This window comes from Rhizobium sp. RU20A, assembly GCF_900155885.1.
In the GTDB taxonomy this organism is placed as follows: Bacteria; Pseudomonadota; Alphaproteobacteria; order Rhizobiales; family Rhizobiaceae; genus RU20A.
Window position 1 is genome coordinate 961221 of the sequence record NZ_FTMB01000001.1, and the last position, 56190, is coordinate 1017410.

Genomic DNA, 56190 nt, shown 5'->3' on the forward strand with positions numbered 1-56190 from the left:
GCCGACAGCACGCAGCACGTAGTAGGGATGCAGCGCTGCCACCGATTCTGCGAAGGAGTAGACCAGGAAGCCCTGATCGTCGTATTCGCGCCACATCAGGCCCTGCTGGATACCGGCGACCCACATGACGGCGGCGTAGACGACGATGCCGAGCGTGGCGAGCCAGAAGTGCCAGTTGACGAGACGCAGGCTGTAGAGGCGGTTGCGGTTCCACAGTTTCGGCGTGAGATAGTAGACCGCGCCGAAGGTGATCATGCCGACCCAGCCGAGCGCACCCGAATGCACATGGCCGATCGTCCAGTCCGTATAGTGGCTGAGCGAGTTGACCGCCTTGATCGACATCATCGGCCCTTCGAAGGTCGACATGCCGTAGAAGGCGACGGCCATGACCATCATGCGGATGATCGGGTCGGTGCGGATCTTGTCCCAAGCGCCCGAGAGCGTCATCAGGCCGTTGATCATGCCGCCCCAGGAGGGCATCCACAGCATGATCGAGAATACCATGCCGAGCGTCTGCGCCCAGTCCGGCAGCGCCGTATAGTGCAGGTGGTGCGGGCCGGCCCAGATATACATGAAGATCAGCGCCCAGAAGTGGATGATCGACAGCCGGTAGGAATAGACCGGGCGGTTGGCCTGCTTGGGAATGAAGTAATACATCATGCCGAGGAAGCCGGCGGTCAGGAAGAAGCCCACCGCATTGTGGCCGTACCACCACTGCGTCAACGCGTCCTGCACGCCCGAGAAGACCGAGTAGCTCTTCACGCCGAGGAAGGAGACCGGCATCGCCAGATTGTTGACGATGTGCAGCATGGCGATCGTCACGATAAAGGCGAGGTAGAACCAGTTCGCCACATAGATATGCGGCTCCTTGCGCAGGATGATCGTGCCGAGGAACGCCAGCAGATAGGCGACCCAGACGACCGTCAGCCACAGGTCCACATACCATTCCGGCTCGGCATATTCGCGCCCCTGCGTGATGCCGAGCAGATAGCCGGTGGCGGCCATGACGATGAAAAGCTGATAGCCCCAGAACACGAACCAGCCGAGCGTGTCGCCGCCGAACAGGCGAGCGCGGGAGGTGCGCTGCACGACGTAGAAAGAGGTCGCGATCAAGGCGTTGCCACCAAACGCGAAGATGACCGCCGAGGTGTGGAGCGGACGCATGCGGCCGAAGTTGAAGAACGGCTCGATGTTGAGGTCCGGATAGGCAAGCTGCAGCGCCACGACGACGCCGACCAGGAACCCCACGACGCCCCAGAAGGTGGTGGCAATGACGCCGTATTTGACGACCGTGTCGAAATATTCGGTGCGACGGTCGGCGCCGGCCCCGTGGGAAGCGGAGGCCGGCACGAAACTCACCCGGCGCAGCAGGATCACCGTCGCGACGAGGAGCGTGAAGAAGAGAACCCACATATGGGCCTGGAAAAGCGCATCCTGGGCAAAGCCGGCGCCCAGCAATGCCAAGAACGCCCCAATGCCCACGACGGCGGTTTCGGTACTGTATTTCATCGTTGGGTCCCCCAACTGATTTTGCGGATTGCCCCGGGCTGCCGCTTGATGCGGCGAGTCCCGTTCGGCTGCCTGAGACTTGTCAGATCGGGGGAAAAGCAACCTTGATTCAGATCAAGGCTTCGCCGGGCATATGAGAGGAGAGTGAACCTCTGATCTTTGACTCACCCGGCCAGGCCGGCGGCAGGAGTGCCGACACCAAAAGCGGAGGACACGCCGTGGCAAGCTTCAACGCACCCGCAGGAACGCCCCATGCACCAGCCGCCATCGGCGGGCCGCCGGCTCTCTCGCTCACGGAAAGCCTGAAACAGCTCGACGATATCCATCGCGAAAAGCTGGCCGTTTGCGATCAACTGGAAGCGATCGCCGACAGCCTGCCCTCCGACGTCAATCGGCAACGCTGTCTTTATGCGGCAAAGGCGATCGCGCAGGTCGTGCGTGCGGCGCATCGTTTTGAGGAAACAACGATATTCCCGGCCATCGCCTCTCACTTTCCGGATGTCCCGCATCTGGAAAGCACCCTGCGGCGCCTGCAGTTCGAACACTGCGAGGACGAAGGCTTTGCCGATGAGCTCTCCGATGCCCTGCACAGGCTCGCCGCCGCCGATCCGCGCGTTCATCCCGAAACGATCGGCTACATGCTGCGGGGTTTTTTCACGACGGTACGCCGCCACATCGCCTTCGAGCGCGAACACCTGATCGGCGCCGTCAACGGCTCGGCACAGATGAACCCGTGACAGGCCCATCCGTTCGGACAGAATGGATGCACGTCAGGCTGCGATCGAGCGCCGGCGGTCGGCCGTTTCCTGGAGAATGAGAATCGCGCCGATCAGCTTGCCCGCACCGGAATAGCAGGGCGTCATGCGGCATCGCACGACGATGGTGCGGCCATCCTGTGTCTTGGTGAAACTGTATTCGACCACCTCGCCGGCAAAGCAGGCATCGAGCTTTGCCTTGACCCGCTGTTCGAACCGCTGGATGCCGATGAATTCCACGATATGCCGGCCGATGAGGTCCATGGGCCGCTGATCGAGATAGGCCGCGTTGGCCGGATTGGAATAAAGATACCGGTAATCGGTCGTCACCACGGCGATCCGGTCGGGCATCGCATCGAGAATGGCCTCGTTGAGATAGGTTTCCTGCGATAATGGGTTCGGCCGAAGTGTCTCGGGCAAGCGAATACCGTATCGCTCCTTCGCCGCCATGTCGGTGTCGAAATAGCGCTGGGCAAGTTGCGAGAGCAGCTCGCTGTTGCGCGTCACGCAGGCGAAATCCTGCGCCTCGGCCTTCATCAGCGACGTGAAGAATTCGAATTGCAGCCGCGCATCTTCGAAACCATCGGCCTCGATCTCGTGAATGGCCTTGATGAGGTCGTCCAGTTCGCGATCGAGACTATCGACCAAAGCATCGTTGGAGGACTCGACAGCCTGCTGCAACTGCGCGTGCTTCAACCAGAAGCGATCAACAAGGTCCCTCAAGCATCCCCTCCATGCACGAAAAGCCGGTCGGCGCTGTCGCCCCACACAAAAAGACAGCCGACCCGTCTGCCTGCGAATCAGTCTACAATCTATAATCGAAACAAGGCCATCTGTGGTAACGATACCTGCCCCGCGACGAAAAATAAATGCCCAAATTCAGGCAGTCCGATGACCAACCATCGCTGGCAGCCTGATCACAGCGAGCGCTTGATGTTCCAGCGGTCATGGTACCACAGCCATTGGCCGGGATATTCCCGCACCCAGCTTTCGACCTTGTCGTTGAGAACCTGCGCCGTTGCATTCACGTCCACGCTGCCATCGGCCTTGCGGGGAATGGCGATGGCCGGCTCGAGCTCCAACCGGTAGCGATTGTCCGGCAGGCGGATGCAGCGGGCCGGAAACACATCGCAGTTGAACTGCCGCACCAGCTTGGCCAGCAGCGGATTGGTCTGTACATCGCGGCCGAAGAAGGTGGTCTTGACGCCCTTGTGGAACTTCTGATCGACGAGAACGCCGACGCCCCCGCCCCGCTCCAGCTGACGGGCAAGCGTGAAGGACGAACCGGCATGGGAGGGCACCAGGCGGCCCATCCTCTTCTTGCGGAAGTCGAAGATCTTCTTGGCGATGTAGGGATTGTTCGGTGGACGAAACAGCACCGTCACATCCAGGCCGAAGGCCGAACCCGCCACGGGGAGCAACTCGAAGTTGCCCGAATGCGCAGTGAACACGATGAAAGGGCGTGGATTGTCGCGCAGATCGAGGAAGCTCTCGATGCCGGAGACTTCGATCCGCCCCGGCGCCGTCTGCTCGGGATCGAAATCGAACAGCGTATCGAGGAACACATATTCGGCCGCCATGCGGCCGATATTTCCCCAGCTCTCCAGCGCGATCGCCTCACGCTCGGCCTCGGATTTTTCCGGATAGGCGTTGCGCAGGTTGGTCAGCGTCAGGTGATGACGCTTCCTGAGCTTCGGCCCGATCCAGCGCGCGAAGCGATCGGCAAAGCGGATGGCCGGATCGGCCGGAAAGAGCTTCATCACGGCAAGCGGCAGGAACGCCACCTGGGCGTTGAACCACTGGCGGAAGTTCTCCACCGCCAGCACCATGCGTGTGATCAGCATCTTCATCGGCGTCAGTCGAGCCTCAGCACGATCTTGCCGAACACCTGCCGCCCTTCCATGCGCTCCAGCGCCTTGTCGATATCGGCAAAGGTGACTTCGGTGTCGATGACGGGGTGAACCAGCCCACGCGCCATCTTCTGCATGGCGTTGGCCATGTTCTCCATGCGGCAGCCGAAGGACCCCAGGAGCTTCAGTTGCTGCTGGAACAGCATCATCAGGTTCATGTCCGTCGAGACACCCGAGGTCGACCCGCAGGTGACCAGACGTCCGCCGCGCTTCAGCACCAGCATGGAGCCCGCCCAGGTATCCTTGCCGACATGTTCGAAGACGACGTCGACGCCCTTCTTCTTGGTCAGCTTGCGCACCACGCCCTCGAAGCGGTCGGTGCGGTAGTTGATGACGTGATCGGCGCCGAGCGCCTTGGCCTTCTCGATCTTGTCGTCCGAGCCGACGGTGGTGATCACGGTGCAGCCGATCTTCTTGGCAAGCTGGATCGCCGCCGTGCCGATGCCGGAGCCGCCGGCATGCACGAGGATCGTCTCGCCGGGCTCGAGCTTGGCATTGTCGAACAGCATGTGCTCGACGGTGCCGAAGGTCACCGGTGCGACGGCGGCGGCAACGGCATCGACGCCGGGCGGCGCCGGAACCAGCAGGCGGGCCGGCAGGTTGACTTTCTCCTGCGCGAAGCCGTCGAGGTGGAAGCCATGCACGCCGCCGACATGTTCGCACAGATTGTCGCGCCCCTCGCGGCAGGGACGGCAAAGGCCGCAGGTCCGCGCGCCGTAGATCGAGACGAGTTGCCCCGGAAGCACATTGGAAACGCCAGGACCGATCTGGTCAACGACGCCGGAGGCCTCCGCACCGATGACCAGCGGCATTTTCCTCTTGGCGAACGCCATGCCGCGCCAGCCCCACACGTCGATATGGTTGAGCGCCACCGCCTTGACCCGTAGCGTCACCTCGCCCGGACCGGGAGCTTCGGGCTCCGGCAGGTCGGTGATCTCAAGCTTGCGGTCGTCGATGAGCTGCAATGCGCGCATGGTCTTGTCCTTGTTTCAGTCGTCCCGCGTCAGGCTGGCGATCTCAGGCCGGCTCGCGCATCATGACGAGGCTGGCATTCTGGCCGCCGAAGCCGAACGAGTTGGAAAGCACGGCCGAAACGCTGGCCTCGCGCTTCACATTCGGCACGACGTCGAGCTCGATGGCGGGGTCCGGATTGGTGTAGTTGATGGTCGGCGGCAGCGTGCCGGTCAGCATGGTCTGCAGCGAGAAGACGGCCTCCACCGCGCCGGCCGCCGTCAGCGTGTGGCCGATCATCGACTTGTTGGAGGAGACGGGAATGGCCTTCAGCCGCTCTCCGAAGACCGAGAGCATGGCGCCATATTCCATCTTGTCGTTTTCCGGCGTCGAGGTGCCATGGGCATTGATGTAGCCGATGGCGGTCTCGTCGATCCCGGCATCTTCGAGCGCTGCGCGGATCGTCGCGATTGCGGGGCCACCGTCCGGCGAAGAGCGCGTGCGGTGGAAGCTGTCGGCCTTCTCGCCGCAACCCTTCATGATGCCGAGCACCGTCGCACCACGGGCCAGCGCCGATTCCAGCGATTCGAGCACCAGCGTCGCCGCCCCTTCCGCGATGACGAAGCCGTCGCGATCCTTGGTGAAGGGCTTGGAAGCCTTTTCCGGCGGGTCGTTCTGGGTCGAAAGCGCCGAGAGCAGCGAAAAGCGGATCAGCGCCTCCGCGCTCACTGAGCCATCCGTCGCCACCGTCAGCGCACGCGTCGTGCGACCCTGACGGATCGCCTCGACGCCGAGCTGGATGGCGGTGGCACCCGAAGCGCAGGCGGTCGAGAGCGTCACCGGCAGGCCGCGCGTGCCGAACCGGTCGGCGAGGCGCTCGGAGATTGCGCCGAACAAGACGGCCTCGTGGAAGACCGGATCGGGCCGCTCGCGAAGCGCGGCGAGGAAGCGGTTATAGGCGTCGCCCGGCCGCTCGGACGGCTTGGCGCGGTCGGCAAGCGCAAAGCGCGCATTCCATTCCGGTTCGATCGGCGGCGCCGCGAGAAAGAGCGGGCCACCGAAATCGCCGGAGAGACCCGCCTGCGCCAGCGCCTCGATCGTCGTTTCCCGCGCCATGGCATAGGAACGCTCGACAGCGTTTTCAGCCGGCAGGTCGATGAAATCCACCGTGCCGCAGATGCGGGTGGAGAGCCCCTCCGTCGGGAAGCGGGTGATCTTGTGGATGCCGGAGACGCCTCCGGTCAGCGCGGCCCAGTTATCGACAAGCCCCTGCCCCAGCGAGGTGATGACGCCCATGCCGGTCACGGCGACGATCGGGCGCCCGAGATGATCGGTAAACTTCGTGCTCATCGCGACTTATCCCCGTTGAGGTGCGGAAAGGACGGCGACACCCTCGCCGCGGGCATGGCCGACCGTGGTGACCACCGCCGTCTGAAGGCGGCCGGACGCAGCCTTCTCCGAGGGGTCGAAGGCGGGTGCAGGCGTGCCGTTGGAAAGGCAGAGCGCGGCCAGCGCAAGGCCGAGCGGAAAATGCGCTTCGAGACCATGGCCAACAAGCCCGCCATAGGCCCGCACGGGCAGGCCCGGAAAGCGCGTGCGCAGAAAATCGTGCTCGCGGGACGCAAGCTCGGGAAACCCGCTCGTGCCGCTGAAGACGATGCTCGCCTCGTCCGCCAGCGTTCCGGCCGGCTCTGTCAGGCATGCCAGCCGCGCCTCGAAACGCCCCTCATCCCGGCTGCCGCGATCGCCGCCAACGGCGTCGATCGTCGCATGGATGCGCGCACCGCGCGCTTGCGCATGGGCACGCGATTCCAGCACCAAGAAGGCGCCGACGGACCCCAGAATCATGCCGCCGCCATTGTCGTCACGGCTGCGCGACCAGATCGGCGCCCAGTTGCCCAGCGCATGGCCCTGAATGGCTTCCACCAGAAGGATCATGTCGAGGCGCTCGGCCGAAAAGGCGCCGCCCACCAGCGTATGCGTCGACTGGCCCGCCTTGATCCGCGCGAAGGCGGTCTCGATCGCGGAAATGCCGGCCGCCTCTTCGCCCATGAAGGTGCGGGACGACCCCGTGACCTTGTGAACGATGGAAATGTTGCCGGCCAGAAGGTTGGAAAGCTGCGCAAGGAAGAGCGTCGGGCGAAGCTCCGTGGTCAGCTTCTCGTTGAGCAGTTGTTCGCGGTCATTGCGCTTCAGCGCCTCGTCCACGATGAGGGAATCGACCGCGATGTCGCGCTCGCCGCCGCCGGCCGCCACGATCATGTCCATGCTGCCGCAGGCCGCCAGATCCTCCTTCAGACCGGCATCCTGCAGCGCAAGACCGGCGGAGAAGACGCCAAGGCGCTGCCAGTTTTCCATCTGCCGCTGATCACCCTTCTTGGGGATCTGCTGCGACCAGTCGATCTCCGGCAGCGGATGGACCGGATAGGGCGCGAATTTCTCGGTCTCGATGCGCACGGCCGGCGCCGTGCCGGCGGAAAGCAGCGCCGCATGCGCCTCGGCCCCGACGCCGAGCGAGGTCACGATCCCGACACCGGTGATGACGACGTCATTGGCTGCGCTCATGGGTCAGGTCTCCGGCTGGCCGTTGGCGGCGATCGCGGCGCTCAGGCCGACCTCGTCGGCCCGGCGCTTCACGACATCGCCGATTGGCAATTGCGAAAAGGGAACGGTCTTCAGTTTCAGCTGCGCGTCGCACACCTTCTTGCCGTCGGACGTGATCTTCGCCTTCGTCACGGCGTAGCCGGAGCCGTCATGCTCCAGAAAGGCCTCGATATCGAGCACCGCGTTCGGCTCGACGAAACTGCGCATTTTTGCGGTGTCGACCGACATCAGGAAGGGCATCGCCGCAAAGCCGGTCTTGGCCAGCACCAGGAAGCCGGAAGCCTGCGCCATCGTTTCGATGAGAAGCACGCCCGGCACCAGCGGATAGCCGGGAAAATGCCCTTCGAACACAGGGCTCGCCTCCGGCACGACGGAGCGCGCCACGAGCCGGCCGGCGTCAAGATCGATGCTCTCGACGCGATCGATCATCTGGAAATATTCGAGAAGCATCGCGTCCGGACCTGCTTGAGATAGGGCGTTACGGAAAGCGGCGGCCGCAGGGCGCACGCCATGAACTGCCGGGTTGACTGCGCGTGAAGTAAAAACGCCGATGCCGCCTGTCAAGCGCTGCACGGCGCGACGGCGGCATCGGAGGTCGGTTGCGCAAGGCGTCGACGCGGATCAGGCCTTGGCGGCGCGAAGCTCGTCGATCTTGGCACAGAGGTTCTTGAGGACGAAATATTCCTCGGTCGAGACCTTGCCCTCGTTGACTTCCTGCGTCCACTGCTCGAGCGGAATCTTGATGCCGAATTCCTTGTCGATCGCAAAGACGATATCGAGGAAATCCAGGCTGTCGATACCGAGGTCGTCGATCGTGTGGCTTTCAGGCGTGATGGTCTCGCGGTCGATTTCGCTCGTCTCGGCGATGATGTCGGCGACCTTGTCGAACGTTGCAGTCACGGTGGGATACCTCTTCGGTTCTGGAATTTGGCGAAGCTATAGGTAAATGCCGGCCAAAAGCCAATGGCCCCCGCGAAAGTTTTGAGGGACCTCCGCGTTAGACCGCAATCGAATGCCGCCCCTTGCCATTGGAAAGATAGGCGTCGAAACGCGCCGCAACGGTGCGTGCGAAAGGCTGGCCCGCAGCCGTCAGCCGGAAGCTGTCGCCATCGACCACCGAAAGCCGGTCACCGTCCGCCGCCGCCGATCGGCGCATCTCGTCCGCCATGGCCTCGCCGGCCGCAAAGCGCGTCGCAAGGTCGGCGAGATCGACGGAAAAATCGCACATCAGTCGCTCGATGACATGGGCCCGCATCCGGTCGTCCGCGCTCAGCGCATAGCCGCGCACCACCGGCAGGCCGCCGCCCGCTACCTGCCGCAGATATTCCCCGGTCGCCGGCATGTTCTGCACGTAGCCTTGGGGCAACTGGCCGATGGAGGAAGCACCAAGCCCGATCAGCGCATCGGCGGCATCATCCGTATATCCCTGGAAATTGCGTTTCAGTCGCCCCTCCCGGTGCGCTGCGGCCAGGCTGTCCTCCGGCAGGGCGAAGTGGTCGATGCCGATCGCCTGGTAGCCGGCATCGGCCAGCATCGCCGCGGCATGCTGCATCTGCCGGAAACGCTCCGTCACGGATGGCAGCGTGGCATCGGGGATCATGGTCTGATGCTTCTTCATCCATGGAACATGCGCATAGCCAAAGAGCGCAATGCGGTCCGGGCGCAGCGACACGATGTGCTCGACGGTCTGCTGGAGCGACGCCAGCGTCTGGTGCGGCAGGCCGTAGAGCACGTCGCAATTGACCGAGCCGACGCCCCGGGCCCGCGATGCTGCGATCGCCTCGCGGGTCTGCTCGAAGGTCTGGTGACGGTTGATGGCCGCCTGCACCGTGGGATCGAAATCCTGGATGCCGAGGCTGGCGCGCGTCAGGCCGATGGCGGCCAGCGCATCGTGCCGCGCCGCATCCAGATCGTTCGGGTCCATCTCCACGCTGATGCGGCAATCGGGCGCAAGGGTGAATGCCTCATCCAGCCTCTCTTTCAGCGCCAGCATGTCGTCCGGCGTCAGCATGGTGGGCGAGCCGCCACCGAGATGAATCTCCGTCACCGTCACGCCGGCGGGAAGGCGCGCTGACACAAGCGCGATTTCACGGAAAAGTCCGACGAGATAGGCCTCAACAGGGTCGTAGCGCTGCGTCTGCTTGGTGTGGCAGGCGCAGAACCAGCACAGGCGATCGCAGAAGGGTATGTGGAGATAGAGCGACAGGCTGCTGCCGGGCTTCAGGGCGCCGAGCCAGTCGCCATAGACACCGGCCCCGACCTGCGTCGAAAAATGCGGCGCGGACGGATAGCTCGTATAGCGCGGCACGGGGGCGGCAAGGCGTTCGGCAAGGCTCTCGGACATCGGGCATCTCCCTTTCGATGCTCGAAATAAATCGACGCAGAAGTGCGCCGCCTTGATTTCGATCAAGTCGCCGAAACGGCCGATTTGATAAACAGCAAATCAGGGCGAGACATTGTTTCGCAGGGAAGTAAATCCCGCGATGCAACTATTGATGAATGTTCATCGGCCAGGGTATGGACGCTAAGGAACGGGAGTGGCGGGATGATGCACGTGCGAACAGTGGACCAGCAGCGCAGCGATGTTCACAACTCGGAAATTCCCTTGGTCTGCCTGTCCTGCGAGGCGCGCCATGGCGGCGTCTGCGGCGCGCTCGAACCCGCCCAGCTGACGGAGCTGTCGCGCCAGTCGAAGCGGCGGGAGCTGGAGGCGGGCACCGAAGTCTTCGGCCAGGGCGAACGCGCCCCGGGCTATGCCAACATCATGCGTGGCGTCGTCAAGCTCAGCAAGATGCTGGCCGACGGGCGCCAGCAGATCGTCGGCCTGCAATTTGCTCCCGATTTCCTCGGTCGCCCCTTCAGTGCGGAGAGCGCCCATTCGGTCGAGACGGCCACCGACACGCAGATCTGCGCCTTCCCGCGCGCCGTCATCGACCGGCTCGTCGATCAGTCGCCAGAGCTCGAACATCGCCTTCACGAACAGGCCTTGAAGGAGCTGGACGAAGCGCGCGACTGGATGCTGACGCTTGGTCGCAAGACGGCGCAGGAGAAGGTGGCAAGCTTCCTTCACCTGATCGCCACGCATATCGACCCCGAAAGCGATACAATCAGCCGCTTCGACCTGCCGCTGTCGCGCGCCGACATTGCCGATTATCTTGGCCTGACCATCGAGACCGTCAGCCGGCAGATCACCAAGCTGCGCAAGGACGGCGTCATCGAAGTCGAGCACAATCGCGAAGTCTTCGTGCCCGACATGGACCGCCTCGCCCGCTACGCCGGTATGGACTGAGGTTGGCGGTTACCTCAGTTGGTGACGACGATGCGCGTGTTGGCAAGCCCGTTCTGCCTGGCGAGCGAGAAGAAGGTCGCGGCATGGTCGGGATGCAGGCGCACGCAGCCATGCGACGCCGGGCGGCCAAGCCGCTTCAGATCGAAGGTGGCATGCACGGCATAGCCGCCATTGTAGAACACCGCATAAGGCATCGGCGCATTGTTGTATTTGCGCGAGCGATGGTTGCGTGACAGCCATTTGGCCTTCCAGGCTCCCTGCGGCGTGACATAGCCCTTGCGCGCGGTTGAAACCTTCCAGCGATAGGTAACGACGCCATTTTGTGTCACCGTCATCGTCTGGCTGGACAGGCTGATCTTGGCAACGAGATTGGCTGCCGAAGCAGAGACAGCACCGGACAAAACAAGACTAAGGGCGAGCGCCCACGCATAAAGATACTTCATCTTTTCCCCTCTTCCCCTTTCGGGCTCCCGAAGATTAGCCCGACCACAAGACCATATACATGTCTTTCGTCGAGACAAGATTAAGCCACAATCGACGGATCTTCGTGGTAATGAAACCTTTTCTTTACATTGGACAAAGCATCCCATCCCGGCGACCGCACATCGGCGTGCCGACACGGCTAAGTGCTTGTTTTGATGAGTATGAAGAGTGACTTGACTGTGCCGGAGCCTCGGACTTGGCCGCATTCAACCGTCGATGGTTGCAACGGGTTGCCCATCATCCACTTTTGGGAGGACTGCAAAGAGGGGGCCGGGAGCCGGTCAAAGCAGCCAGAAAAGTACGCCGAGGCCAAGGCTGAGCGCCAGCAGCATCGTGCAGGCGGCAAGGAAAACGGTCACGCCATCCTCGATATCGACGGCTGTCAGGGCCGCGCGCCCGGCTCCGTTGATCATCGGTTCTGCGACCACCACCCCGCCATAGGAGCGCGGACCGGCGATCTGCACGTTCAGCGTCCAGGCCATGGCCGCCTCCGGCCACCCGGCATTGGGTGAGCGATGCATACCCGCGTCGCGCAGCGCCCCACCGATCCCGCGACGAATGGCGCTCGGCCCGAATCTCAGGCCTGCACCGAGCGCGACGAGGAGCGCCGACAGCCGCGAAGCAGGCCAGTTGACGAGATCGTCGAGCCGCGCCGCGCCCCAGCCAAAGGCGAGGTAGCGGGCATTCTTGTGACCGATCATCGAGTCGGCCGTGTTGATCATCTTGTAGGCGAGGATACCCGGCAGGCCGAGCACCGCATACCAGAACGCCGGCGCGACGATGCCATCGGAGAAATTCTCGGCAAGGCTCTCGATCGCACCCCGGCAAATGCCGGACTGGTCGAGCGCCTTCGGATCGCGCCCCACGATCATCGACACCGCCTGCCGCCCGCCTTCCAGTCCGCCCTCGCGAAGGCCTGTCGCAACGCGAAGCACATGCTCGGCGAGACTCTTCTGCGCCAGCAGCACCGCGACGATGAGGATCTCAAACACATGACCGATCACGCCGAAATGCCGGAAGGCCGCATGCAGCACCCAGCCGATCGCAAGGCTGAGCGCGACCAGCGCCGTGATGGCGATGACGCCCTTCAACTTCCGCTGCCCGAACCGCTCCCGCTCATGGTTGAGGCGTCGATCGGCAAAGGAAATCGCCTTGCCGAAGAGCACCACCGGATGCGGGTAGCGCCGCCACATCCAGTCGGGATCGCCGACGACCCGGTCCAGAACGAGGGCGGCGGCGAGAAGGAAGAAATGATGCGTCATGCCGGCTCCCGATCGATGAGATGCATGAAGGAACCGCAGACATTGCCGACACGCAAGCCCACACCGCCGAGCGGCTGTTCGCGGGCATCGACGGCCAGGAACAGACGCTCCGCCGCCCCTTCCGAGAGGATCGAGGCATAGTGGAATTCATGGGCGCGGTGCCCGCCCGCCAGAAAGGCGGGACCGCCCGCCACCGGCTGAACCCGCCGGTAGCCCAGATGCCGGCGCCGCTTTTCGAAGCTCGTTTCCAGCGGCAGGAAGCCGAGCATCGCGTGCCGCGTGCCATCGGCCGCAACGATACCGTCGCCGAGCGTCATATAGCCGCCGCACTCGCCATAGATTGCCGCGCCGCGCGCGCGCGCCGCCATCATTCCGGCGCGAAAGCCGTCCGCCGCCGCAAGCTGTCCGGCGTGAAGCTCGGGATAGCCGCCGGGCAGGTACACCGCATCGGCGTCCGTCGCCGGCCCCTCGTCTGCGAGCGGCGAGAAGACGGAGATCTCCGCCCCCTGCCCGCGCCAGCCTTCCAGAAGGTGCGGATAGCAGAAGGCGAAAGCCACATCCCGCGCGATCGCGATCCGCTGCCCTGGCGGCCGGATCGTCGGCACATCCACGGGTCTGGAAATGGCAACGTGATCGGCGGCCCCAAGCGCGAGCAGCCTGTCGATGTCGATCCCCGCTTCCACCACCCCGGCGACGCGCGCGGTAAAGGCCTCGATATCGGCATGCTCGCCGGCCTGGACGAGACCGAGATGCCGTTCGGGAAGTTTCAGCGCAGCGTCCTGCCTGATAACACCGAGCACGGGAACATCGATCCGCGACAGCGCACCGCGCAGCATGCCTTCGTGCCGGTCACTGCCGACCTTGTTGAGGATGACGCCGGCCATATGGATGTCGCTGCGATGATCGCGGTAGCCGCGCACCAGCGCCGCGATCGACTGCGCCATCCGTCCGCAATCCACCACGAAGACGACGGAGAGGCCGAGGAGCGCCGCAAGATCGGCCGGCGACCCGAAGTCGTCGGAGGAGGCATCGTGCAGCCCCATCATCGCCTCGATGAGAAGAAAGCGCCCGTCCGAGCCCGCCCGCGCCGCCCGCCCGCGCATCAGTTCCGGCCGCATGGCCCAGGGATCGTAGTTGAAACAGGTCTGCCCGCTTGCCAGCGTATGGAAGGCCGGATCGATATAGTCAGGTCCCGCCTTTCCGGGGGCGAGCCGCACGCCGCGATCGCGCAGCGCCCGCATCAGCCCGAGCGTCACCGTCGTCTTGCCGCTGCCGGAAGACGGGGCGGCAATCAGGATGCCTGTCATGCGGCGTCTCCGGCAGCATCCCGCGCGGCCCGGCCCCGATCGACGGAGGCATCGAGCAGGCGCCCGGTGAGCGCGCCAAGCCAGTCAAGCCCGGCTCTCAGTCGCACCACCTCGCCGATCACGACGATCGCCGGCGGCGCGAGCCCGGCCGCCTCGACATCCGCTTCTGCGCGCGCCAGCGTCGTTTCCAGCACCTGCTGCGCGCTGGTGGAAGCGTTGCAGACAAAGGCGACCGCCTCGTCCGGAGAGCGTCCGGCAGCGATCAACTGCCCGGTGATCTGGCCGATATGTTTCATCGCCATGTACATGACGATGACGGGCGAGCCCTTGGCGATGGCATCCCAGGCGATCCGGTCCGGAACGACGCCGGAGGAATCATGTCCGGTGAGGAAGGTGACGGCATGGTTCACCTCACGGTGCGTGACCGGAATGCCCGCATAGGCAAGCCCGCCGATGCCGGCCGTGATCCCCGGCACGATCCGGAACGGGATGGCGTTTTCGACCAGCGTCAGCGCCTCTTCACCGCCCCGCCCGAAGACGAAGGGATCGCCGCCCTTCAGCCGCAGCACACGATGGCCGGCGCGCGCCAGTTCCACGAGCCGAAGCGAGATGTCGCGCTGTTTCGGGGACGGTTTCCCGCCGCGTTTTCCGGCAAATTCCAGGACGGCGCCGGGCCGCGCGTGGCGCAGACATGCGGGATCGACCAGCGCATCATGCACAATCACATCCGCCTGCCGCAGCGCATGGACGGCCAGAAGCGTCAGCAGGCCCGGATCACCCGGCCCCGCGCCGACGAGCCACACATGGCCCTTTTCGAGCGGCGGAAGATCGGCAAACACACCCTCGCTCATGGCGCTCTCCCGATCGCTGCGACCATGGCTGAAAAGGCGGAATCAATACATGAACACGCCGAATCAAGGTGCGAACAGACCGGCACAGCCGCCTGTTTCGACTCGACAAAATCGAAGAGGGACGCGTCGCTCTTCGACGCAATACCCCAGGCCAGCGCCGCCGTCGCGCGGCTCGACTTGCGTTTGGCGGCCACGAGATCCCCACCGGGACCTGCCGCCGCCAGCGCGGCCGATTCGGCGACGCCGTGACATCCGACAAGGCGGAAGACAACCTCCGACGGCGTTGCCAGACGCGGCGTCTCGCGCTCGAGGCGGGCGGCATCGAAGACGAGCAGCGGCACGCCGAAATGCGCAGCGGCAGCGTGCATCGCCGGTTCGCCGGCACGGCCGTCGATCGTGGCGATGGCGCTAATGGATGATGAACTCGACGACGACACCATGGACGTCGTTGCCAGAAGCGTCTCGGCCAAAGCGATCAGTTCGGCTGCCGACGTGCCGCATTCACAACCGAGCCCGAGAATGAGACGTTCTTCGAAAAGGGAGGCGGCGGAGGGCACACCCGAAACGTCACCGTCAAACAGAAGACGCGACGCGGAGAAAGCGGCAGAATGTGCGGACATGAAGGCCTCCCTCAGACCCAAGCGAACCGCAGCGCCACCTATACCCGGCCAGACGGAAAGATCCGGCCTTGCACAACATGTTTCCCGACGGCTCGAAGGACGTCCCCGGTCTGGGTCGACGCGATCCCGAAAGCCGGCGTGTCCGTCGCATTGCGGACGCCGTCGTCTCAGTGTCACAGTTCTAGCCGAGCGCCGGGAACCGGTCAAACGCGTTTGCGCCATCGACCCTCCCGACCGCGCCAGTGCCGCAATCAGGACAGGCAAAATCGCCGGCCACCTTTGCCATTTGCCGCACAACCTGCCAGAAGCGACGGGCGCGCCATCGGCATGGTCGAGGTCGCGCCGCAGGCGCCGGGTCTTGTCCCGCGCCCACCGATCGAATGACCGGCACGCGCGCCGCACCCGAGCCGTGCCACAGCCAGCCGGAAAGCGCCTTCGCCGTGCATGACCTTGCCATTCACCTGCTTGTCTTCCTGTTTATTGCTGCCTTCATCGCCGGCTTCATCGATTCCATCGCCGGCGGCGGCGGGATGATCACCCTGCCTGCCATGCTGATCGCCGGCATTCCGCCGCTGGAAGCACTCGGCACCAACAAGCTGCAATCGCTGTTCGGCTCCGGCTCCGCCAGCATGGCCTATGCGCGGCGCGGCCATGTGAACCTGCGCGAACAACTGCCCATGGCGGCGATCTCCGCGGGTGGCTCGGTCATCGGCGCCCTTCTGGCGACACAGGTGCCGGGCGACATGCTGCGCGCCGCGCTCCCGCTGCTCCTCATCGCCATCGCCCTTTATTTTGGCCTCAAGCCGCGCATCGGCGACGAGGATCGGGCCCGGCGAATCTCACCCTTTGCCTTCTCGCTGACGCTGGTGCCGCTGATCGGCTTCTATGATGGCGTCTTCGGGCCCGGCACCGGCTCCTTCTTCATGCTGGGCTTCGTGACGCTTGCCGGATTCGGCATCCTGAAAGCCACCGCCCATACCAAGCTCCTGAACTTCGGCTCGAACGTCGGCGCCTTCGCCGTCTTCTCGCTCGCCGGCGTCGTGCTCTGGAAGGTCGGCATCATCATGGGCGTCGGCCAGTTTCTCGGCGCGCAGGTCGGCTCAAGGCTCGCCATGCGGATCGGATCGCGCATGATCAAGCCGCTGCTCGTCCTCTCCTCCATCGCGCTCGCCATCCGGCTTCTCGCCGACCCCGCCAATCCGCTGAGGCAATGGGCCGGCTTCTGAGGAAGACTCAGTATTCGACGCCGATCTGCGCCTTGATGCCGGAGCGGAACGGGTGCTTGACCAGTTCCATCTCGGTCACGAGATCGGCGATCTCGATCAGTTCGTCCTTGGCGTTGCGGCCCGTCAGCACGACATGGGTCATCGGCGGCTTCTCCTCCGTGAGGAAACGGACGACTTCGGCCACGGTGATATAGTCGTAGCGCAGCGCGATGTTGATCTCGTCGAGCAGCACCATGGAGTTGCGCTCGTCGCGGATCAGTTCCTTCGCCTTCTCCCAGGCCTTCTCGGCCATCGCGACATCGCGCGCCCGGTCCTGCGTTTCCCAGGTGAAGCCTTCGCCGAGCGTGTAGAACTGGCAGAGATTGGAAAAATGCGCCTCGATCAGGTCGCGCTCGCCCGTCTGCCAGGCACCCTTGATGAACTGCACGACCGCCGACGGCTTGCCATGGGCGATATGGCGGAAGATCATGCCGAAGCCTGCCGTGGACTTGCCCTTGCCCTTGCCGGTGTGGACGATGATGAGACCCTTCTCGTCCTTCTTGGTCGCCATGATCTTCTCGCGCGCGACCTTCTTCTTCGCCATCTTCATGGCATGGCGCGCGCCGTCCTCGACCTTTTCAACGCCCTCGACGGCTTCGGTCATTTCTTCGCTCATTTCTTCACTCCCGGAATGCATGTCATTCGGCCGCAACGGCCAGATTGTCGAGGTCAAAGCGCGCCGAATTGGAGCGCGGGGTCCAGTAGCCGCGATCCATCGCTTCGGTCAGGCGGTCGCGAATGTCGCGCAGGGCAGCTGCATTGCGCGCCTCCAGAAAGCCGCGCACGGCGTCATCGACGAGAAAGGCCTGATAGACCGCTTCGAAATGGTGGGACTGCACGGCGCCCGTCGTCGCGGCAAAGGCGAACATGTAGTCCACCGTCGCCGACATCTCGAAGGCGCCCTTGTATCCGTGGCGCATCACGCCCGCGATCCACTTCGGATTGACGACGCGGCCGCGCACGATGCGCCCCACCTCTTCCTCCAGCGTGCGGATGACGGGCTTTTCCGGCCGTGAATGGTCGTTGTGGTAGAGCGTCGGTCGCGCGCCGGAGAGTTTTTCGACGGCCGCACTCATGCCGCCCTCGAACTGATAATAATCGTCACTGTCGAGCAGGTCGTGCTCGCGATTGTCCTGATTCTGCACCACGGCCTGAACGCTTTCGAGCCGCGCCTCGAGAAGCCCGCGCGCCTCCGCGCCCTCCTCGCCCGCCCCATAGGCATAGGAGCCCCAGTCCAGATAGGCTTCGCCGAAATCCGCCCGCTCGCTCCAGCCCTTTGCATCGACCAGCGCCTGCAATCCCGCGCCATAGGCACCCGGCTTCGCGCCGAAGACACGATAGGAGGCCCGCCGCGCCGCATCCGCCGCCGCCATGCCGGCCGCGACCAGACGGGCTGTCTCGGCCCGCATCCGCGCCGCGATCCGGTTGTCCTCGTCATCCTCGTCGAGCGCACCGATGGCTCCAATCGCCCGATCGAAAAGCGCGATCTGCTCCGGGAAGGCATCGCGGAAGAAGCCCGAGACGCGCAACGTGACATCGACGCGCGGCCGGCCGAGCAGGGCAAGCGGAATGATCTCGTAGCCGGTGACGCGGCGCGAGCCCATGTCCCAGATGGGCTTCGCCCCAATCAGCGCCATGGCCTGTGCGATATCGTCGCCGCCGCTGCGCATATTGGCCGTGCCCCAGGCGCTGAGCCCGATCGAGGTCGGCCAGTCGCCGTGATCCTGAAGGTAGCGGCGGATGAGGAGTTCGGCCGATTTGCGCCCCAGTTCCCAGGCGGCCGGTGTCGGCACGGCGCGGCTGTCGACCGAGAAGAAGTTGCGCCCCGTCGGCAGCACGTCCGGCCGGCCGCGCGTCGGCGCGCCGGAGGGGCCGGGCGCCACGAAACGCCCGTCGAGCCCGGTGAGCAGGGCAGCGATTTCTGCCTTGCCGCACGCCTCGATGGAGGGGCGGATGGCGGCATCGATCTCGGAGAGCACAGCCCGCGTCGCGGTCCAGCCATCAGGGCACGGAACGGCGCCGGAAACGAACTGCGCCGCGAGAAGCTCGATGCGCTCGACCGTATCGCCATTGCTCCGCCATGGCGCGTCCGTGACATCGGCGACGAGCGCCGGACGCGGGCCGGCCCAGACGTCCGACGTCACGCAATCCAGCGGATCGAACCCGGCCCCCGCCGCGCCAAAGGCATCCGCCGCGATGGCGCGTTGCAGGCTCTGGTCCCCGCCTTCGCCAAGGCCGCGCGGCACGCGGGCGAGCGCCACGGTGAGGTCGGTCAGGAGCCGCCCTTCCGGCGCCACGCCGAAGACATGCAGCCCGTCGCGGATCTGCAATTCCTTCAAGTCGCAGAGATAGGCGTCGAGCTTTTCGAGCGCCTTGTCCTCCGGGTCGCGCTCGTCGATGCCGACATCGCGGTCGAGCCCGATGTCGCGCACGAGGTCGAGGATCTGCTTGGAGAGCAGCCGTAGGCGGCGCGGATCGCCACCCGCTGCCTCGTAATACTCGTCCACCAGCGCCTCGAGGTTCTTCAGCGGACCGTAGCTTTCGGCCCGCGTCAATGGCGGCGTCAAGTGATCAATGATAACGGCGCTGGTGCGGCGCTTGGCCTGCGTACCCTCGCCGGGATCGTTGACGATGAAGGGATAAAGATGCGGCACCGGCCCCAGCAGCGCCTCCGGCCAGCAGGCCTCAGACAACGCCAGCGCCTTGCCCGGAAGCCATTCCAGATTGCCGTGCTTGCCCATGTGGATGACCGCATCGGCCGAAAAGGAGCGGCGCAGGAAGGCGTAGAAGGCGAGATAGCCATGCGGCGGCACCAGATCCGGCGAATGGTAGCTTTCCTTGTGATCGACCGCATAGCCGCGCGCCGGCTGGATGCCGATCATCACATTGCCGAAACGCGACAGCGACAGCGCGAAACCGCCTTCCGTGAAGAAGGGATCAGCCTCCGGCGCGCCCCAGCGCTCCAACACTTGATTCTGATTCTGAAGAGGAAGGCTTTTGAAGAAGGCCTTGTAATCGCTGAGCGAAATCCTCTCGCGGATCTCGCGCCCGTCGTGCGCGGCATTGGTCGGCCCGGCCATCAGATGCGCGATCAACGCCTCGCCGTCTGCGGGCACATCGCCCACCGCATAGCCTTCCGCCGCCATTGCCTGGAGCACCTCGACCGTGCCGGCCGGCGTGTCGAGTCCCACGCCATTGCCGAGCCGCCCATCGCGATTGGGATAATTCGCAAGGATGATCGCCACCCGCCGGTCAGCCGGCTGACGGTGCCGCAGCCGCGCCCAGGCGGCAGCCTGCGACGCCACGAAGGCGATGCGCCCTGTGTCCGGCTGGTGCCCGACGATGTTGGCCTCGACATCGGGATCGTGCACGGCTGCCGCCTTGAACGAAATCGCCCGCGTCAGCACGCGCCCATCCACCTCCGGCAGCGCGACATTCATGGCAAGGTCACGCGCCATCAGCCCCTGCGCCGACGCCGTCCAGGCCTCGTGAGTCGAGCCGGACAGCACTGCCTGCAACACCGGCGCGCCCCGCGCCTCCAGCACGGTCGGCACGCGGTCGGCGCCCGGAGCGGACACGGCAAAACCGGTCGCGTTGATCACGACATCGGGCACGTGGCGCGCGAAGATCGCATCCAGCGTCGCCACCGAGACCTGATCCTTGAGGCTGGAGACGAAGACGGGCAGCACGCGCAGGCCTTCCGCCGCAAGCGCCGTAACGAGCGTCTCTATCGGCGCCGTCTCGCCACTCTGCACCAGCGCCCGGTAAAAGCAGATCGCTGCCAGCGGCGCATCCGCCGGACGTGAGAGGGAGGCATCGAGCGCCGCCCATTCGTCGGTGCCGACGAGCCCCGTCCCCGGCCACCAGATGCCCGCCTTCATCAGCGGCCGCGCCGGCGCCGGCAGCGGCTCGCCCGCCATCAGCGCCTCGCAGGCAGCGAGCATGCCGACGGCATTGTCGACGCCGCCTTCGGTAAAATAGGCCCAGAGCTGCGCCCGCGCCTCGGCACTCACCGTCGAGAATGCATCGAGGCCAGGATCGGGCTTGTCGCAGCCGGGCAGCGCGGCGATCTGGAACCCGTACGTCACCGCCGCCGCATGCAGCGCTTCCAGCACGTAGTGGAAATAGCTGGCGCCGCCGAGCGGGCGGATGACGATCAGCTTCGCATGCCGCGCCGTGCGCTCCACATAGGTATCGACTGACATCGGATGCTTGAGCATGCCGAGGCTGGCGACGCGCAAACGCGGCACATCCGGCCGCGAGGCGCGCCACTGGCGGTGGGCGGCAGCCACCACGGACAGCTCCGTATCCGCTGCCGACAGGAACAGGATGTCGCCCGGCGACTGGCCGAGATCGATCGCCTCGTCCCCGTCACTGATCGTCCCCTTTTGCGCCAGCAGCAGATGCATCGTTTGCTACCCTCAGACCGCTGCGGCAATGGCAGCGCGCACCGCCGCTTCATCCATGTCGTGCAGGCCGATGACGACGAGACGGGTGCCGCGCGCCTCGCCGGCCGCCCAGGGACGGTCGAAATACTGGTCGATGCGCTGGCCGACACCCTGGATCAGGAGACGCATCGGCTTGCCCGGCACATCCGCAAAGCCCTTGAGGCGCAGCACGTCATGGGCGGCGATCACAGCCTTCAGCCGCGCGACGAAGGCATTGGGATCAGCGATGGGGCCGAGTTCGATGATGAAGCTGTCGAATTCGTCGTGGTCGTGCTCTTCGCCGGCCTCGTGCTCCATCTCGTGATGGGACTTGCGGTTGGCGATGTCGCCTTCCGTGCCGACGCCGAGGCCGAGCAGGACGGAAGCGGCAACGTCGCCATTCTTCGCCTCGATCATCGCCGGCTTGCGGTGGGTGCGCGAGGCGACTTCGGCGCGAACGGCGGCAACGCCATCGGCATCGATGAGGTCGGTCTTGTTGAGCACGATGAGGTCAGCCGCCGTCAGCTGGTCCTCGAAGAGCTCCTCGATCGGGCTTTCATGGTCGAGAGTGTCGTCCTCGGCGCGCGCCGCATCCACCTTGTCGTGATCGTCGGCAAAGCGGCCGGCGGCAACGGCGGCACTATCCACCACCGTCACCACGCCATCCACCGTCACCTGCGTGCGGATATCCGGCCAGTTGAAGGCAGCGACGAGCGGCTGCGGAAGCGCAAGACCCGAGGTCTCGATGATGATGTGGTCCGGGCGGTTCTCGCGTTCCAGAAGCTTCGTCATGGTCGGGATGAAATCATCGGCCACCGTGCAGCAGATGCAGCCGTTGGTGAGCTCGATGATGTCGTCTTCCGTGCAGGCCTCCGCGCCGCAGCCCTTCAGCACCTCTCCATCGACACCGAGATCGCCGAATTCGTTGATGATCAGCGCGATGCGCCGGCCGCCCGCGTTGGTCAGCAGGTTGCGGATCATCGTCGTCTTGCCGGCGCCGAGGAAGCCGGTAATGACGGTCGCCGGGATCTTGCCCTGATGCGTCGTTGTGGAAGCCATGGTAGTCAACCTTTCATCCTGAGCGGCAGCCCTGCCGCCACGAAATAAACCTCTGAAGACGCAGCAGCCACCGCCTGATGCAGACGGCCGGCATGATCGCGGAAAGCCCGCGCCATGGCGTTTTCAGGAACGATGCCGAGACCCACCTCGTTGGAAACGAGAACGATCCGTGCCTTTGCCCGGGAGAGATGGTCGACGAACCGTGCCGATTCGGCGGCGATATCGGCCGCTTCCATCATCAGATTGGTCAGCCAGAGCGTGAGGCAATCAACGAGGATGGCGGCGCCCGGCCCGTCCAGCCCTTCCAGTGCGCCGACAAGATCCATCGGCTCCTCGATCGTCTGCCAGGACGGGCCACGGCTCTCGCGATGGGCGGCGATGCGGGCGCGCATCTCGTCGTCCCAGGCCCGACCGGTGGCAATGTAAGTCTTTGCAAGGCCGCTCTCCACGACCAGCCGCTCCGCGAAGGAGGACTTGCCGGAGCGCGCGCCACCGAGAACGAAAATGGAGCCGGAAGAAGACGTCGTCACGCGCACCACCGGACGGCGGCCGCGGGCCTCAGGTCACGAGGGACACAAAAAATCGTTTTGGCGGGGACGGCGCCCCGCCGGACAGTCTCGAGAGCCATGACAACCTCCGTGCTGGCCGAATGGGCGATGCAGCGCCCGACCGGGCTTTTCGCCCGTTGCGGATGGCAGGTCTCCTGGCTCGCGGGTCCCTTCGCCGCCGGCATCACACCGGCGCGAAAACGGGGTCGCCTCGCCTTCCCGGACCGGTCTTCGCATGAAAAGGCGGGCGATTCGTAGACACTAGAGGCGCCCCACCCCTGTTGATCATGCATGGTCCAGTGGCTTTTCCGGCCCGCTTCCGAAAACCCGCCTTGCACGCCATGCGCAAAGCCCCGGTCGACAGCAACGGTGCCGGACGGCGACCCCTGACCGCTCTACAGTCGCGGGGTCGGCTGCGATGAGGATGCCCGACATGGGTCCATCCCTTCGCATTCCCATTTACTCCCAAGCCGGCTGACCGGCCCGGGAACCATCCTGATCTGAGGAATAGATAGCTGCCGCTGAAAAGTCAAAGCCTGCCCGCGCCATCAGGCGGCGGGATCCAGCAGTCGCGCGAGGAAATCGGGCGAGAGCATTCGCTCCAGATCAGAGGCGACATCGTCGAGCGCGGCATCGACGGAGGCGCGGTAATCGTCCACCCCGCCGCTGACGCCGAAATCGGCAAGCAGCGCGCGGCGGAAGGCATCGCTGGAAAACAGCCCGTGCAGATAGGTGCCGAACACCCGCCCGTCCGCCGACATCGCTCCGTCCGGCCGCCCGTCGATCAGGACGGGCGCGCGGGCACAGTCCGCACCCGTCGTCTTGCCGAGGTGGATTTCGTAGCCGGTGAGCGCCACGTCGTGCACGACGGAATGGGCGGAGGAGTTGCGCACTGTCTTTTCCGGCGCCATCTCGGTCTCGATGTCGAGCAGGCCGAGCCCCTCGATCTCCCGCTCGCTGCCCTCGATGCCGAGCGGATCGGTGACGCGACGGCCGAGCATCTGGTAGCCGCCGCAGATCCCGATCACCTGCCCGCCGCGCCGCCGGTGCCGGGCAAGGTCCTGATCCCAACCCTCAATCCGGAAATCCCTGAGGTCGGCAATGGTGGATTTCGAACCCGGCAGGATGATGAGACCGGCATCGGCCGGCAGCCGCTCGCCGGGGCGCACGAACACCAGTTCCACCTCCGGCTCCTGCGCCAGCGGATCAAGATCGTCGAAATTGGCGATGCGCGGCAGCACCGGCACGGCGATCTTCAGCGCCCGTCCGCGCCCGCCGAGCCGCCGTTCGAGCACCACGGAATCCTCCGCCGGCAGCCGTCCCGCGGCCTTCAGCCAGGTCACGACGCCGAAGCACGGCCAGCCCGTGAAGTCGCCAATCGCTGTCAGCCCGTCGTCGAACAGGGAAACGTCGCCGCGGAATTTGTTGATGATGTAGCCGGCGATCATCGCCCGGTCTTCCGCCGGCAGGATCGCGTGTGTCCCGACCAGAGAGGCAATCACCCCGCCCCGGTCGATATCCCCGACCAGCACGACGGGAACGCCGGCCCGCGTCGCAAATCCCATATTGGCGATGTCTCCGGCCCGGAGGTTGATTTCGGCAGGAGAACCGGCTCCCTCGACGATGACGAGATCCGCCTGCGCGCCGACGATGGCAAAGCTTTCCAGCACCGCATCCATCAATTTCGGCTTCAGGGCCTGATAGTCGCGCCCCCGCGCCTGCCCGGCCACCTTGCCCTGCACGATGATCTGGCTGCCGACCTCCGACTGTGGCTTCAGAAGCACCGGGTTCATGTGCACCGAGGAGGCCACGCGGGCAGCGATGGCCTGCAGCCATTGTGCCCGTCCGATCTCGCCCCCGTCATCGGAAACGGCGGCGTTGTTCGACATGTTCTGGGGCTTGAACGGAGCCACCTTCAGCCCCCGGTTGGAGGCCAGCCGGCAGAGCCCCGCGACCAATACCGATTTTCCGACATCAGAGCCGGTTCCCTGCAGCATGATCGCCTTTGCCATCGCCTCTCCGTTTCCTTGCGGCAATTTCGCCGCAATCCCCTGCCCTGCCTCAATTTCGCCGCGTCGATGAATGCACGAAAACGAGTGCTCGGAGCGTGAGCCATGCAAGTTTTGCATAGTATCGCATTTGCGACATCCGTGGCCGATTTCGATGTTGCGAGACGGCCTGTTCGAGCCTATATCAGCGCCATCAACACGAAGGAAGCGCGAGACTTCCTCTTACCCGAGGTCACACCCCATGCTGTTCATCTTCAGCAAGCCGAATTTTCTGCAGATCGCCTGGAATTCCCAGGTGCCCGCCAGCCAGTCCCGCGTGCGCAACACGGTCGCCGAATCCCCGCTCGGCCCGCTCGGTTTCATCCGCACGCGCAACGTCGGCTGACGCGGCAAGACGCAACGGACGAAAAGGGCGTGCCTTCGGGTGCGCCTTTTTTTGATGATGACCGGGAACGTCGCATTCTCCGGGCGGGCAACGTTCCCTTGATATGCGAAGGCCGCGTCGATCCGATGAAGGATCACGCGGCCCGCCAAAAATACGCCTGGCATCTCCGGATCATACACACCCGGCGATCGCTTGAGGCCCGGTACGCACTACCTGATCCGGACCGACGGCAGTGTCCCCCGCCGCGGATGAACAGATAGCGTCACATCGTTACCGCTTGGTTAGCGAACGGTAAACCAATGGTGAACGTGCAAAATTTCACTTTTTTTCAGTTTGGCAGAAATATTTCTTTCGACGCAGATAGGACAGCAACTGTCTGAAATGAAAAAGAGTCTCGACACGAAACCTTCACACACGCCAAATTCGCCCACTTAGCGGGCATTTGCTTGCGTATTTTTTGCTGAAAATCATCCTCAGAGCGATTTTTCGGGTTTGCGCCGCCGCGCCAAACGGGCTGTCAACCCTCCTTCCGCGCATGGCGCCTGTTGATTTCTCTTCCGGATTACTTAGGCTCCCCCTCCATGGCTCCGAAACGTCCGGCCGCCCCGAGATCGGAAGGTGGCGGCGAAAACAGGACTGGCGGGGCCCGGTCTTGCACGGGGGAAGCCGGTTGCGACCAGCGCTCCCCCCGAAGGGATCAATCAACGTTCTGGCTCCGGGGCGCCGCAGCACCCCGGCCAGCCATAAACTTGAACGCTGCATCCAGACTGGGAGGTCTGACAGACCATGAAAAAGCTCCTCGCATCCACCGTCATTGCCGCCGGCTTCTACGCGCTGGCCGGCACCGCCGCCTATGCGGACTGCGGTGAAGTGTCCATTGCCGAAATGAACTGGGCCTCCGCCGGCGTTGCCGCCCATGTGGACAAGTTCATTCTCGAAAACGGCTACGGCTGCACGGCGACGCTCGTCACCGGCGACACCATGCCGACCTTCGCCTCCATGAACGAAAAAGGCCAGCCGGACATGGCGCCGGAACTGTGGGTCAACGCCGTGCGCACGCCGCTCGACGCTGCCGTGAAGGAAGGCCGCCTGATCGAAGCTGCCAAGATCCTCAATGAGGGCGGCGTCGAAGGCTGGTGGATTCCGAAGTTCCTCGCCGACGAACATCCGGAGATCAAGACGGTTCAGGACGCCCTGAAGCATCCCGAACTCTTCCCGGCACCGGAAGATGCCTCCAAGGCAGCCGTCACCAACTGCCCGGCCGGCTGGAACTGCCAGGTATCGACCGCCAACCTTTACCGCGCGCTCGGCGCCGAAAAGGCCGGCTTCGAACTCGTCGACACCGGTTCGGCCGCGGGCCTTGATGGCTCGATTGCCAATGCGATCGAGAACAAGAAGGGCTGGCTCGGCTATTACTGGGCACCGACCGCCATTCTCGGCAAGTACGAGATGACGCGCCTGTCCTTCGGCGTTGAACACAACAAGGCCGACTGGGACGCCTGCACGGCCGTTCCGGACTGCGCGGATCCGAAGGTGAACTCCTATCCGGTTTCGGACGTCTACACGGTCGTGACCAAGGGCTTTGCCGACAAGGCCGGCGTTGCCATGGACTATGTCAAGGCCCGCAACTGGGACAACGGCACCGTGAACAAGGTTCTGGCCTGGATGGACGAGAACCAGGGCACCAACGAGGACGGCGCCAAGTACTTCCTGAAGACCTACCCGGACATGTGGAGCAAGTGGGTCGCCCCTGAGGTCGCCGAAAAGGTCAAGGCTGCTCTCTAAGGTCTCCTGATCCAGGGCAGCCGCCATGCCGTCTGCATGGCGGCTGCCTTTTTCGTGATCCGCACGCCCGCTGCAGGGACTGGCCGCCGGACGGCCTTTCACGGACATGAAACCGCAGTGCGACGTTTCCATGTGGCGTCGCGTCGCAAACCGCCAAGCAACGCCGGCGGATTTCGCCGACGATCAACGGACGGAAGCCCACAGAGGCTTCGAGGGCAAGAGCTGCCGGGCGGGATTGCAGCCCAGGCCGCCATCGCGTCCGTGATGGACAAGAAGGGGACAAGAATGGCATCCATCTGTAGTATGCTGCCGGAACTTCTGTGCAAGTTTCCGGCGATCGATGATACGAGCATCCGAATAGCGCGCAAGACGATTGACGACGGCTTCAAGGGTTTCGTCCGCGCCTATGGCAACGCGATCGACGCGCTCGTGCAGCCACTCCAGTGGTTCCTGAATTTCCTCGAAGGGGTCTTCGTCAACTCGCCCTGGATCATCATCCTCGCCGTCATGGTCGCTGTCGTCTATGCCGGTAGCCGCAACATGCGCATCACCCTCGGCACGGCACTCGCCATGTTTGCCATCGGCCTCGTTGGCCTGTGGAACGATACGATGATCACACTCGCCATGGTCACGGTGTGTACGCTGATCTCCATCCTCATCGGCATTCCCATCGGCATCGTCATGGCCCGCTCCGAGCGCGCCCAGAGCATCGTCAATCCGATCCTCGACGTGATGCAGACCATGCCGAGCTTCGTCTATCTTATTCCCGTCGTGATGATCTTCGGCATCGGCAAGGTGCCGGGCCTCATCGCCGTCGTCATCTATGCCGTACCGCCGATGATCCGCCTGACCAATCTCGGCATCCGGCTCGTCGACAAGGAAGTGCTCGAAGCCGCCGACGCTTTCGGCTCCTCGGGATGGCAGAAGCTGAAGAACGTGCAGATGCCGCTCGCGCTTCCCACCATCATGGCCGGCATCAACCAGACCATCATGATGTCGCTCGCCATGGTCGTCGTCGCTTCGATGATCGGGGTCGGCGGTCTCGGCCGCAACGTGCTGCAGGCCATCAACAACCAGTTCTTCACGGTCGGCTTCCTCAACGGCTTCTCGCTGGTGGCGATCGCCATCATCTTCGACCGAACCAGCCAGGCCTTCGGCCGGCGCCTGCAGAAGCATTCGGAGGTCATCCATGGCTAGTCACGCGATCGAGGTGAAGAACCTCTACAAGATCTTCGGATCCAACGGCCAGGCCTATGTCGACCGGGTCAAGGCCGGCCTCGGCAAGGCCGAGCTCAACGAAAAGCACGGCCATGTTCTCGGCCTGCAGGACATCAACATCTCCATGCCCGCCGGCGGGATCATGGTGGTGATGGGTCTGTCCGGCTCCGGCAAGTCGACGCTGATCCGACACATCAACCGTCTGATCGATCCGACAGCCGGCGAAGTGCTCTACGACGGCGTCGACATCTGCAAGATGAACGAGAACGACCTTCGGGAATTCCGTCGCCACAAAACGGCGATGGTGTTCCAGAAATTCGCGCTCCTGCCGCACCGCACCGTGATCGAGAACACCATTTACGGCCTCGAAATCCAGGGGGTGAACCGGTCGGAAAGCGAAAAGCGGGCGCGCGGGTGGATCGAGCGCGTCGGCCTCAAGGGCTTCGAGAATCACTATCCGAACCAGCTGTCGGGCGGCATGCAGCAGCGCGTCGGGCTCGCCCGGGCGCTGACCAACGATGCCGACATTCTCCTGATGGACGAAGCCTATTCGGCGCTCGATCCGCTGATTCGCGTCGACATGCAGACGGTGCTTCTCGATCTCCAGAAGGAGCTGAAGAAAACCGTCGTCTTCATTACCCACGATCTCGACGAGGCCCTGCGCCTCGGCGACAAGATCGCCATCCTGCGCGACGGCAAGGTCGTCCAGCAGGGCAGCGGACAGGAAATCGTGCTGAAGCCGGCCGACGACTACATCACGGCCTTCGTCAAGGAAGTGAACCGCGGCCGCGTGATCAATGTCGAGACGATCATGCAGCCGATGAGCGGCGAGCAGTCCGGCATTCCGATCACCAAGGGCACCGTGCTCGAACACGCCGCCCGGCAGATGACCGCCAACAATGTCACGACGGCCCACATCGTCGATGCCGCCGGCCGGCCGGTCGGCACCATCGACCTTGCCGCCATCATCTCAAGCATGGTCACGCCGACCACGCACCTGCAGGCCGCCTGACAGGCTGGCCCCATATCAATGACAGGCCTCGTCCCGCAAGGGCGGGGCCTTTTTGTTGGCGGCGCGTTTCGCCAACCTATGAAGCCAGCCGACAGGGACTTCTTTAAGCCCCCCTTAACCATGTTCGCCGCAGGGTAACGACACGGGCAGCGCAGGCGCCCTCACCCACGCATCACCGGACCATCTCACCTGTGCGCAGCGCCGACATCAGCACCGCGATTCCCCCAGACATCCGGCCGGGCCTCGACCGGTTGGTGCGCGGCATGGCGGCTGTTGTCTCCGGCTTCGGCCTGTTCATCATCATTTTCACGCTGACCCCGTTCCTCGGCGATATCGACACCGCAAATGCCCCGGCCGATACGGCCAACATCATCAATCAGGTCGGCTATCTCAGCCTCGCGCTGCTCTTCGGCTTCGCCATTCTGGTCACGGTCGAGCGGCGGCACCTCGGTCGCCTGATCTCGCCGACCTGGATCGTCATCTTCCTGCTCGCCTATCTGTCATGTCTGCAATCCTACGATCCGCAGGCGGCGGCGCGCGGCCTGACGCTCAGCCTCGTCGCCATGCTGATCGTCGTCGGACTGATCGCTGTTCCCCGAAGTGAGCGAGACTTCGTCAATGCCGGCGCGACGGCCGTCCTGGCGCTGGTGTTGATCGATTACGCGGCCCTCGTCCTACTGCCCGCCAAGGCAATCCATCAGGGCGTTGGCGCGGAATACTGGCATGCCGGCTTCTGGCGCGGCCATCTGATCCACAAGAACGTCACGGCGCCGATCTTCTCTGTCATCGCCATGTTCGGCATCTATGCCTTCCGGGCGGGCGCCCGGCTGCGCGGGTCGGCGATTGCGGTGCTCGCCTTCATCTTCGTCGCCCACACGGGTTCGAAGACCACGATGGGGTTCCTGCCCGTCGCCATCCTGCTCGTTCTGGCCGGCCGCGCCATCGGCAGCGCCGCCTTCACCATCTCCTGCCATGTGCTCTTCACCATCCTCGTGGGATGCCTGACGATCGGTACGGTCTTCTCGCCGGCCTTCCTGCACATCACCGCCGCCATCCTCGAAGACTACACCTTCACCGGCCGCGACGCGATCTGGCGCTTCGGGTCAGCGGCAATCGCCGATCACCCCTGGCTCGGCCACGGCTTTGCCGGCTTCTGGCTCTCGCCCGTCATCATGGGCATGGAGGCCAATTTCGAGGAAAACTGGGACGTGCGCGGCATTGTCTCCGGCCACAACACCTATCTCGACGCCATCATCACCTTCGGCCTCATCGGCGGGCCGATCATCATCGCCCTGCTCTTCGTCAAGCCACTCTTCGATTTCGCCAAGGCGACGCGCTACCCCGCCAACCGCGCCTTTGCCGATTTTTGCATGATGGTCATCATCTTCATGACCTACAACGGCATGCTGGAATCCTTCATCTTCAACCGCGCCGATCCGCAATGGCTTTTGACGGCACTGGCCATCTTCGGCCTCGGCATGGCCCGCCACCCGGATTTCCGGCGCTGATCACCGACGCTGGACGAGCGACGCGAACATCCACCCTTGCCATCACATAAAGATATCTTTATATCTCTCTACAACTGATTTCGAGAGGGTTTCCGATGACCGCTGCCGCCAATCCGCTTTCCGACCTCCTCCAGAAGAAGGGCGTGCTTCTGGCCGACGGCGCAACGGGCACCTCGCTCTTCGCCATGGGCCTCGAGGCCGGCGAAGCGCCGGAACTGTGGAACGAGGCCAAGCCCGACAACATCACCAAGCTCCACCAGGACTTCGTTGATGCCGGCGCCGACATCATCCTTACCAATTCCTTCGGTGGCACCCGCCATCGCCTGAAGTTGCACCACGCGCAGGATCGGGTCCACGCCCTCAACAAGCGTGCAGCCGAGATTGCCCGTGCCGTGGCCGACAAGGCGCCGCGCAAGGTCATCACCGCCGGCTCCGTCGGCCCGACCGGCGAACTGCTGATTCCGCTCGGCGCCCTCTCCTACGAAGACGCGGTCGAGGCTTTTGCCGAGCAGATGGAAGGCCTGAAGGCCGGTGGCGCGGAAGTGCTGTGGATCGAGACCATGTCGTCTGCCGACGAGATCCGCGCTGCCGCCGAAGCTGCCGTGCGTGTCGGCCTCCCCTACGTCTATACCGGCTCATTCGACACGGCAGGCAAAACGATGATGGGCCTGCACCCGCGCGACATCCACGCGGTCGCCAAGGACATCGGCGACGGACCGGTCGCCGTCGGCGCCAATTGCGGCGTCGGGGCCTCCGACATCCTCTCCTCGCTGCTCGACATGACCGAGGCCGATCCGTCGGCCACCGTCGTCGTCAAGGGCAATTGCGGCATCCCGGAATTCCGCGGTTCGGAGATTTTCTATTCCGGCACCCCGCCGCTGATGGCCGACTATGCACGCCTTGCCCGCGATGCCGGCGCAAAAATCATCGGCGGCTGCTGCGGCACATCCTGCAACCACCTCGCCGCCATGCGCGAAGCACTGGACAGCTACACGCCCGGTCCGCGCCCGACGCTGGAAGCGATCGTCGAGCGCATCGGCCCGCTGCGCAACAAGACCGCCAACGAGGGCCCGACGGCCGCCCCGCGCGAGCGCCGCGGCCGCCGCGGCTGATTGCGCGTGGACGGTCAAAGCCGGCGGATTGAAGCCCGCCGGCCGATCCCCTATTACCTCCGGAGGAAAAGAGCCGGAGACGAATCGCCATGAACAGCGCTGCCATTTCCTTCCCCGATCGGGAAAGCCTTGCCGACAAGCTGCAGGCCTTTGGCGAGACGGATCAGTCCTACGTGCACCTGATCATGGAAAATCCGCTGCAGGACGACAATCTCCTGGAGGGCCTGCACTTCCACCTCGACCGCCAGGCGACGGCGCCCTTCCTCAACTCCATGAAGCTCGACCGTCTCGGCCATTGGTTCGGCGACAACGCCCCCGCCCGCCTGCAGATCCGTCTCAGCGAAGTCGCCCGCTCCAGCCAGCACCCGGCCTACCAGGCCTTCAAGGCCGGTCTCACCCGCTCCGGTGGCCTTGAGCGCGCCTACCCCAAGGCCTGATCAGAGCTTCAATGCCGCCATGTGGAAGCGCAGCTGATCGGCGCTGTAGCGATACGCCTTGCCGACAGGACAGGCATTGCGCGCCGCGCAGCCATCGACCATGCAGCCCGCCTGCCCCGCGGGCGTGACGAGGTGACTGCGACAGGTCTGGACGGCAAACCCGCGTTCCGTGATGGCACCGACCGGACAGCTCGAAAGACAAGGATGCGTGCGGCAGGCGTCACATGGATGCGGTTCGACCTCTGCCGCCTGGGCTTCGATCACCTCCGGAAAGGCCAGCGCGCCGCGATAGCTGTGCCAAAGACCGTATTGCGGATGCATGAGAATACCGAGCGGGGACGCCTGCACCCCCTCCGCCCGCATCGCCCAGCGCTGAAACGGCTGATAGGGCGGATCGGAGGGAAAGAAGACCGTCGCGCCATGCTGCCCCGCGACCGGTGTGATCACCGCCTTTGACCACGTGTCGAGCGGATCGCCACCGCCACCCGCCGCCGTCTGCCGCCACGCTGCAAATGCGGCCCAGAACGAGCCACCGATGGCCCCGACCAGCACCACGCTCGCTGCCGGCCGGCCATCGGCCAGTGCCGGCCGGGCATCGCTTTCGTCAAAAACGACGACGCCGCGCGGAAACAATCCGTGCGGCGCCAGATCCTCGACAATTCTGTCCAGTCGCGGCCGCGCATCGCCACGATCCATCCGGTCGTCGGTCATTTCGGCCGCGGCCCCATCACCGGGTGATGCGGCCGCCAGACTTCCTTCTGGATCATGTCGGCGACCTTGGCCGCCCCGCCTTGCTCCCTGGCGCTTTCGGGCTCGCTTCAGGTGAAGGCGTCGGGCATCGAGTCCTTGCGGTCCTTGATGAAGGCGAGCAGCGCCTCGTCAATGGCCGGATCGAGCGGCGGCGCCTCGTAACTGTCGAGCCAGGAGCGGCAGAGCGCGTTGGCGCGTTCCTCGATACGCTTGGAACCTTCGATTTCCCACTGTTCGAACGAGTTGTTATCGGCGAGCGGCGAGCGGTAGAAGGCCGTCTGGAAGTTGGCCTGCGTGTGCGCGCAGCCGAGATAATGGCTGCCCGGACCCACTTCGCGGATCGCATCCAGCGCCTGCGCCTCGGTGGAAAGATCCACGCCCTGGGCAAGCTTCTGCATCATGCCGAGCTGATCCTGGTCGATCATGAATTTCTCGTAGGAGGAGATCAGGCCGCCTTCCAGCCAGCCGGCCGCGTGCAGCACGAAATTCGTGCCGGCCAGAAGCGTCATGTTCAGCGTGTTGGACGATTCGTGCGCGGCCTGGGCGTCCGGCACCTTCGAACCGCAGAGCGAGCCGCCCGTGCGGAACGGCAGGCCGAGACGTCGGGCGAGCTGCGCCGCGCCGTAGGAAACCAGCGACGGTTCCGGCGAGCCGAAGGTCGGTGCGCCCGACTGCATGGAGATCGACGCAGCAAAGGTGCCGAACAGCACCGGCGCACCCTTGCGGATCAACTGCGTGAAGGAGGCACCGGCCAGCACTTCGGCCAGGATCTGCGTCAGCGTGCCCGCGACCGTCACCGGGCTCATGGCGCCCGACAGGATGAAGGGCGAGACGACGCAGGCCTGATTGTGGCGTGCATAGACCTTCAGCGCCCCCACCATCGTCTCGTCGAAGACCATCGGCGAATTGGCGTTGATGAGGTTCAGCGTGACCGTGTTGTTTTCCACGAACTCGTCGCCGAAGACGAGCTTGGCCATGGCGATCGTATCTTCGGCGCGTTCCGGCGCCGTCACAGAGCCCATGAACGGCTTGTCGGAATATTTGATGTGGCTGTAGACCATGTCGAGGTGACGCTTGTTCACCGGAATGTCCACCGGCTCGCAGACCGTGCCGCCGGACGAATGCATCGACGGCGCCATATAGGCGAGCTTCACGAAATTGCGGAAATCCTCGATCGTCGCATAGCGGCGCACGCCTTCGAGGTCCCGCACGAAGGGCGGGCCGTAGACGGGTGCGAAAACGGTGGCCTTGCCGCCGATCTGCACATTGCGCTCCGGATTGCGCGCATGCCAGGTGAATTCCCTCGGCGCAGTCTTCAGGAGTTCACGGCAAAGGCCCTTGGGAAAATGCACACGCTCGCCGCGCACATCCGCGCCAGCCTGCCGCCAGAGCTCCAGCGCCTCGGGGTCTTCGCGAAATTCGATGCCGATTTCCTCGAGCACCGTGTCGGCATTACGCTCGATCAGCGCCAGGCCCTCTTCGTCGAGCACTTCGTACTCGCGAATCTTGCGGGTGATATAGGGCAGCGACGGCGGTGCGCCGCCGCCGGTGCGCGAGGCACGGCGGGCTGCTGCGCCGCGGCCTTCCGAGCGCGACCGGCGCGCGGGAGCCTCGGGCGTCGTCTGTTCGGTGATATCTGTCATGTCTCGTTTCCTCTCCCAGGACGCGCCGCTCGGCCCGTTTCGCATAATATGCTAGCGAGCCGCCCGACCGGGGCGGGTCTCAATGCGCCACCAAGTGCCGCATCTCGGACACATCCGCTGCAATCATTTCCACATGGCATGAATGCATTGATTTTGCTAAGCCTATCGCGCCGGCAGGCATCGTCGCTTTTCATGGCACGACACGTCGCTTTCGAAAAGGGATTTTGCCGGGGGCACGGCTAGCATGAGATCGACGCGTCCGGATTTTCGCCTGACCGCGCTGGGAACGAGGAACCACACAATGGCAGACGATGACATCATTCTTTCGGAGCTTTCCGACGAGGAACTCGTGCAGCAGATGCATGACGACCTCTATGACGGCCTGAAGGAGGAAATCGAGGAAGCGACCAACATTCTGCTGGAGCGCGGCTGGACCCCCTACGACATTCTGACGGAAGCGCTCGTCGAAGGCATGCGCATCGTCGGCGTCGATTTCCGCGACGGCATCCTCTTCGTGCCGGAAGTGCTGCTTTCCGCCAACGCCATGAAGGCCGGCATGACCATCCTTCGTCCGCTGCTGGCCGAAACCGGCGCACCGAAGCTCGGCAAGATGGTCATCGGCACCGTCAAGGGCGACATCCACGATATCGGCAAGAACCTCGTCGGCATGATGATGGAAGGCGCCGGCTTCGATGTCGTCGACCTCGGCATCAACAACCCGGTCGAAAACTATCTCGAGGCCCTCGAGCGCGAAAAGCCGGATATCCTCGGCATGTCGGCACTGCTCACCACCACCATGCCCTACATGAAGGTCGTCATCGACACCATGAAGGAAAAGGGCATCCGTGACGACTACGTCGTTCTCGTCGGCGGCGCGCCGCTCAACGAGGAATTCGGCAAGGCCGTCGGCGCCGACGCCTACTGCCGCGATGCGGCCATTGCTGTCGAAACCGCCAAGGACTTCCTGAAGCGCCGCCACAACCAGCTCTGAGCCGGTGCTGACGACACGTGACATGCAAAAGCCGGCTGCAAATGCGGCCGGCTTTTGTCATTTGAGGTGTCGGGTCACTTATTTCGCGGCGCGCTCGACGGTCCGTCCGGCGTCCTGTGTCGCGTTCACCGTGTTTGCGGTATCCTGGCCGATGCCGCGGATCGTATTGCCGCAGCCGGACAAGGTGAGCACGGCGAGGGCTGCAGCACCGAGAAGAGCGATGGAGGATTTGGTCATGGACGGGTTCCTTTAGATGAATGTTTTCCGCGAGAGCGACACAGCGCAGGCCTCTCGGGTGGCAGAACGCACCACCGCGAAAAAAGTTCACGTGATCGCCTGCGGTGCCCTCGCGCGCGAAATTCTCGCCGTCTGCGAGGCGAGCGGCCTTTCCCATATCGACCTTCACTGTCTGCCCGCCATCTGGCACAATCATCCCGAACGCATCGTGCCCGGCCTTGAAAAGGCGATTGCCGAGACGCGGACGGAAGACCCCGATGGGCGCATCTTCGTTGCCTATGCCGATTGCGGCACCGGCGGCGCGCTGGATGTCTTTTGCGAGAAGGCCGGCGTCGAGCGGATTGCAGGGCCCCACTGCTATTCGTTTTTCGTCGGCAACGACGCTTTCGCGGCGCGCTGGACCGACGACCTCACCGCCTTTTTCCTCACCGATTTTCTCGCCCGCCAGTTCGAGGCCTTCGTCATCGAACCGCTCGGCCTCGATCGTCATCCCGAACTGAGAGACATGTATTTCGGTCATTACCGCAAGCTGATCTATCTGGCTCAGACGGAGGATGCCGACCTACAACGCAAGGCGGAGGAAGCCGCCCGAAAGCTCGGCCTCGCCTATGAATACCGTTTCACGGGCTATGGGGATCTCGCCGCGGACTTGAAGCGGCTTTGAGTTTCTCTGCCGTCGTGGAGGCGGCGATAACGCTCCGTTAGGCCTGATCTTAGTCAGGTTTCTGCCACGGCTCCGCCTTAAGCCGTTGCTAAGCGCCCCCGCGCATCCTTTCTGCAAAACGAGAAAAGGACAACGGGGATGACGGACACCACATTCGAGGCACGCGATTACGCAGCACCGCCACCGGCATCGGAAAAGCTCTCCGAACTGCTGACCGATCTCGCAGGGCAGGACAGGCCGAAAATGTCCTTGCGCGATCTTGCCATCGCCATGGAGGACCGCTCCTTCGGCGCCTTCCTGGTGGTCTTCGCGCTGCCTAACCTCATTCCACTGCCGCCGGGCGCCACCTTCTTCCTCGGCCTGCCGCTCGTCTACCTCGCCTTCCAGATGACCTTTTCACGCCTGCCCCGCGTCAGCCTGCCACCGAAACTGGCCAATTACGCCATGGATACCGCGACCTTCAGCCTCGTCGTCGCCCGCATCACGCCTTGGCTGCAGCGCGTCGAGCGCCTCGTGCGCCCCCGCTTCTGGATGATTGAATCGCGAATCGCCGAACGCGCCGTCGGCGCCCTCTGCCTCATCCTCGCCATTGTCGTCTTCCTGCCCATCCCGCTCGGCAACTGGGCGCCCGCCTTCGCCATCGCGGTCATCGGTCTTGCCCACAGCCAGCGCGACGGCATCGTGCTCGCCATCGGCTGCGGGCTCGGCCTCCTCTCCCTCGTCGTCGTCGCCGGCGTGATCGCCGCAGCCGGCGCCCTTGTTACGGCCTTCCTGTGATGGACATGCATCCCGGCCGCATCGTCATCGTCACCGCCGGCGGGGAAAACCCGTCCGTGATGATCGATGCGCTATCCCGTCGCTTTTCCGACATCGTCGTCCTTCAGGAACCGCCGGAATCAAAAGCGCTGTTCCTGAAGCGGCGGGCTCGAAAGCTCGGCTGGATCAGCGCGCTCGGCCAGCTTGGCACCATGATCGTCTCGCGGTTCGGCAAGCGCTTTACCCGCGCCCGTGCCGCCGAGATCCTCGCCGCCTACGGCGCGTCGACCGAACGTGCATCAGCCATCCGCACCATCCCCATCCCGGCGATCAACACCCCCGAGGCTCTTGCCGCCGTGATGGCCGAGCAGCCCGCGGTGATCTTTCTGATTTCCTGCCGCATGCTGAGCGCGCAAGCGCTGGCGGAGATGCCCTGCCCCGTCCTCAATTTTCACGCCGGCATCAACCCGCGCTACCGCGGCCTGATGGGCGGCTACTGGGCGCGCGTCATGAAGGACGAGGCCAATTTCGGCTCCACCGTGCATCTCGTCGATCCCGGCGTCGACACCGGTGCGATCCTTTATCGCAAGCGGCTGACACCGTCGAAGCGCGACACGCTGCACACCTATCCGCTGCTCCAGACCGCTGGCGCCACTGACATTGCCGTGCGCGCCATCGACGACATCCTGGCCGGCCGTGCCAAGCCCGTCACCGTCGATGAGCCCTCGCGCCAATGGTATCATCCGACCCTCTGGACCTGGCTGCGCCACGGCATTTCCCGTGGGATATGGTAGCAGCCGGATCGCATTCTCCGATCAACCGTGCGAGCGTCGTTTTTGAGCCGGTCGGGCGTCGTGGCGAGGGAAGCCACGCGCCGGCCGCTTCATCATTCTCGCAGGCCAAGAGGAGAATACGAGGAATGGCAGACCGCATCGTCGTCTACTGGCGCGACATCCCCGCCCAGGTCATCATCAAGCAGGGCCGCAAGACCGCCAAGCGCGAGCTTTCGTTGCGTTTCACCGAGGCGATCGACATGTGCGCCATGCGCACCGGCGCGGCTGAGACCGACGATTACCTCGCCGAATGGCGCAAGGCCGATCCCGTTCCCGTCTCCGACGATCTGGAAGCAGAAGCAGACCGCGCCGCCGCCGAGCTCGAAGCGGCCTACGACAAGGAACGGCTGGTCGCCCTCGTCAAGGCAGGAGGACGCAACAATGGCTGAAACCAAGGAGCGCTCGGGCAATGTCGCGCCGGGCGCCAAGGCGGCTGCGGGCGCATTTACCCCGTCGGGCGTCTCGCCCAACCGGCGCGCCCGCCACAAATATACGGTGCGCCTGTGGGCTGTACGCAACTCGCGCTTCCTTGAATGGTTCTACCACCGCTTCGCCAGCCTGTTCCTGATGCTCCACCCGGTGTGGAAGGCGCTCGGCTACAACAGGGTCGAGCGCCCCGTGACCTTCGTCGAAAAGCATGTGAAGGGCTTTCTCTTCGACTGTCGCATGTGCGGCCAGTGTGCGCTGTCCTCGACGGGCATGTCCTGCCCGATGAACTGTCCCAAGCAACTGCGCAACGGCCCCTGCGGCGGCGTTCGTGCCAACGGCAACTGCGAAGTCGAGCCCGACATGCCCTGCGTCTGGGTGCAGGCCTGGAACGGCTCGCGCAACATGGAAAAGGGTGACGCGATCCTGAACGTGCAGAAGCCGGTGAACCAGTCGCTGCGCGAAACCTCCTCCTGGCTGCGGGTGACTGCCGAAGCCGCCGCTGCCCGCGAAAACGCCGCCAAGGACGCATAAGATGTCGATGATCGACGAAAACCCCCTCGGCCCCCACCTGCCGCTTGATCCGCTGCCGGGCCATTCCTCGCGCGGCCGCCTGGAGCGTGTGCTGCGTCGCGGCGAATTCGCCGTGACCGCCGAACTCAACCCGCCCGACAGCGCCAATCCGGAAGACGTCTACGAACGCGCCGCGATCTTCGAAGGCTGGGTGGACGGCATCAACGCGGTGGATGCCTCCGGCGCCAACTGCCACATGTCCTCGGTCGGCATCTGCGCGCTGCTGACGCGCATGGGCTATGCGCCGATCATGCAGATCGCCTGCCGCGACAAGAACCGTATCGCCATTCAGGGCGACGTGCTCGGCGCCGCTGCCATGGGTGTTGCCAACATCATGTGCCTGACCGGCGACGGCGTGCAGGCCGGCGACCAGCCGGGCGCAAAGCCCGTCTTCGATCTCGACTGCATGTCGCTGCTCGAAACCGTGCGGATCATGCGCGACAATTCGAAGTTCCTTTCCGGCCGCAAGCTGACGAGCCCGCCGCAGGTCTTCCTCGGCGCCGCGATCAACCCCTTTGCCCCGCCTTACGACTTCCGCCCCTATCGCCTCGGCAAGAAGATCGAGGCTGGTGCCCAGTTCGTGCAGAGCCAGTACTGCTTCGACGTTCCGATGTTCAAGGAATACATGAAGAAAGTCCGCGATCTCGGCCTGCACGAAAAGTGCTACATCCTCGTCGGCGTCGGCCCGATGGCGTCCGCCAAGACGGCCAAGTGGATCCGCTCCAACGTGCCGGGCATCCACATTCCCGACTCTGTCATCAAGCGCCTCGAGGGCGCCCAGGACCAGAAGAAGGAGGGCAAGCAGCTCTGCATCGATATTATCAATGAGGTGAAGGATATCGAAGGCGTTGCGGGCATTCACGTCATGGCCTATCGGCAGGAAGAATATGTATCGGAAATCGTGCATGAATCGGGCGTCCTGAAGGGACGCACGCCGTGGAAGCGCCGCCCCGCCTCCGAAGTGCGCGAACTGGTCGACCAGATGCAGGAAGATGCCGCCCGCCTCTCGTGAGGCGGAGCGTGGAAATGACACGCCGCGGGCCGTCGGAGGACAGCTTGCAACAACAGACATAACGATATAAATAAGTCTTTATATCCCCTGGAATCGCCGAGGAAGATCCCATGACCCGCACCATCGTCGCATCCGCCACCCGCGAAATCATCATCGGCTTCGACCAGCCCTTCTGCGTGATCGGCGAGCGGATCAACCCGACCGGCCGCAAGAAGCTGGCCGCCGAAATGATCGCCGGCAATTTCGACACCGTGATCAAGGACGCGCTGGAGCAGGTCGCCGCTGGCGCCACCATGCTCGACGTCAACGCAGGCGTCACCTCGGTCAACCCGAACGAAACCGAGCCAGGCCTGCTCGTCCAGACCATGGAGATCGTCCAGGGTCTCGTCGACGTGCCGCTCTCCATCGACAGCTCCGTCACCGCCGCAATCGAGGCCGCGCTGAAGGTCGCCAAGGGCCGTCCGCTGATCAATTCGGTTACGGGCGAGGAAGAAAAGCTCGAGGCCATCCTGCCGCTCTGCAAGAAGTACGACGTCCCGGTCGTCGCCATCTCCAACGACGAGACGGGCATTTCCGAGGATCCGGACGTGCGCTTCGCCGTCGCCAAGAAGATCGTCGAGCGTGCCGCCGATTACGGTATCAAGCCGCATGACATTGTCGTCGATCCGCTCGTCATGCCGATCGGCGCCATGGGCACCGCCGGCCAGCAGGTCTTCGCGCTCCTGCGCCGCCTGCGCGAGGAGCTGAAGGTCAACACCACCTGCGGCCTCTCCAACATCTCCTTCGGCCTGCCGCACCGCCACGGCATCAATGCCGGCTTCATTCCCATGGTCATCGGCGCCGGCATGACGTCGGCCATCATGAACCCCTGCCGCCCGCAGGAAATGGAAGCCGTGCGCGCCGCCAACGTGCTGAACGGCACCGACCCGAACTGCACCAACTGGATCAAGACCTACCGCGACTACAAGCCCGCCGAAGCCGGCCACGGCGCTGCTGCCCCGGCAACCCCGGCCCCTGCCGCCGCCGGCGGGCGTCGTGGTGGCCGTGCCGCCCGCGTGGGCGGCGGTGCCGCGACGGAGTAGAACCTCAAGCCGACAACCAAGGCTGTTAAGCCCGGGCGCGCCTGTCTCGCCCGGGCTAAAAAGTTGGAAGGAACATCATGTCCGCAGATCCGCTCGTCCTCTTCATGCCCTCCGGCAAGCGTGGCCGTTTTCCTGCCGGCACGCCGGTGCTGGAGGCTGCCCGTCAGTTGGGCGTCTATGTCGAGAGCGTCTGCGGCGGGCGCGCCACCTGCGGAAGGTGTCAGATCGAGGTGCAGGAGGGGCAGTTCGCCAAGCACGGCATCACCTCCTCCAACGACCACATCTCGCCGCGCGGGCCGAAGGAAGAGCGCTACGACAAGGTGCGCGGCCTGCCGGAAAACCGGCGCCTTTCCTGCTCGGCGCTCATCCAGGGCGACCTCGTCATCGACGTGCCGCAGGATACCGTCGTCAATGCCCAGGTCGTGCGCAAGGCCGCAACCGACCGCGTCATCGAGCGCAACGCCGCCGTACAGCTCTGCTATGTCGAGGTGGACGAGCCTGACATGCACAAACCGCTCGGCGACCTCGACCGTCTCAAGGTGATGCTGGAAAAGGACTGGGGCTTCAAGGACCTCCTGATCGCACCGCATCTGATCCCTCAGGTGCAGTCCATCCTGCGCAAGGGCAACTGGGGCGTCACTGCCGCCATCCACCGCGACATGGAAAGCTCGCGGCCCTTCATCATCGCGCTCTATCCGGGCCTGAAGAACGAGGCCTATGGCATTGCCTGCGACATTGGCTCGACGACGATTGCCATGCATCTCGTCTCACTGCTGTCGGGCCGTATCGTCGGTTCCTCCGGCACGTCCAACCCGCAGATCCGCTTCGGCGAAGACCTGATGAGCCGCGTCTCCTATGTGATGATGAACCCGGACGGGCGGGAAGCCATGACCAAGGCCGTGCGCGAGGCGATCAACGGACTGATCGGGAAGGTCTGCACCGAAGGCGGCGTCGATCGCCATGACGTGCTCGACATGGTCTTCGTTGCCAATCCCATCATGCACCACCTCTTCCTCGGCATCGATCCGACAGAGCTCGGCCAGGCGCCCTTCGCGCTCGCCGTCTCCGGCGCGCTGCAATATTGGGCCCACGATATCGACATCGACGTCAACCGGGGCGCGCGCGTCTACCTCTTGCCCTGCATCGCCGGCCATGTGGGCGCGGATGCCGCCGGCGCGACGCTGTCGGAAGGCCCCTACCGGCAGGATCGCATGATGCTGCTGGTCGATGTGGGCACCAACGCCGAAATCGTGCTCGGCAATCGCGAGCGCGTCGTTGCCGCCTCCTCGCCCACGGGCCCTGCCTTCGAGGGTGCGGAAATCTCCGCCGGCCAGCGTGCCGCGCCCGGGGCCATCGAGCGCGTGCGCATCGATGCCGAAACCCTCGAACCCCGCTTCCGCGTCATTGGTGTCGACAAGTGGTCGGACGAGGACGGTTTTGCCGAAGCGGCCAAGGATGTCGGCATCACCGGTATCTGCGGGTCGGCCATCATCGAGGTCGTGGCGGAAATGTATCTCGCGGGCGTCATCTCCGAGGATGGCGTGGTCGATGGCGCTATGGCGGCAAAGAGCCCGCGCATCCTGGAGAACGGCCGCACCTTCTCCTACCTGCTGCATGATGGCGAGCAGCGCATCACCGTCACCCAAAACGACATCCGCGCGATCCAGCTCGCCAAGGCCGCACTCTACGCCGGCATCAAGCTGCTGATGGAAAAGCAGGGCGTCGACCAAGTCGATACGATCCGCTTCGCCGGCGCCTTCGGCTCCTTCATCGATCCGAAATACGCGATGGTGCTGGGCCTAATCCCGGACTGCGACCTGACCGAGGTCAAGGCGGTCGGCAATGCCGCGGGCACCGGCGCGCTGATGGCGCTTCTCAACCGCGATCACCGCCGCGAGATCGAGAGCGTCGTGCAGCGCATCGAAAAGATCGAGACGGCACTGGAAGGCAATTTCCAGCAGCTCTTCGTCAATGCCATGGCGATGCCGAACAAGGCCGATGCCTTCCCGGAACTTGCCAAAGTCGTGACCCTGCCGGAGCGCAAGGTTCTTGCCGATACGGCCGATGGCGGTCGCCGTCGGCGCCGCTCACGCGAATAGGCAAGGTCAACGAAGCGGCTGGCGGTCTCAGGCCGCCGCCTTGACGCTGTCGAGCACGGAGCGGTCGCCCAGCACGCAGCGCACATAGTCGGCCACCGCCTGCACCGGCTGCGTGGCGCCCTCGCGGATCGCAAGGCCGATATCGTAGGTGCCGAGCTTCGGTAGCCCGTCCCGCTCGTCCAGCGCTACCATATCCTCCTGCAGCAGGAAGCGGGCGAGCGGCGCGATCGCGATATCGGCGCGGATGGCGGCGATCTGGCCCATGTGATGGGCGCAGAAATAGGCGACCCGGAATGGCTTTTCCGCCGCAGTCAGGGCATCCAGCGCCTGCTTGCGCCAGATGCATCCCTCCTCCCAAACGGAAATCGGCAGCGGCTCCTTCAGGTGCGCATGCCCATGCCGCTTGCCGGCCCAGACCAGATCCTCAGTCATCACCTTGAGGGAGGGATCCGGCGCGATCCCGTTCAGGAAGTTGAACAGGGTGAGATCCAGCCGCCCCTCCTCCACCGCACGGCGCAGATGCGTGGAATTGTCGATCGTCACCTCGATGGCGAGATTGGGCCAGGTTTCGGACAGATGCCGCAAGATGCCCGGCAGCATGAGTTCGCCGATATCGTCGGGTGCCCCAAGCCGCACCACCCCGTTCATTTCCGGTGAGACGAACCGGGCCACCGCCTCGTTGTTGAGGGCGATGATGCGGCGCGCATAGCTCAGCAGCATTTCTCCGTGCGGCGTCAGCGACACCGAGCGCGCATCGCGCCGAAAGACGGGGACGCGCAACATTTCCTCCAGCTTCTTGATCTGCATGGAGACGGCTGAGGGCGTGCGGAAAACCACCTCCCCCGCCGTCGTGAAGCTGCCCGTGTCGGCAATCGCAATGAAGGTCCGCAGAACATCGGTTTCGAGCAGCGGCAGGTTGTTCCGGGGAGAAAGGGCCACGACATCACCATTCAGAATTATTGATCTTTAAGACGATATCATTTCGTTTCCCTGAAAGTCAATTCGGCGCGACACTCTTCCTCGATCAGACGACATAAGCGTTCCGATCACGCAACGAAAGGAGACCGATCATGCACACCATCGCCTGCGAAGCGCCAAAGCCACCAAGCCTTCTGGCCGACATGGTCACGCGGTTGAAAACAGCATGGCGGCAGCGCGACCGGCGCCGCGAACTCAAGCAAGCCCTGCAGCAAATCGAAGCCCTGCCCCCGTACCTCCAACACGACATCGGCTGGCCGGAGATGCGCGAGACGCGCCTGGCGCGACACGCGGCGGGACGGCGGCATTACGATCAATAATTCTGATTCAATCCAGAAAAAGCATTCATTGGACTGATGAATGCACGCCCAGCATAGTTTGCATGCCACCCGCCATGAAAGGAGATCATCCATGGCCCTCGACCTCTTCGACCAATCCCTGCTGTCTCGCCCCCCGCAGCTTTCGATCACCAGTATCGCCCGTCCCGTCCGGCGGCTTGTGACAGGCGTTACACGTCTTCTGAGCGCCTATCGTCGCCATCGCGACCTGCGCGCCTTCGAGGGACTTCCGCATGACATGCTGAAGGACATCGGGTACCGCTCTGCCCACCGCAACGACAAGGGTACGGAATGACACGACCGCAGACCTCGCCAGACCATGACGGTCCAGCAACCATGTGACGGGCACCTTGGAAACGAGGTGCCCGTTTTTCGTTCAGCCTGCACTGCAAAGTCGCAAATGGGTCAACGAACCCGATCACCCGTACAGCGTGTCATCCGACACGGAAAGAGCGTGTCCGTTCCACCAATTTGTCCGTCTGCGTCACCCACTCGGGACCTGAGAGCGCAAACGCGACACAATTCTATGCATGAGATTGCACAAAACAGCCCTGTGTGCGCTGCACCCGTCGCCGCGCTTCGCAAGAATGTCGCAAAATGGAAAGCAGTTTTCCGCTACACAAGGCGCAATGCGTGAAAAAGCACCGGGGAACGAACGCATGTCAAAGCCACTGTCGAAGAAGCGCTCTCTCGTTTTCTTTCTTGTACCGAATTTCTCGATGCTGCCCTTTTCCGCGGCGATCGAGACCCTGCGCATTGCCAACCGTATGCTGGGCTATGAAGCCTACACATGGCGCCTCGCCTCGACGGATGGCGACAAGGTCCTTTCCTCCAGTGGCATCGGCATCGAGGCCAACACGTCGCTCGCGGACGAGCGCAAGCTGCTTGGCGGCGAAAACCGGCCCTCGATGGTGCTGGTCTGTTCCGGCATCTATGTCGAGGATTTCTACAACAAGTCCGTCAATGCCTGGCTGCGTGAGACCTACAATCGCGGCATCGCAGTCGGGAGCCTGTGCACCGGCGCGCACGTCCTTGCCTCGGCAGGCCTTCTGAATGGCAAGCGCTGCGCGATCCACTGGGAGAACCTGCCGGGCTTTTCCGAGGCGTTCCCGCAGGCGGAGGTCTATGCCGACCTCTACGAGGTCGACAGCAACATCTACACCTGCGCCGGTGGCACGGCCTCGCTGGACATGATCCTCAACCTGATCGACCAGGATTTCGGCGAGAACCTCGTCAACCGCGTGTGCGAACAGGCCCTGACCGACCGCGTGCGCGGCTCGCATGACCGCCAGCGCCTGCCGCTGCGCGCCCGTCTCGGCGTCCAGAATTCCAAGGTTCTGTCGATCATCGAGCTGATGGAAAGCAATCTCGCCGAGCCGCTGTCCCTCTTGGAGATAGCGGACGCCGCCGATCTCTCGCGTCGCCAGATCGAGCGCCTGTTCCGCCAGGAAATGGGTCGGTCGCCGGCCCGCTACTACCTCGAGATCCGCCTCGACCGCGCCCGCCACCTGCTGGTTCAGTCCGCCATGCCGGTGGTGGAAGTCGCCGTTGCCTGCGGCTTCGTCTCCGCCTCGCATTTCTCGAAGTGCTACCGTGAACTCTACAATCGCTCGCCCCAGCAGGAGCGCGCCGACCGCAAGCTGACGCTGCAGGCCGTGCGCTGACCGCGAGGCAAAGGACCAACAGAAACCCCGCCGGACGGTCCGGCGGGGTTTTCATGTCAGGCAACAGACAACAGCCTCAGGCGACGGCCTTGATGCGCTCGGCCAGCGAGCGGATCTTCATCAGCGTGTCGAGGTTCTGGTTGACACGGCAGTAGAATTCCTCGTTGACGAAGGGGCGCATGACGAAGTCGTTGCCGCCGGCCTTCAGAAAGCGGGCCGAGAGCAGCCGGTCGCTGGACGAGGAAACGCCGATGATGCGCAGCTGATCAACGCTGTAGCCGGAGCGGATGCGCCGCGTCAGCTCGAAGCCGTCGATTTCCGGCATGTTGTAGTCGGTGATGACGAGTTCGATATCCGGGTTCTTCTTGAGAACCTCCAGCGCCACGGCGCCGTTTTCGGCCACGCTGGTCTTGAAGTTGTAGCGCTTCAGCTGCGTCGTCAGGATGGCGCGAGCCGTCGGGCTGTCATCGACGACGAGCACATGGTGGCGGTGATTGGTGAGGAAACGGCAGACGGATTCCGCCAGCATGTCGACGGCCAGGACGCTGTCCTTCAGCACGTAGTCGACCAGTTCCTTCGCGATGATCTCGGCGCGGATGCTTTCCTGGAACGTGCCGGTGAACACCACCGTCGGAACGCTCATCTCGATGAGATAGTTGAGCGCTTCGCCATTTTCGGCGCCGGGCAGGTTGATGTTGGTGATCGCCAGCGATGCCGGGAAGCTGGCATTTTCGATCGCGAACTGCAGGTCGTCGAAGTCGCGGCAGACAATCACGTCGATGTCGAAAAGCTCCTTCAGGCGCTTCGAGACCATGGAGGAGAAGAGATTGGAATCCTCGGCCAGCACGATGCGGTGCTGATTGAGCGATTCGCCGGAATAGACCATTCCGGATAGACCAAAAAACGACATGAAACCTGTCCCCGTGAATTCCCCGAGGACAGGCTAGCGACAAAGCTTTTCGCTCCGGTTAATGCAATTGTCACTTGATTATGGCAGAACCGTTAACGATTTCCACGGTTTCGCCGCCTTCGAGACCGATCCTGTCGCCGCTCGGCGTGGTGATGAAGCAACCGGACGGGCAGACCTGCTCGGACGAACCGGCGGCGATCGCGACTTCCATCCGGCTTTCGCCTTCGACCACCACCAAGACGGCCGTGTCCGCATCCTTGTTGGTGATGGTCGCAGCCTTGGCAAATCCCGCAACGGCAAGCGCGGCAACGAAAACGGTGGCAATTTTCAGCATGACCCATCGACGCGGTGCGTCGCCCCTTCGGCCGGCCCCGCCCTCGGCGCGATTGCGTCGGGTCGTGCGCGGCGCTTCCACCGAAGAGTGTAGGTGCTCCCGGAAGGAATTGCACCCTCTTTACCGCCGCATGGCTGAATGATGGCTGAATGATGCCACGAAGGCGGCGGCGCGGTCGCGCCAACCGGCCGCCGTGCATGCGGGCGAGAGCCGTGAGGCCAGCCGGTCTCCTAGCGGGTCCCCGGCGCCTTCTGCCAGGGCAGCGTCACTGGCGCCTGCGTTACCGGCGGCATACTGGAAACCGGCTGCACTGCGGCGGACGCGGCCGGTGCGGGCGCCACGCTTGTCGTAGCGGCATCGGCATCGGCGACGACATCCTCAACCGCAAAAGGCTTGGCGATCCCCTCCTCACGGAACCGTTCGAAGATCTGCAGGCGAATATCGTTGCGCACGCCGATCGAGCTAACGATGTCGGCGAGGAAGACGCGGACCTCGAAAGTCATGCGCTCGTCACCGAACCCCGCGAAAACCGTCATCGGCGCCGGGTTTTTCAGCACTTGCGGCTGCTTGTCGGCGATGTCGGCAAGGATTTCGAGAATCCGGCGCGGATTGGCGTCATAGCCCACGGTGACGGCGATATCCGCGCGGCCCAGCCGGTTGCGGTGCGTCCAGTTCCCGACAGGCGCGTTGATGAACAGCGAATTCGGCACCATGATCGACTGGCGCTGGAACGTCTCGATCTCCGTTGCACGCACGGAAATGCGCTTGACGAAGCCTTCCGTCGTCCCCGTCGTCACCCAGTCACCCACCTTGAAGGGACGTTCAACGAGGAGGATGAGGCCCGAGACGAAATTGGAGACGATGTTCTGCAGGCCGAAACCGACGCCGAGCGAGAGGGCGCCGGCGACCAGCGCAAGGCTCGACAGGTCGATGCCGGCCGCCGAGATGGCGACGAGACCGGCAAGCCCGACCCCGAGATAACCGACCCCGGTCCGCACGGAGTTGCGCACGCCCGTATCGACGCGGCTCAACGCCATCACGCTGCTGTCCAGCCAGCGCTGGAACCAGCGCGTGATGCTGTAGCCGATCGCAAAGAACAGGAGGCCGGCAAGGATCCCGGCCAGTGAGATTGTGATGTTGCCGATCCGGATATCCGTCACGATCCGGTAGGCCCAGGACTGGATATCGGCAATCTGGAAGCCCCACTGCAGGAAGAGCAGCGGCACGAAAATGCTGATGACCAGCGCATAGGTGCCAAGGCTGGCCGCAAGCCCGATCTGGTCGAGCGCGACGGCGCTCAGCCCGAAGCGCTTTTCAAGACGGCTGCCGATGGCCGTATCGGCAAAGGCGCCCTGCCGCGACAGCTCACGCCCCGCCAGCATGCCGATATAGATGACGACCGCGATCGCGCCGGTGATCGTGATCTGCGTGGCAATGAAGCGGGCAAGGCCGACATAGCCCGTCAAGGCGGCGGCGATCAGCGCAATACCGATCAGGAAAAGCGGCGTCGAGATGTAGCGCGGCCAGCGCCGCGCACGCGCGTTAAGGTCATCGTCCGCCGGCGGCAGCGGCCGCACCATGGAGGCGCCGATGACGACGAGCGCTATGAGGATCGAGGCAAAGAAGCTCTTGACCACCGTCAGCACGACGGGCGAGCCGAAGACCTCGCTGACCTCGGCCAGCAGGTAGTCGACACCGTTGATCAGAACCATGGTGAAGATAATGCCGGTGAGCACACGCGCACCGCTGTCCGACACCGCCACCAGCCGCCAGTGCGGATGGGCGGGCGCCAGAACGGCTTGCGACAGCGCGGTCACGAAGAGCACGGCAACGACCGTCCCGAGAAGGTTCGAGACGAGCGGCGCGATGTCGGACCTGAGCACATTGAAGCCGTCGAGGCACAGGTAGCTCGTCACAGCAAAGGCCGCGACACTCAATGTCGGCAGCATCGTCGACCAGAAGGCGACCGACAACCGGCGGAAATAGCTTGGATGGTCATCCTCGGGATCACGGCGGAATATCGAGGCAAAGAGGCGCTTGCTGCCAGCCAGAAACACCAGCGCCAGACACAGCGACAGGAAGATCGCGCCCAGCAGGGAGACGCGCTTGTAGCTCCAGGAAAAGCTCACCCAGCTTGTCAGGCTGCGCCCCAGCTGCTGCATTTCAACGCTGAACGCGGCAGCGGCGGTCGAGAACATCTCGCCGGAAATCTGCGTCACCCCGAACAGCGCCTTGGAAAACAGCGTGCGCCGTGTCGCAGTGATCGCGTTGGAAAGGCGCGTCGCGCTGACGGAAAGATTCTCGGCCTGGCCTGTCAGCGCGTTGATGTCATTGCGCTCGCTCATCAGGCGCTGGCGTTCTTCCGTGACGGCCGCGGCCTCCGGCGGCTGTCCCTCGGCCGGTGGCTCGCCGAGTTCGCTCAGCCGCCCCTTGATCTCCTCCAGGCGCGGACGGGTTGCCGCCGAGGTCGTCAGAATCTGCCGCGCCAGCGCATCGACCGAGACCTTCAGTTCGGACAGCGCGACATCATCGTCCCTTGCCGCATCGAAGGCGGCTGTGAGCTTTTTCAGCTCGGCGCCCTCCTGCTCCAGTTCGGCGCTCACCTGCGCGCTGCTTTCCGAACGGCTTGCGCCATCACCGGCCGGCGCGGCGCTTGCGGCCGGCGTCTGGTTCTGCGCCGGCTGTTGCAACTGTTTCTGGATCTGCTGGATCTGCTGCAAGGGCGCCGGTTGCGTGGCCGTCTGCGCGCCTGCGGCACCGGTAAAGGCCGCAAGAAACGCCAGGAGCATGAGGCAGCGCGCGAAAAGACCGGCGCGGGCGCGGCAACGGATCATCATCGTTTTCAGAACCCTGCGCCCGGCTGGGCGAGATAGGCGATCTCGGCATCGGTGGAGGTCCGGCCGAGAACGGCATTGCGATGCGGGAATCGGCCGAAGGCGCGGATCACTTCCGCATGGCGGATGGCGTAGTCGAGATAAAGGGGCGTGCCGAGCTCCGAGAACAGCGCGACCGCCGTTTCCTGGTCATTGAGGTTTTCCGAATGCTCGAAGGGAAGATAGGCAAAGGCGCGCCGGTCGGCGGCAATGGCGAGGTGATCGCCCGTCTTGACCAGCGCGCGTGCCTCGGCCAGCGCCAGTCCATCCGTCGCAAAGGCGAGCGCCGTGCCGCGATAGATGTTACGCGGCAACTGGTCGAGCAGGATGATGGTTGCAAGGTGACGGTCCGGCGTTCCGCGCCAGCTGTCCGGCACGCCGCGGGCGACATGAAGATGCGTGGCGGCGAACCGGCGCTCGCACTGCGCATCGAGGGCCGGTGTCGGCTTGAACCACTGTTCGGGCGTCAGTTCCTCGAACCAGAAACCGAGGATTTCTTCAGGCGCGCAGATGCGGTCAGTCATGCTCTCCGGTCTCCTCATGCCATGCGGGGCGGATCAGGTGCGCTGGGCGGTGCGGTTCACAAACTAGCGTCAAAACCCGGGCAGCACAGGCCGCCGCACCGGATTTCAGCATTCGGCGAATAACCGCCGGCAGCGATCCTGTCTACAGCCCCTTCGCATGTCGAAAAGATGACGGCGAACGTACCTGTCAGCGTTGGCGCAGCATGCCGGGAAGCGTGACGCCCTCGGGGCCATAGCGGCGCTCGGCCTCGCGGCAGGTGCGGTCCGTCAGTCCCGCCCGAAGCACCGCGCCCTGACGCGCGCTCGCCAGCGTTTCGATCACCGCATAGTCCTCGGCCCGATCGCCGATGCGGCTGCCGCGCGAGAGCGTGGTGACATTGACGAGATCGACCGCAAGCGCCGGACAAAGCCGCCCGATAGCGACGATATCGGCGATCTTGTCAATGAGATCGGTACGCACATCGGCGCCCCGGCCGGGGCTGGCGGCAAGGAGGCAGAAGGTGACACTCAGGCAGGCAGGAAAGATCCGTCGCATGGCGCGCTCCGTGATGCCTCCCATGACGACGAGTGTTTCACAGATTCGGCCGGAATCAAGCATTATGTTGCAGCGCAGCATTGCGGCAGAGGAACCGTTTCCGGCTGTGGCCTGTAAACGCCCGACAAGTGGCCTAAATAGACTGTCACACTCGTGGAGATCCCTATGAAACGCCGCCTCGTCGCCCCGCTCCTGCTTGCTCTCGTTTCCGCCGGTTGCACGGCAACGAACGGTCCCGGTCTCGAACCGATCCCCGGCAGCATCACCTATAACGGCCAGCCCCGGACCAAGCTGACAAAATCGCCGATCGGCAGCATCGTGCCGCACCAGTTCTTCGACGATCGCGGCCGGCGGGTCCAGGAAACCTACGTGATCGAGCCGGATCGCTCGCTGAAACTTGTCAATCGTCGCGTTCAGCCGGAATTCTTCCCCGAATTTTAGGCGCATCACCGCCCTGACCTGGTATCGCCCTTGCATTTGCGCGCCGTTCCGGCCGAATGTCGGCCCGAAGAGGCGCGGTCCGGTAACGGCCATGCCCTCCCCAGCGTGACCATGCCGACGTGAAACAATGATCTCCCAAAAAGCCAAATATGCCATGCGGGCGCTTGTCGCCCTTGCCCGCGTCGAACCCGGCACCAGCCTGATGATCGGCGAGATTGCCGAAAGCCAGGCGATCCCGAAAAAATTCCTCGAACAGATCCTGCTCGACCTCAAACGCGAGGGCATCGTCACGAGCCGGCGCGGCAAGGCCGGCGGCTATCTCATGATGCGCACGCCCGATGCCGTCAGCTTCGGCGAGGTCCTGCGCCTCATCGACGGGCCACTGGCACCGCTGCCCTGCCTCAGCAAGGTCGCCTATCATCGCTGCGCCGACTGTTCGAACGAATCCGCCTGCGAGATCCGGCATGTCTTTGCGAAAGTGGCAGAGGCGACGCGCGACATTCTGGACGGCACCACGCTCGCTGACAGCTTGACCGCCACGGCCGCCGGGCACACCATTCCCGGATTGGACGCCTGAAAGACAGGACGTTTCCCTGACACGTCCAAAGGAAGGAAATTCCTGCGTTTCGAAACACGACTGAACTGATAGAGTTTAACCACCAACAACGGAGGTGAACATGCAGTCCAGACGCTTCACGCGTATCCTGACGACGGCCCTTCTGGCCAGCACGATTCAGGTCGGCGCCCTCGGCTTCGCATTCGCTGACACGACGATCCTCAACGTTTCCTACGATCCGACCCGCGAACTCTACAAGGACTTCAACGCCGCCTTCGCCGAAAAGTGGACGGCCGACACCGGCGAGACGGTGACGATCCAGACCTCGCATGGCGGCTCCGGCAAGCAGGCCCGCTCGGTCATCGATGGCCTCGAAGCCGACGTGGTGACGCTGGCGCTCGAAGCCGACATCGACGCCATCGCCGAGCAGACCGGCAAGATCCCCGCCGACTGGAAGGGCCGCCTTGCCAACAACAGCGCCCCCTACACCTCCACCATCGTCTTCCTCGTGCGCAAGGGCAATCCGAAGGGCGTCAAGGACTGGGGCGACCTCGTGAAGGAGGGCATCGAGGTCATCACCCCCAATCCGAAAACCTCGGGCGGGGCGCGCTGGAACTTCCTGGCTGCCTGGGCCTGGGCGCGGGAAGCCAATGGCGGCGACGACGCCAAGGCGCAGGAATACGTGACCGAACTCTTCAAGCACGTTCCGGTCCTCGATACCGGCGCGCGCGGGGCCACCACCACCTTCGTCCAGCGCGGCCTTGGCGACGTGCTGCTTGCCTGGGAGAACGAGGCCTATCTGTCGCTGGAAGAACTCGGTCCCGACCAGTTCGAGATCATCACGCCCTCGGTCTCCATCAAGGCCGAGCCGCCGGTGGCGCTCGTCGACGGCAATGTCGATGACAAGGGCACCCGCAAGGTGGCCGAGGCCTATCTCGACTATCTCTATTCGGATGTCGGCCAGAAGATCGCAGCAAAGCATTACTATCGCCCCTTCAAGCCCGAAGCGGCCGATGCGGCGGACATCGCCCGTTTCAAGGACGTAAAGCTCGCGACCATTGACGATTTCGGCGGCTGGAAGGAAGCTCAGCCGAAGTTCTTCGGAGATGGCGGCCTGTTCGACCAGATCTACAAGCCGGGACAGTAAGACTTGACCAGACATCGCACCCAGCGGCGATGGCAGATCAGACAGCCGAGCGTCCTTCCGGGTTTCGGACTGGCGCTCGGCGTCACGCTGTCATGGCTGACCCTCATCGTGCTCATTCCGCTGGCGGGGCTCGTTGCCCGCGCCAGCGGCATTGGCTTGTCCAGTTTCCTTGCCCTTGCGGCCGACCCCCGCGTCATTGCGGCCCTCAAGGTCTCCTTCGGCACGGCCTTCCTCGCCGCTCTCATCAACGTGGTCTTCGGCGTGATCCTTGCCTGGGTGCTGGTGCGCTACCAGTTCTGGGGGCGCCGGATCATCGATGCGATGGTGGACCTGCCCTTTGCGCTTCCGACCGCCGTGGCCGGCATAGCGCTCACTGCCATCTATGCCCCCAACGGCTGGATCGGTGCGCTTCTGGAGCCGCTCGGCCTCAAGGTCGCCTTCACGCCCACGGGCATCGTCATTGCCCTCATCTTCGTCGGCCTGCCCTTCGTGGTGCGCACCGTGCAGCCGATCATGGAAGAAATCGACCGGGAGGTGGAAGAAGCCGCCGCGACGCTTGGCGCCACCCGCTTCCAGACCATCAGCCGCGTGCTGCTGCCGGGTCTTGCACCCGCCGTGCTCACCGGCTTCTCCCTTGCCTTCGCCCGCGGCGTCGGGGAATACGGCTCGGTCATCTTCATCGCCGGCAACCGGCCCTATGTTTCGGAAATCGCGCCGCTCCTGATCGTCATCCGGCTCGAGGAGTTCAACTACGCCGGCGCGACGGCGATCGCCGTCATCATGCTCATCATCTCCTTCGCCATGCTGCTGGTGATCAACAGCATCCAGGCCTGGAGCCGCAGGAGGTATGGTTATGGCGCGTGATGCCGACAGCCTGAACGTTCAAAGCGCGACGACCGAAAGTCCGCTCGCCCGCCGCGCCCTCATCGGCCTGACGCTCGTCTTCCTCCTGCTGGTGCTCGTGCTGCCGCTCATCGCCGTTTTCACGGAAGCGCTGCGCAAGGGCGTGCCGGCCTTCTTCGAGGCGCTGGGCGATGCCGAAACCTTTTCGGCGATCCGCCTTACCCTCATCGTCGCCGGCATCGCCGTGCCGCTCAATCTCGTCTTCGGCATTGCAGCCTCCTGGGCCATCGCCAAGTTCGAGTTCAAGGGCAAGGCCTTCCTGACGACGCTGATCGACCTGCCCTTCTCCGTCTCGCCCGTCATCTCCGGTCTGGTCTTCGTGCTGCTCTTCGGCTCCCACAGCGTGCTGGGGCCGATCCTGAAGAGCTACAACATCCAGATCCTCTTTGCCGTGCCGGGGCTGGTGCTCGCTACAGTCTTCGTCACCTTCCCCTTCGTCGCCCGCGAACTCATCCCGCTGATGCAGGAACAGGGCACGGCGGATGAAGAGGCGGCGCTCTCGCTCGGCGCCTCCGGCTGGCAGACCTTTCTCTACGTGACGCTGCCCAACATCAAATGGGGCCTGCTTTACGGGGTGCTGCTGTGCAACGCCCGCGCCATGGGCGAGTTCGGTGCCGTCTCGGTGGTCTCCGGCCATATTCGCGGCATGACCAACACCATGCCGCTGCAGGTCGAGATCCTCTACAACGAATATAATTTCGTAGCCGCCTTCGCGGTTGCGACCCTGCTGGCCCTCCTGGCCCTCGTCACCCTCGTCCTGAAGACGCTGCTGGAACTGCGTTTTTCGGATGCGATCTCCAGCGGCCGCAGGCATTGAAAGGCTTGAATTGATGGAAGTCCGCGTCAAGAACATCGTCAAGGAGTTCGCCCGCTTCCCGGCGTTGGAGAACGTCTCCCTCGACATTCGCTCGGGCGAGCTCATCGCCCTGCTCGGCCCCTCGGGTTCGGGCAAGACCACGCTGCTGCGGCTCATCGCCGGGCTCGAGACCCCGACCACCGGCCAGATCTTCTTTGGCGACGAGGATGCCTCGCAGAAAACCGTGCAGCAGCGCAATATCGGCTTCGTCTTCCAGCACTACGCCCTCTTCCGCCACATGACCGTGCTGGAAAACGTCTCCTTCGGCCTCAAGGTGCGCTCCGGCGACCGCCGCCCGCCGGCCGACGAGATCCGTCGCCGGGCGCTGGAACTGCTCGACCTCGTGCAGCTCTCCGGCCTCGAAACGCGTTATCCGGCCCAGTTGTCCGGCGGCCAGCGCCAGCGCGTGGCGCTCGCCCGTGCCATGGCGGTGGAGCCGAACGTGCTGCTGCTCGACGAGCCCTTTGGCGCTTTGGATGCGCAGGTGCGCCGTGAATTGCGCAAATGGCTGCGCGACATCCACGACCACACCGGCCACACCACCGTCTTCGTGACCCACGACCAGGAAGAGGCGCTGGAACTTGCCGACCGCGTCGTCGTGATGAGCAAGGGCAAGATCGAGCAGGTCGGCACCGCCGACGAGATCTACGACACACCCGCCTCCCCCTTCGTCTACGGCTTCATCGGCGAATCCAATGTGCTGCCGGTGCGCATCGAGGGTGGCGAGATCTGGTTCGAGGACCGCCCCATCGGCGTGAA

The 56190-nt window shown here is 64.1% G+C and carries 56 protein-coding genes and 1 riboswitch (2 of these 57 running past the window's edge); of the genes, 28 read left to right on the forward strand and 28 right to left on the reverse strand.

Features of this window, described 5'->3' with window-relative positions; translation table 11 throughout:
* A protein-coding gene (gene ccoN / locus F3H41_RS04675; protein WP_149737368.1) for a cytochrome-c oxidase, cbb3-type subunit I crosses the window boundary here: on the reverse strand, positions 1-1509 show its 5' portion. It extends 123 nt beyond the left edge of the window; 1509 of the gene's 1632 nt are visible here — the first part of the coding sequence; its start codon is at positions 1507-1509; its stop codon lies off the left edge, out of view.
* A gap of 218 nt (positions 1510-1727) precedes the next feature.
* Here ccoN and F3H41_RS04680 point away from each other — a divergent pair, with 218 nt between their 5' ends.
* Positions 1728-2246, forward strand: a complete 519-nt coding sequence (locus tag F3H41_RS04680) for a hemerythrin domain-containing protein (protein WP_188129338.1) — start codon at positions 1728-1730, stop codon at positions 2244-2246.
* Positions 2247-2279: 33 nt separating this feature from the next.
* Here the strand turns inward: F3H41_RS04680 and F3H41_RS04685 are convergent, their stop codons facing one another.
* The 8 genes from F3H41_RS04685 to hemN form a co-directional block, all read right to left on the reverse strand.
* Positions 2280-2987, reverse strand: a complete 708-nt coding sequence (locus tag F3H41_RS04685) for a PAS domain-containing protein (RefSeq protein ID WP_149737370.1) — start codon at positions 2985-2987, stop codon at positions 2280-2282.
* A gap of 194 nt (positions 2988-3181) precedes the next feature.
* Positions 3182-4108 (reverse strand): lipid A biosynthesis lauroyl acyltransferase, encoded by a 927-nt coding sequence (locus tag F3H41_RS04690; protein WP_188129385.1) that lies wholly within the window; start codon positions 4106-4108, stop codon positions 3182-3184.
* An 11-nt stretch (positions 4109-4119) separates the two neighbouring features.
* Positions 4120-5148, reverse strand: coding sequence for a zinc-binding dehydrogenase (locus F3H41_RS04695; protein ID WP_149737372.1), 1029 nt, complete (start codon positions 5146-5148; stop codon positions 4120-4122).
* Between the two features lie 43 nt (positions 5149-5191).
* Positions 5192-6475, reverse strand: coding sequence for a beta-ketoacyl-ACP synthase (locus F3H41_RS04700; RefSeq protein WP_149737373.1), 1284 nt, complete (start codon positions 6473-6475; stop codon positions 5192-5194).
* 6 nt (positions 6476-6481) lie between these two features.
* On the reverse strand, positions 6482-7690 hold the full coding sequence (locus F3H41_RS04705) for a beta-ketoacyl-ACP synthase (protein ID WP_149737374.1): 1209 nt from the start codon (positions 7688-7690) through the stop codon (positions 6482-6484).
* A 3-nt stretch (positions 7691-7693) separates the two neighbouring features.
* Complete coding sequence (locus F3H41_RS04710; protein WP_149737375.1) at positions 7694-8179, reverse strand: 3-hydroxyacyl-ACP dehydratase FabZ family protein; 486 nt, start codon at positions 8177-8179, stop codon at positions 7694-7696.
* A gap of 171 nt (positions 8180-8350) precedes the next feature.
* Entirely contained in the window at positions 8351-8629 is a 279-nt protein-coding gene (locus F3H41_RS04715) for an acyl carrier protein (protein ID WP_046797252.1), read from the reverse strand.
* Positions 8630-8726: 97 nt separating this feature from the next.
* Complete coding sequence (gene hemN, locus F3H41_RS04720) at positions 8727-10073, reverse strand: oxygen-independent coproporphyrinogen III oxidase (protein ID WP_149737376.1); 1347 nt, start codon at positions 10071-10073, stop codon at positions 8727-8729.
* Between the two features lie 204 nt (positions 10074-10277).
* On the opposite strand from hemN, the gene F3H41_RS04725 reads away from it, so the two are divergent.
* Positions 10278-11018, forward strand: coding sequence for a Crp/Fnr family transcriptional regulator (locus F3H41_RS04725; RefSeq protein WP_149737377.1), 741 nt, complete (start codon positions 10278-10280; stop codon positions 11016-11018).
* Between the two features lie 14 nt (positions 11019-11032).
* Here the strand turns inward: F3H41_RS04725 and F3H41_RS04730 are convergent, their stop codons facing one another.
* The 5 genes from F3H41_RS04730 to F3H41_RS04750 all read right to left on the reverse strand — a co-directional run bounded on the left by F3H41_RS04730 (position 11033) and on the right by F3H41_RS04750 (position 15541).
* Positions 11033-11461 (reverse strand): L,D-transpeptidase, encoded by a 429-nt coding sequence (locus F3H41_RS04730; protein WP_149737378.1) that lies wholly within the window; start codon positions 11459-11461, stop codon positions 11033-11035.
* Positions 11462-11782: 321 nt separating this feature from the next.
* Positions 11783-12763, reverse strand: a complete 981-nt coding sequence (gene cbiB / locus F3H41_RS04735) for an adenosylcobinamide-phosphate synthase CbiB (protein WP_149737379.1) — start codon at positions 12761-12763, stop codon at positions 11783-11785.
* Positions 12760-14070: a cobyrinate a,c-diamide synthase gene (locus F3H41_RS04740; protein ID WP_149737380.1), complete on the reverse strand. Its 1311-nt coding sequence runs from the start codon at positions 14068-14070 to the stop codon at positions 12760-12762. Before F3H41_RS04740 ends, cbiB begins: the two co-directional genes overlap by 4 nt.
* Positions 14067-14921, reverse strand: a complete 855-nt coding sequence (gene cobA / locus F3H41_RS04745) for a uroporphyrinogen-III C-methyltransferase (protein WP_149737381.1) — start codon at positions 14919-14921, stop codon at positions 14067-14069. The genes F3H41_RS04740 and cobA overlap by 4 nt, the downstream gene beginning before the upstream one ends.
* Positions 14918-15541 carry a cobalamin biosynthesis protein gene (locus F3H41_RS04750; RefSeq protein ID WP_149737382.1) on the reverse strand — a complete coding sequence of 208 codons (624 nt, stop codon included), beginning with the start codon at positions 15539-15541 and terminating at the stop codon, positions 14918-14920. The genes cobA and F3H41_RS04750 overlap by 4 nt, the downstream gene beginning before the upstream one ends.
* A gap of 440 nt (positions 15542-15981) precedes the next feature.
* Between F3H41_RS04750 and F3H41_RS04755 the strand changes: the two genes are divergently transcribed.
* On the forward strand, positions 15982-16767 hold the full coding sequence (locus F3H41_RS04755; RefSeq protein ID WP_149738219.1) for a TSUP family transporter: 786 nt from the start codon (positions 15982-15984) through the stop codon (positions 16765-16767).
* A 7-nt stretch (positions 16768-16774) separates the two neighbouring features.
* Here F3H41_RS04755 and cobO read toward each other — a convergent pair whose 3' ends face one another.
* From cobO to F3H41_RS04780, 5 genes are all read right to left on the reverse strand, one after another.
* Positions 16775-17422 (reverse strand): cob(I)yrinic acid a,c-diamide adenosyltransferase, encoded by a 648-nt coding sequence (gene cobO, locus F3H41_RS04760; protein WP_188129340.1) that lies wholly within the window; start codon positions 17420-17422, stop codon positions 16775-16777.
* Positions 17423-17444: 22 nt separating this feature from the next.
* Complete coding sequence (gene cobN / locus F3H41_RS04765) at positions 17445-21215, reverse strand: cobaltochelatase subunit CobN (protein WP_149737383.1); 3771 nt, start codon at positions 21213-21215, stop codon at positions 17445-17447.
* Between the two features lie 12 nt (positions 21216-21227).
* Positions 21228-22292, reverse strand: coding sequence for a cobalamin biosynthesis protein CobW (gene cobW, locus F3H41_RS04770; protein ID WP_149737384.1), 1065 nt, complete (start codon positions 22290-22292; stop codon positions 21228-21230).
* Between the two features lie 5 nt (positions 22293-22297).
* Positions 22298-22822 carry a bifunctional adenosylcobinamide kinase/adenosylcobinamide-phosphate guanylyltransferase gene (cobU, locus tag F3H41_RS04775; protein WP_149737385.1) on the reverse strand — a complete coding sequence of 175 codons (525 nt, stop codon included), beginning with the start codon at positions 22820-22822 and terminating at the stop codon, positions 22298-22300.
* A gap of 145 nt (positions 22823-22967) precedes the next feature.
* Positions 22968-23350, reverse strand: a riboswitch (cobalamin riboswitch).
* Between the two features lie 38 nt (positions 23351-23388).
* Positions 23389-24852, reverse strand: coding sequence for a cobyric acid synthase (locus F3H41_RS04780; RefSeq protein WP_149737386.1), 1464 nt, complete (start codon positions 24850-24852; stop codon positions 23389-23391).
* 238 nt (positions 24853-25090) lie between these two features.
* On the opposite strand from F3H41_RS04780, the gene F3H41_RS04785 reads away from it, so the two are divergent.
* The 7 genes from F3H41_RS04785 to F3H41_RS04815 all read left to right on the forward strand — a co-directional run bounded on the left by F3H41_RS04785 (position 25091) and on the right by F3H41_RS04815 (position 32306).
* Positions 25091-25234 (forward strand): hypothetical protein, encoded by a 144-nt coding sequence (locus F3H41_RS04785; protein ID WP_149737387.1) that lies wholly within the window; start codon positions 25091-25093, stop codon positions 25232-25234.
* Between the two features lie 786 nt (positions 25235-26020).
* A complete protein-coding gene (locus F3H41_RS04790; protein ID WP_149737388.1) occupies positions 26021-27019 on the forward strand; it encodes an ABC transporter substrate-binding protein in 999 nt (332 codons plus the stop codon).
* A gap of 285 nt (positions 27020-27304) precedes the next feature.
* Entirely contained in the window at positions 27305-28216 is a 912-nt protein-coding gene (locus tag F3H41_RS04795; protein ID WP_149737390.1) for a proline/glycine betaine ABC transporter permease, read from the forward strand.
* Positions 28209-29249: a glycine betaine/L-proline ABC transporter ATP-binding protein gene (locus tag F3H41_RS04800; protein ID WP_149737392.1), complete on the forward strand. Its 1041-nt coding sequence runs from the start codon at positions 28209-28211 to the stop codon at positions 29247-29249. The genes F3H41_RS04795 and F3H41_RS04800 overlap by 8 nt, the downstream gene beginning before the upstream one ends.
* Positions 29250-29512: 263 nt before the next feature.
* A complete protein-coding gene (locus F3H41_RS04805; protein ID WP_149737394.1) occupies positions 29513-30757 on the forward strand; it encodes an O-antigen ligase in 1245 nt (414 codons plus the stop codon).
* Positions 30758-30852: 95 nt separating this feature from the next.
* Positions 30853-31869: a betaine--homocysteine S-methyltransferase gene (gene bmt, locus F3H41_RS04810; RefSeq protein ID WP_149737396.1), complete on the forward strand. Its 1017-nt coding sequence runs from the start codon at positions 30853-30855 to the stop codon at positions 31867-31869.
* Between the two features lie 89 nt (positions 31870-31958).
* Complete coding sequence (locus F3H41_RS04815; RefSeq protein WP_149737397.1) at positions 31959-32306, forward strand: hypothetical protein; 348 nt, start codon at positions 31959-31961, stop codon at positions 32304-32306.
* Here F3H41_RS04815 and F3H41_RS04820 read toward each other — a convergent pair whose 3' ends face one another.
* On the reverse strand, positions 32307-33002 hold the full coding sequence (locus F3H41_RS04820) for a 4Fe-4S dicluster domain-containing protein (protein ID WP_149738221.1): 696 nt from the start codon (positions 33000-33002) through the stop codon (positions 32307-32309).
* A gap of 122 nt (positions 33003-33124) precedes the next feature.
* Positions 33125-34699, reverse strand: coding sequence for a trimethylamine methyltransferase family protein (locus F3H41_RS04825; protein ID WP_149737399.1), 1575 nt, complete (start codon positions 34697-34699; stop codon positions 33125-33127).
* 301 nt (positions 34700-35000) lie between these two features.
* On the opposite strand from F3H41_RS04825, the gene F3H41_RS04830 reads away from it, so the two are divergent.
* The gene (locus F3H41_RS04830; RefSeq protein WP_149737400.1) at positions 35001-35690 is read left to right on the forward strand and encodes a B12-binding domain-containing protein; all 690 of its coding nucleotides are present in this window, start codon (positions 35001-35003) and stop codon (positions 35688-35690) included.
* Positions 35691-35768: 78 nt separating this feature from the next.
* Here the strand turns inward: F3H41_RS04830 and F3H41_RS04835 are convergent, their stop codons facing one another.
* The gene (locus tag F3H41_RS04835) at positions 35769-35927 is read right to left on the reverse strand and encodes an entericidin (protein WP_149737401.1); all 159 of its coding nucleotides are present in this window, start codon (positions 35925-35927) and stop codon (positions 35769-35771) included.
* Between the two features lie 16 nt (positions 35928-35943).
* Between F3H41_RS04835 and F3H41_RS04840 the strand changes: the two genes are divergently transcribed.
* The 8 genes from F3H41_RS04840 (at position 35944) to F3H41_RS04875 (ending at position 43372) form a co-directional block, all read left to right on the forward strand.
* Positions 35944-36591, forward strand: a complete 648-nt coding sequence (locus tag F3H41_RS04840; protein WP_149737403.1) for a DUF1638 domain-containing protein — start codon at positions 35944-35946, stop codon at positions 36589-36591.
* A gap of 138 nt (positions 36592-36729) precedes the next feature.
* Entirely contained in the window at positions 36730-37368 is a 639-nt protein-coding gene (locus F3H41_RS04845; RefSeq protein WP_149737404.1) for an exopolysaccharide biosynthesis protein, read from the forward strand.
* The gene (locus tag F3H41_RS04850; RefSeq protein WP_149737406.1) at positions 37368-38141 is read left to right on the forward strand and encodes a formyl transferase; all 774 of its coding nucleotides are present in this window, start codon (positions 37368-37370) and stop codon (positions 38139-38141) included. Before F3H41_RS04845 ends, F3H41_RS04850 begins: the two co-directional genes overlap by 1 nt.
* Positions 38142-38266: 125 nt before the next feature.
* Positions 38267-38569 (forward strand): virulence factor, encoded by a 303-nt coding sequence (locus tag F3H41_RS04855; RefSeq protein ID WP_149737407.1) that lies wholly within the window; start codon positions 38267-38269, stop codon positions 38567-38569.
* Positions 38562-39140: a methylenetetrahydrofolate reductase C-terminal domain-containing protein gene (locus tag F3H41_RS04860; protein WP_149737408.1), complete on the forward strand. Its 579-nt coding sequence runs from the start codon at positions 38562-38564 to the stop codon at positions 39138-39140. Before F3H41_RS04855 ends, F3H41_RS04860 begins: the two co-directional genes overlap by 8 nt.
* Position 39141: 1 nt before the next feature.
* Entirely contained in the window at positions 39142-40191 is a 1050-nt protein-coding gene (locus F3H41_RS04865; RefSeq protein ID WP_149737409.1) for a methylenetetrahydrofolate reductase, read from the forward strand.
* A gap of 110 nt (positions 40192-40301) precedes the next feature.
* On the forward strand, positions 40302-41273 hold the full coding sequence (locus F3H41_RS04870; RefSeq protein WP_149737411.1) for a methyltetrahydrofolate cobalamin methyltransferase: 972 nt from the start codon (positions 40302-40304) through the stop codon (positions 41271-41273).
* Positions 41274-41350: 77 nt separating this feature from the next.
* Positions 41351-43372 carry an ASKHA domain-containing protein gene (locus tag F3H41_RS04875; protein WP_149737412.1) on the forward strand — a complete coding sequence of 674 codons (2022 nt, stop codon included), beginning with the start codon at positions 41351-41353 and terminating at the stop codon, positions 43370-43372.
* Between the two features lie 27 nt (positions 43373-43399).
* Here the strand turns inward: F3H41_RS04875 and F3H41_RS04880 are convergent, their stop codons facing one another.
* A complete protein-coding gene (locus tag F3H41_RS04880; RefSeq protein ID WP_149737414.1) occupies positions 43400-44311 on the reverse strand; it encodes a LysR family transcriptional regulator in 912 nt (303 codons plus the stop codon).
* A gap of 131 nt (positions 44312-44442) precedes the next feature.
* Here F3H41_RS04880 and F3H41_RS04885 point away from each other — a divergent pair, with 131 nt between their 5' ends.
* The 3 genes from F3H41_RS04885 to F3H41_RS04895 all read left to right on the forward strand — a co-directional run bounded on the left by F3H41_RS04885 (position 44443) and on the right by F3H41_RS04895 (position 46352).
* Entirely contained in the window at positions 44443-44670 is a 228-nt protein-coding gene (locus F3H41_RS04885; protein WP_149737415.1) for a hypothetical protein, read from the forward strand.
* Between the two features lie 91 nt (positions 44671-44761).
* Complete coding sequence (locus F3H41_RS04890) at positions 44762-44983, forward strand: hypothetical protein (protein ID WP_149737417.1); 222 nt, start codon at positions 44762-44764, stop codon at positions 44981-44983.
* A gap of 364 nt (positions 44984-45347) precedes the next feature.
* Complete coding sequence (locus F3H41_RS04895) at positions 45348-46352, forward strand: GlxA family transcriptional regulator (protein ID WP_149737419.1); 1005 nt, start codon at positions 45348-45350, stop codon at positions 46350-46352.
* A 76-nt stretch (positions 46353-46428) separates the two neighbouring features.
* Here the strand turns inward: F3H41_RS04895 and F3H41_RS04900 are convergent, their stop codons facing one another.
* From F3H41_RS04900 to F3H41_RS04920, 5 genes are all read right to left on the reverse strand, one after another.
* Positions 46429-47262, reverse strand: coding sequence for a response regulator (locus F3H41_RS04900; protein WP_149737420.1), 834 nt, complete (start codon positions 47260-47262; stop codon positions 46429-46431).
* Positions 47263-47332: 70 nt separating this feature from the next.
* Positions 47333-47596 (reverse strand): hypothetical protein, encoded by a 264-nt coding sequence (locus tag F3H41_RS04905; protein ID WP_149737421.1) that lies wholly within the window; start codon positions 47594-47596, stop codon positions 47333-47335.
* Between the two features lie 230 nt (positions 47597-47826).
* On the reverse strand, positions 47827-50385 hold the full coding sequence (locus tag F3H41_RS04910; protein WP_149738222.1) for a mechanosensitive ion channel family protein: 2559 nt from the start codon (positions 50383-50385) through the stop codon (positions 47827-47829).
* A 53-nt stretch (positions 50386-50438) separates the two neighbouring features.
* A complete protein-coding gene (locus tag F3H41_RS04915; RefSeq protein WP_149737422.1) occupies positions 50439-50993 on the reverse strand; it encodes a DUF924 family protein in 555 nt (184 codons plus the stop codon).
* A 187-nt stretch (positions 50994-51180) separates the two neighbouring features.
* On the reverse strand, positions 51181-51528 hold the full coding sequence (locus tag F3H41_RS04920) for a hypothetical protein (protein WP_149737424.1): 348 nt from the start codon (positions 51526-51528) through the stop codon (positions 51181-51183).
* Positions 51529-51693: 165 nt separating this feature from the next.
* Here F3H41_RS04920 and F3H41_RS04925 point away from each other — a divergent pair, with 165 nt between their 5' ends.
* The 6 genes from F3H41_RS04925 to F3H41_RS04950 all read left to right on the forward strand — a co-directional run.
* Positions 51694-51969, forward strand: coding sequence for a hypothetical protein (locus tag F3H41_RS04925; RefSeq protein WP_149737425.1), 276 nt, complete (start codon positions 51694-51696; stop codon positions 51967-51969).
* 127 nt (positions 51970-52096) lie between these two features.
* Positions 52097-52546, forward strand: coding sequence for an Rrf2 family transcriptional regulator (locus F3H41_RS04930; protein ID WP_149737427.1), 450 nt, complete (start codon positions 52097-52099; stop codon positions 52544-52546).
* 100 nt (positions 52547-52646) lie between these two features.
* Positions 52647-53672: a sulfate ABC transporter substrate-binding protein gene (locus tag F3H41_RS04935; RefSeq protein WP_149737429.1), complete on the forward strand. Its 1026-nt coding sequence runs from the start codon at positions 52647-52649 to the stop codon at positions 53670-53672.
* Between the two features lie 3 nt (positions 53673-53675).
* Positions 53676-54536 (forward strand): sulfate ABC transporter permease subunit CysT, encoded by an 861-nt coding sequence (gene cysT, locus F3H41_RS04940; RefSeq protein WP_149737430.1) that lies wholly within the window; start codon positions 53676-53678, stop codon positions 54534-54536.
* Positions 54526-55392: a sulfate ABC transporter permease subunit CysW gene (gene cysW / locus F3H41_RS04945; protein ID WP_149737432.1), complete on the forward strand. Its 867-nt coding sequence runs from the start codon at positions 54526-54528 to the stop codon at positions 55390-55392. Before cysT ends, cysW begins: the two co-directional genes overlap by 11 nt.
* A gap of 13 nt (positions 55393-55405) precedes the next feature.
* A protein-coding gene (locus F3H41_RS04950; protein ID WP_149737434.1) for a sulfate/molybdate ABC transporter ATP-binding protein crosses the window boundary here: on the forward strand, positions 55406-56190 show its 5' portion. 250 nt of this gene lie beyond the right edge of the window; 785 of the gene's 1035 nt are visible here — the first part of the coding sequence; the start codon lies at positions 55406-55408; its stop codon lies off the right edge, out of view.

Coding starts and splice junctions, on each gene's coding strand:
- F3H41_RS04690 (WP_188129385.1), bottom strand. CDS start 4,108: ATGCTGATCACACGCATGGTGCTGGCGGTGGAGAACTTCCGCCAGTGG.
- F3H41_RS04695 (WP_149737372.1), bottom strand. CDS start 5,148: ATGCGCGCATTGCAGCTCATCGACGACCGCAAGCTTGAGATCACCGAC.
- F3H41_RS04700 (WP_149737373.1), bottom strand. CDS start 6,475: ATGAGCACGAAGTTTACCGATCATCTCGGGCGCCCGATCGTCGCCGTG.
- F3H41_RS04705 (WP_149737374.1), bottom strand. CDS start 7,690: ATGAGCGCAGCCAATGACGTCGTCATCACCGGTGTCGGGATCGTGACC.
- F3H41_RS04710 (WP_149737375.1), bottom strand. CDS start 8,179: ATGCTTCTCGAATATTTCCAGATGATCGATCGCGTCGAGAGCATCGAT.
- hemN (WP_149737376.1), bottom strand. CDS start 10,073: ATGTCCGAGAGCCTTGCCGAACGCCTTGCCGCCCCCGTGCCGCGCTAT.
- F3H41_RS04725 (WP_149737377.1), top strand. CDS start 10,278: ATGCACGTGCGAACAGTGGACCAGCAGCGCAGCGATGTTCACAACTCG.
- F3H41_RS04730 (WP_149737378.1), bottom strand. CDS start 11,461: ATGAAGTATCTTTATGCGTGGGCGCTCGCCCTTAGTCTTGTTTTGTCC.
- cbiB (WP_149737379.1), bottom strand. CDS start 12,763: ATGACGCATCATTTCTTCCTTCTCGCCGCCGCCCTCGTTCTGGACCGG.
- F3H41_RS04740 (WP_149737380.1), bottom strand. CDS start 14,070: ATGACAGGCATCCTGATTGCCGCCCCGTCTTCCGGCAGCGGCAAGACG.
- cobA (WP_149737381.1), bottom strand. CDS start 14,921: ATGAGCGAGGGTGTGTTTGCCGATCTTCCGCCGCTCGAAAAGGGCCAT.
- F3H41_RS04750 (WP_149737382.1), bottom strand. CDS start 15,541: ATGTCCGCACATTCTGCCGCTTTCTCCGCGTCGCGTCTTCTGTTTGAC.
- cobO (WP_188129340.1), bottom strand. CDS start 17,422: ATGAGCGAAGAAATGACCGAAGCCGTCGAGGGCGTTGAAAAGGTCGAG.
- cobN (WP_149737383.1), bottom strand. CDS start 21,215: ATGCATCTGCTGCTGGCGCAAAAGGGGACGATCAGTGACGGGGACGAG.
- cobW (WP_149737384.1), bottom strand. CDS start 22,292: ATGGCTTCCACAACGACGCATCAGGGCAAGATCCCGGCGACCGTCATT.
- F3H41_RS04780 (WP_149737386.1), bottom strand. CDS start 24,852: ATGGCAAAGGCGATCATGCTGCAGGGAACCGGCTCTGATGTCGGAAAA.
- F3H41_RS04785 (WP_149737387.1), top strand. CDS start 25,091: ATGCTGTTCATCTTCAGCAAGCCGAATTTTCTGCAGATCGCCTGGAAT.
- F3H41_RS04790 (WP_149737388.1), top strand. CDS start 26,021: ATGAAAAAGCTCCTCGCATCCACCGTCATTGCCGCCGGCTTCTACGCG.
- F3H41_RS04795 (WP_149737390.1), top strand. CDS start 27,305: ATGGCATCCATCTGTAGTATGCTGCCGGAACTTCTGTGCAAGTTTCCG.
- F3H41_RS04800 (WP_149737392.1), top strand. CDS start 28,209: ATGGCTAGTCACGCGATCGAGGTGAAGAACCTCTACAAGATCTTCGGA.
- F3H41_RS04805 (WP_149737394.1), top strand. CDS start 29,513: ATGGCGGCTGTTGTCTCCGGCTTCGGCCTGTTCATCATCATTTTCACG.
- bmt (WP_149737396.1), top strand. CDS start 30,853: ATGACCGCTGCCGCCAATCCGCTTTCCGACCTCCTCCAGAAGAAGGGC.
- F3H41_RS04815 (WP_149737397.1), top strand. CDS start 31,959: ATGAACAGCGCTGCCATTTCCTTCCCCGATCGGGAAAGCCTTGCCGAC.
- F3H41_RS04820 (WP_149738221.1), bottom strand. CDS start 33,002: ATGGATCGTGGCGATGCGCGGCCGCGACTGGACAGAATTGTCGAGGAT.
- F3H41_RS04825 (WP_149737399.1), bottom strand. CDS start 34,699: ATGACAGATATCACCGAACAGACGACGCCCGAGGCTCCCGCGCGCCGG.
- F3H41_RS04830 (WP_149737400.1), top strand. CDS start 35,001: ATGGCAGACGATGACATCATTCTTTCGGAGCTTTCCGACGAGGAACTC.
- F3H41_RS04835 (WP_149737401.1), bottom strand. CDS start 35,927: ATGACCAAATCCTCCATCGCTCTTCTCGGTGCTGCAGCCCTCGCCGTG.
- F3H41_RS04840 (WP_149737403.1), top strand. CDS start 35,944: ATGAATGTTTTCCGCGAGAGCGACACAGCGCAGGCCTCTCGGGTGGCA.
- F3H41_RS04845 (WP_149737404.1), top strand. CDS start 36,730: ATGACGGACACCACATTCGAGGCACGCGATTACGCAGCACCGCCACCG.
- F3H41_RS04850 (WP_149737406.1), top strand. CDS start 37,368: ATGGACATGCATCCCGGCCGCATCGTCATCGTCACCGCCGGCGGGGAA.
- F3H41_RS04855 (WP_149737407.1), top strand. CDS start 38,267: ATGGCAGACCGCATCGTCGTCTACTGGCGCGACATCCCCGCCCAGGTC.
- F3H41_RS04860 (WP_149737408.1), top strand. CDS start 38,562: ATGGCTGAAACCAAGGAGCGCTCGGGCAATGTCGCGCCGGGCGCCAAG.
- F3H41_RS04865 (WP_149737409.1), top strand. CDS start 39,142: ATGTCGATGATCGACGAAAACCCCCTCGGCCCCCACCTGCCGCTTGAT.
- F3H41_RS04870 (WP_149737411.1), top strand. CDS start 40,302: ATGACCCGCACCATCGTCGCATCCGCCACCCGCGAAATCATCATCGGC.
- F3H41_RS04875 (WP_149737412.1), top strand. CDS start 41,351: ATGTCCGCAGATCCGCTCGTCCTCTTCATGCCCTCCGGCAAGCGTGGC.
- F3H41_RS04885 (WP_149737415.1), top strand. CDS start 44,443: ATGCACACCATCGCCTGCGAAGCGCCAAAGCCACCAAGCCTTCTGGCC.
- F3H41_RS04890 (WP_149737417.1), top strand. CDS start 44,762: ATGGCCCTCGACCTCTTCGACCAATCCCTGCTGTCTCGCCCCCCGCAG.
- F3H41_RS04895 (WP_149737419.1), top strand. CDS start 45,348: ATGTCAAAGCCACTGTCGAAGAAGCGCTCTCTCGTTTTCTTTCTTGTA.
- F3H41_RS04900 (WP_149737420.1), bottom strand. CDS start 47,262: ATGTCGTTTTTTGGTCTATCCGGAATGGTCTATTCCGGCGAATCGCTC.
- F3H41_RS04905 (WP_149737421.1), bottom strand. CDS start 47,596: ATGCTGAAAATTGCCACCGTTTTCGTTGCCGCGCTTGCCGTTGCGGGA.
- F3H41_RS04910 (WP_149738222.1), bottom strand. CDS start 50,385: ATGCTCCTGGCGTTTCTTGCGGCCTTTACCGGTGCCGCAGGCGCGCAG.
- F3H41_RS04915 (WP_149737422.1), bottom strand. CDS start 50,993: ATGACTGACCGCATCTGCGCGCCTGAAGAAATCCTCGGTTTCTGGTTC.
- F3H41_RS04920 (WP_149737424.1), bottom strand. CDS start 51,528: ATGCGACGGATCTTTCCTGCCTGCCTGAGTGTCACCTTCTGCCTCCTT.
- F3H41_RS04925 (WP_149737425.1), top strand. CDS start 51,694: ATGAAACGCCGCCTCGTCGCCCCGCTCCTGCTTGCTCTCGTTTCCGCC.
- F3H41_RS04930 (WP_149737427.1), top strand. CDS start 52,097: ATGATCTCCCAAAAAGCCAAATATGCCATGCGGGCGCTTGTCGCCCTT.
- F3H41_RS04935 (WP_149737429.1), top strand. CDS start 52,647: ATGCAGTCCAGACGCTTCACGCGTATCCTGACGACGGCCCTTCTGGCC.
- cysW (WP_149737432.1), top strand. CDS start 54,526: ATGGCGCGTGATGCCGACAGCCTGAACGTTCAAAGCGCGACGACCGAA.